The organism is Pseudomonas sp. 1L-C-7-B-C1, from assembly GCF_057291635.1.
This window is the reverse complement of record NZ_JBXAWH010000016.1, coordinates 1-56,415: the sequence shown is the minus strand read 5'-3', so window position 1 is coordinate 56,415 and position 56,415 is coordinate 1. Positions and strand designations below refer to the sequence as shown.

Here is a 56,415-nt window from a genome sequence, read left to right as displayed (position 1 = left end):
GTTTGACGGTCGGCCGCAAGTGGCGTGCGTACTCGAGCAGGTCGCGAGCGGCGGTGCAGGCGGCGCGCAGGGAGGCCAGATCAGATGAAGGCTCGACGGTCGCCATGCGCTGTACGGGCCAGTCTTGCTCGTCGAAAAGCGCCAGCAGCAAGGCGTCGTCGCGATCCTTCCCTACGGCGCGGCACCAGTAAATCAACCCCGGCTCACAGGGCAGACACCAGCTGTTGGCGTATCGCCCCATCAGCCACGCACTCATCACACCGGCATGGGTCGCGGCTTCGGGGAGTTCGAGCAGCACGGCCTGACGCGGCAACTGCGGCTGCAAGCCCAACTGCTCAGCCTCGGCGACCAGATGGGCAGCACTTTCGCCGAGCAACAGCCGCGACAGCAGGTCTTCACTGCGCTGATGCCGCCACTGTTGATCGGCCTGCTGACGTCGGTGCTCCATGAGCATCTCGGCGGTCATCTTCACCAGCTCCGCGTAGACCCGCACCTCATCGGGCTCGCCGGTGATGCCGAGCACGCCGATCAGTTTCTGATCCAGCATCAAGGGCAAATTTACCCCCGGCCGCACCCCGTCGAGCTGCCGGGCGGTGTGCGAATCGATCTCCACCACGCGGCTGTTGGCAAGCACAAGCTGCGCCCCTTCATGCCGGGTGTACAACCGCTCCGCCTCGCCACTGCCAATGATGATGCCCAGATAATCCATGACATTGACGTTGCACGGCAAAATCGCCATCGCCCGGTCGACGATGTCCTGGGCCAGGGCGTGATCAAGGGCGAACATGAGGGGTGTCTGCACAGCGAAGGGAGTGAGGGTTCATACACATCAGGTCTTGTTTTTGTGGGTGGAGGGAGTCTGCCTGAATCTTGGTCCCGGCGCGATTGGCCGCTAGCATGGGATTTCAACTATAAGTAATATCCAGGCCAGACTTATGGAAGTCTTATAAGGACCCATGAATACGATCGTATGGACAAGGAAGGCCGTGAAACAACTCCTCAAGTTGCAACTAAGGCATCAGGTGCAAATCAGGGACGCTGTAAGCAAGCTGGAGTCGATGCCGGACGTCACCCACGTTAAATCTCTCGCTGGCCATAGCTGCGGCTACCGCCTGAGAGTTGGCGACTATCGTGTTCTGTTCGGCTGGGACGGCGGGGTCAAAATTGTCAGTGTTCAGGAGGTCAAAAAACGCGATGAGCGCACCTACTCATAACATCCAGATCATCAACGGCCCGGACGGCAAGCCCGCCTTCGTGGTCATCCCTTATGAAGAGTACGTCAGCCAGCACGGTGTGGATGATCTAATCCCTCATGAGGTCGTCAGCCGGATCGTTGACGGTTCAACGCCGATTCGGGCGTGGCGCGAGTATCTGGATCTGACCCAAGAGCTTGTCGCCGGAAGACTCGGTATCTCCCAACCCGCCTACGCCCAGCAGGAATCGGTGGCGCGTCCCCGCAAGCAGACCCGAGAAAGAATCGCCCAGGCATTCGGCATTCGGCCCGATCAACTGGACATCTGAACACGCGAGATCTCAATTTGGCCCTTCACCGTCTCACCCTCCTCCTTTCCGCCCTGACCCTTCAGGCCTGCGCCTCGACCGAGGTGCCTTTGGGGCAGGCGAGTTTTGCCGAGTATCGCCAGCAGACCATCGCCTGGATGGAGCAGAACCGGACCTTTCAGACGCCTGATCACCCTGCCGAGATCGAGTGGAACGCGCCTCGGGAATGGCGACCCAGTGGGCCAGCCACACGGGGGATTCTGTTGGTCCATGGCCTCGGCGACTCTCCTTGGTCGTTCAATGACGTCGGCGAGGCGCTCGCCGCGCAGGGGTTTCTGGTGCGCACGGTGTTGCTGCCGGGGCATGGCAGCAAGCCGGCGGACATGCTTGGTGTGACGCTCAGACAGTGGCAGCAGGTGGTGCGCGAGCAGACGCAGATGCTTGAGCGGGAGGTGCCGACGGTGTATCTGGGCGGGTTTTCGACCGGGGCGAACCTGGTGCTGGATTACGCCTACGAGCACGCGAATATCGCCGGCCTGGTGCTGTTTTCTCCGGCCTTCAAACCGGCGAACACCTACGCCTGGGTCACTCAGTACATCGGCTGGTTCCGCCCGTGGCTGGCGAAACCGGACGATGGCGTGCGCCCGATGCAGACGCCGGTCCGCTACCTGAACGTGCCCACCAACGGTTTCGCCCAGTTTTATCGCAGCGCTTTGTTGGCCCAGAAGCACCTCGATAAAGGGGTCTATGACAAGCCGGTGTTTGTCGCCATCACCGAGCACGATTCGGTGCTGGATACCGGTTATGTGCTGGACACCTTCAATTCGCGCTTCACCCACCCGCTCAGCCGGCTGATCTGGTATGGCAACGAACCGGCGCCAGCGCAGAAAAACCCGAGGGTGCGGGTGCGCAACGATTTCCTGCCGGAATACCGGATCGCCCAGTTCTCGCACATGGGGTTGATGTTCTCGCCTGCAAACCCGTTGTATGGGGTGAATGGCAGCCAGCGTATTTGCTGGAACGGGCAAGAATCCGCCGACATGCAGAAATGCCTGAACGGCGAGCCGGTGTGGTATTCGGACTGGGGCCATCGTGAACCGGGCAAGGCCTTCGCGCGACTGACGTTCAATCCGTATTTCGAGTGGCAATCGGGGGTGATGATGGAGGTACTGGCATACCCATAATGGGACCGCGCACGCAGTAGGACCGGCTTCAGCCGGGAAGAGGCCCGTGTGAGCAACACACATTTAGCGATGTCACACCCGATGCATTCCCGGCTAAAGCCAGTCCTACAGGATGACCGCGTCCAAATAGTGGGACCGGCTTCAGCCGGGCCAGCCCGAGCACCACACATCTCGCGGTGTCACACCCAACGCATTCCCGGCTAAAGCCAGTCCTACCGGATGACCGCGCTCAAATAGTGGGACCGGCTTTAGCCGGGAAGAGGCCAGCTTGAGCACCCTCACATTTGCGGTGTGACGCACGACGCATTCCCGGCTAAAGCCAGTCCTACAGGGTGACCGCGTTCAAATAGTGGGACCGGATTCAGCCGTGAAGAGGCCAGCTTGAGCACCCCCAGATCTGTTGTGTGACGCCCGACGCATTCCCGGCTAAAGCCAGTCCCACAGGAAGGCCACGTTCAAATAGTGGGACCGGATTCAGCCGTGAAGAGGCCAGCTTGAGCACCCCCAGATCTGTTGTGTGACGCCCGACGCATTCCCGGCTAAAGCCAGTCCCACAGGAAGGCCACGTTCAAATAGCAGGACCGGCTTCAGCCGGGAAGAGGCCAGCTTGAGCACCCTCAGATCTGCTGTGTGACGCCCGACGCATTCCCGGCTAAAGCCGGTCCCACAGGAAGACCGCGTTCAAATAGTGGGACCGGCTTCAGCCGGGAAGAGGCCAGCACGAGCACCACACATCTCGCGGTGTCACACCCGACGCTTTCCCGGCTAAACCAGTCCTACAGGATGACCGCGTTCAAATAGTGGGACCGGCTTCAGCCGGGAAGAGGCCAGCCGGAGCACCACACATCTCGCGATGTCACACCCGACGCTTTCCCGGCTAAACCAGTCCTACAGGATGACCGCGTTCAAATAGTGGGACCGGCTTCAGCCGGGAAGAGGCCAGCCGGAGCACCACACATCTCGCGATGTCACACCCGATGCATTCCCGGCTAAAGCCGGTCCCACCATTGGCCGCAGTCACTCCTACTTGCTGCAAACCCTATCAACCCCGCGCCGTCACTCCACCGGCGCCAGCCGTTCTCGGCTGTTGCTCAGGTGAGTCCACATTGCGGCGCGGGCGGCGTCGGGGTCCTGGCGGCGGATGGCGGCGAGGATGGCTTCGTGCTCGAGGTTGGCCAGATAGGCACTGTGGGTGAGACTTGACCCGGCCCGTTCGCTGGTGGCGATGCGGCTGCGGGGGATAACGGCGATGCCGAGGTTCTGCAGGATCTCCACGAAGTAAGGATTGCCGGTGGCCTCGGCGATCAGCAGATGAAAGCGCCGGTCGGCTTCGACGCAGCTGTCTTCCTTGGCCAGCAGGTCCTGATAATCGTCCAGCGCGGCGCGCATCGCTGTCAGCTGTGCGTGGCTCCGGCGCTGCGCGGCCAGGGCGACGGCCTGGGTTTCCAGGCCCATGCGCAGTTCGATGATGTGTCGCACGCTGAACGCGGTTTCCACCTTCAGGTGCAGACCGCTCTGCTCGGAGCGCGCCAGCACGTAGGTGCCTTTGCCCTGATGGGTTTCGACCAGCCCGGACGCCTGCAATTTGGAAATCGCCTCGCGCACCACCGTGCGGCTCACGCCATGCTCGCGGACGATCTCGCTCTCCGAGGGCAACTTCGCACCGGGCGCAATGGTGCCCATAAGGATTCGCTGGCTGAGGTCGGTCACCAGGTCCGTCGCCAGGCTGTGCTGGCGTCGCTTGGGTGGCAAGGGTCCGGTGCTGTTCAAAAAGGTCGTCCTGTAGGTACTGAAAAGAGCGGCGGCCGCCAAGGCCTGCCCTCCACTTGTATTTTCCTGACGGTGAAGTCTCGACGCACACCCCCACTCACCGGCTTGATGCACAACCAACCCCGGCCAAAGCCCCGAAAACAGAGCTACCAAGCAGTGCACCCCACTCATTCAACTTGTCAGACAGGCGAGCCTAGCCCGACGAAATACTTCCCGCAACCCCTTTAAATACGGTTGCCATGTCGATCATTACTTGTATGATGACTGGCAACAGGGCTACACACCTTGTCACACACAACGTGCTTAACCACCCGCATAAAAATAATCAGTGGGAGTTACCAGAGTGAACACATCCTCAATACGGGCGGATGACGCCTCCGATTCCGTCCTGCAATCGGCGGTCTCGAAAGTCAAACGACACATCCTGCCGCTCTTCGTCATCATGTTCATCGTCAACTACATCGACCGGGTCAACATCGGCTTCGTACGTAGTCACATGGAACATGATCTGGGTATCGGCGCAGCCGCCTACGGCTTCGGTGCCGGCCTGTTCTTCATCGCCTATGCGATGTTCGAAGTCCCCTCCAACATCCTCCTGCAGAAAGTCGGCGCGCGCATCTGGCTGACCCGCATCATGCTGACCTGGGGCATCGTCGCCGCCTGCATGGCGTTCATCCAGACTGAAACCCACTTCTATATCCTGCGCTTCCTGCTGGGCGTGGCCGAAGCCGGTTTCTTCCCGGGCGTCATCTACTACTTCACTCGCTGGTTGCCCGGCGTCGAGCGTGGCAAGGCCATCGCCATCTTCCTCAGCGGCTCGGCCTTTGCGTCGGTGATCTCCGGCCCGCTCTCCGGCCTGTTGCTGCAGATCGACGCGCTGGGCTACCACGGCTGGCAGTGGATGTACTTCATCGAAGGCATGTTCTCCGTCGGCCTGTGCTTCTTCGTATGGTTCTGGCTCGACTCCAAGCCCCACGACGCCAAATGGCTGACCGAGGCCGAGAAAGACGCCCTGGTCAACACCATCGACGCTGAACAGAAAGCTCGAGAAGCGGCCAATCCGGTCAAGCTGTCCATCGGCAAGTTGCTAAAAGATCCACAGATCATCCTGTTCTGCCTGATGTACTTCTTCATCCAGCTGACGATTTACGCGGCGACGTTCTGGCTGCCGAGCATCATCAAGAAGATGGGCGACCTCACCGACTTCCAGGTCGGTCTGTTCAACTCGATTCCGTGGTTCATCGCCATCGTCTGCATGTACGGTTTTGCCTCGCTGTCGGCCAAGTGGAAACACCAGCAGGCGTGGGTCGCCGTGGCCTTGTTGATCGCGGCAGCAGGGATGTTCATGTCGACCACGGGCGGTCCGGTGTTTGCCTTCGTCGCCATCTGCTTCGCGGCGATGGGCTTCAAGTCGGCGTCGTCGCTGTTCTGGCCGATCCCCCAGGGCTATCTGGATGCACGCATCGCCGCGGGCGTTATCGCCCTGATCAACTCGGTGGGCAACCTGGGCGGTTTTGTTGCGCCGACCACCTTCGGCATCCTCGAACAGCAGACCGGTTCGATCCAGGGCGGCCTGTATGGCCTGACGGTCACCTCGATCATCGCCGCGATTCTGGTGTTCACCGTGCGCACGACGCCCAAGCCCGGCGCGGTGCCGGTGGCCAAGGTCGACGTCACACCCAGCCACACTTGAGCCAGGCGCTTGGGCCCTGAGCTCTGAGCAATGAAGGCCGTAAAGACAGCGCCCCCGCCGCGCTGGGTACTCACAAGGATTTAGACATGAACACACAGACTTCCGGCAGCACCCCCGTCATCACCGACATGCAGGTCATTCCGGTGGCCGGCCACGACGACATGCTGCTCAACCTCAGCGGTGCCCACGGCCCGTATTTCACTCGCAACATCGTCATCCTCAAGGACAACGCCGGGCATACCGGCGTGGGTGAAATTCCCGGCGGCGAGAAAATCCGCCAGACCCTCGAAGATGCCCGTGGGCTGGTGGTCGGCAGCAGCATTGGCAACTACCAGAAGATTCTCAACGACGTGCGCCGCACCTTTGCCGAGCGCGATGCCGGTGGTCGCGGCCTGCAGACCTTCGACCTGCGCATCACCATCCACGCGGTCACCGGTATTGAAGCGGCGGTGCTGGATTTGCTCGGCCAGCACCTGGAAGTGCCGGTCGCCGCACTGCTCGGCGAAGGCCAGCAGCGTGATGAAGTGAAGATGCTGGGCTACCTGTTTTACGTCGGTGACCAGACGAAAACCAACCTGCCCTATCGCACCGAAGCTGACGCGGACAACGAGTGGTTTCGCGTTCGTCACGAAGAAGCGCTGACCCCGGAAGCGGTGGTGCGTCTGGCCGAGGCGGCTTACGCGCAATACGGTTTCGAGGACTTCAAGCTCAAGGGCGGCGTGCTCAGCGGCGATGCGGAAATCGAAGCCGTCACGGCGCTGGCCGAACGCTTCCCGAAAGCGCGCATTACCCTCGATCCCAACGGCGCCTGGTCGCTGAAAGAAGCAGTGCGTCTGTGCCGCGATCAACACAAAGTGTTGGCTTATGCGGAAGATCCGTGTGGCGCCGAGAACGGTTATTCGGGCCGGGAAGTCATGGCTGAATTCCGTCGCGCCACCGGCCTGCGCACCGCCACCAACATGATCGCCACCGACTGGCGCGAAATGGGTCATGCCATCCAGCTGCAATCGGTGGACATCCCGCTGGCCGACCCGCACTTCTGGACCATGCAAGGTTCGGTGCGCGTCGCGCAGATGTGCAACGAGTGGGGCCTGACCTGGGGTTCGCACTCCAATAACCACTTCGATATTTCCCTGGCGATGTTCACCCACGCGGCCGCCGCTGCGCCGGGCAACATCACCGCCATCGACACCCACTGGATCTGGCAGGACGGCCAGCGTCTGACCAAGGCGCCGCTGCAGATCATCGGCGGCAATGTGCAGGTGCCGAAGAAGCCCGGGCTGGGCGTCGAGATCGACATGGACCAGGTTGCCAAGGCCCACGAGCTGTACAAGGGTATGGGGCTTGGCGCACGGGATGACAGCGTGGCAATGCAGTTTCTGCTGCCGAACTGGACGTTCAACAACAAGCAGCCGTGTCTGGTTCGCTGATCGCATGATTTACACCGGTCAACCCTGCCGCTTGAGAAACGGCTGGACAGGGCGACCGGGCAGGTTCACCTAAACTGCCAAATGGCGACCGGCGCGTAACCCCTTGCGCGCCGTTTTTCTTCATCATCTGCTGTAGCGGCCGCGTGCTACTGTTCGCGCATCACACTGCCGTGAAGTCCTCCATGTCCCGCCTTGCCAAGACCCACCCTCGCCTGACCATTGCCACCCTTGTCGGCGTCGCTGCCGGCATCGCCAGCGCGTTCGTCGCCCCCGACATTTCGGTGATCAGCAAATGCCTGATCGGCTGGAACGTCGCCGGCTGGCTGTACATGGCGATGATCATGCGCCGCACCTTCAAATCCAGCGCGGATGACGTGCGCCGGGTCGCGGAAATCGAGGACGAGAACGCCGGCGTGGTGCTGTTCGTCGTCTGCGTGGCGGCGATTGCCAGCCTGGCGGCGATCATCCTGGAGCTAGCCGGCATTCAGGACATGAAGAACGCCGACAAAGCGCTGCATTACGCCTTCACCGGCTTCACCATCCTTGGCTCATGGCTGCTGATCGGCGTGGTCTTCAGCCTGCACTACGCCCGGGTGTTCTACACCTGGCGCGGCGACCAGCCGGCGCTGCGCTTTGCCGATGGCGAAGAGAACCCGGACTACTGGGACTTTCTGTATTTCTCCTTCACCTTGAGCGTTGCCGTGCAGACTTCCGACGTCGGCGTCGGCACCCGCGGCCTGCGCAAAGTGGTGCTGGCGCAGTCGCTGATCGGCTTTGTGTTCAACACCTCGATTCTGGGTTTCTCGATCAACATCGCGGCGGGGTTGTTTAATTGAGGTATGGCGACTGATCCGGCGGCAAGTGGACTTCCAGACAGTCCCGCTCGGGCGTACTGTGAGCGCCATAAAATCCAACATCGCTGCTGAACGAGGCCTCGCTCAATGACCCAGGATTCCGGGCTGAAGATTGCCGTACTCGACGACTGGCAATCGGTTGCCGAAAAGGTTGTGGACTGGACCGTGTTGCAATCGATCGGCGAGGTCAGCTTTCTGCATGACTACCCGGCGGACACAGACGCCATGGTCGCCCGCCTCAAGGACTTCCAGATCCTCTGCGTGATGCGCGAGCGCACGGTTTTCGATGACGCCCTGCTCAGTCAGCTGCCACACCTGAAGCTGCTAGTCACCGGCGGCATGCGCAACGCGGCGCTGGACCTCAAGGCCGCCGCGCGCCTGGGCATCACCGTGGTCGGCACCGACAGCTACAAGTACGCGGCGCCGGAACTGACCTGGGCGCTGATCATGGGCGTGACCCGCAACCTGGTGGACGAAGCCAATTCCCTGCGCGCGGGCGACTGGCAGATCGGCATCGGCAGCGACTTGTATGGCAAGACCCTGGGCATCGTCGGGCTGGGCAGCATCGGCCAGAAGATCGCCCGCTACGGCAAGGCTTTCGACATGAAGGTGATTGCCTGGAGCGAGAATCTCACTGCTGAACGCGCTGCCGAGCATGGCGTGACCTGTGTCAGCAAGCAGGAGCTGTTCGAGCAATCGGACGTGGTGTCGGTGAATCTGGTGCTCAGCGAGCGCAGTCGCGGGCTGGTGGATGCCGAGTCGCTGAACCGGATGAAGCCGACGGCGTATCTGGTGAACACCGCCCGCGGGCCGATTGTCGACGAAGACGCGCTGATCGAGGTGCTCAGGCAGAAGAAAATCGCCGGCGCCGCGCTGGATGTTTACAGCGTCGAGCCGTTGCCGGCCGATCACCCGTTCCGCACGCTGCCGAACGTCCTGGCCACGCCCCACGTGGGCTACGTGACCGAGAACAACTACCGGATGTTCTTCAGCCAGATGATCGAGGACATTCAGGCCTGGCACGCTGGCGCGCCGATCCGCGTGTTTGCCTGATCGCGAACCGACTCATTGCCCCAGGACTCACTGCAACAAGGACTCAAATGATGACCACGCCGCTTTCCCGATTGCCCTCCGACCCGCGCGCCGCGTTGCTGGTGATCGACATGCAATACGACTTCATGCCCGGCGGCGCGCTCGCCGTGGCCGAAGGCGACGCGCTGGTGCCACTGATCAACCGCCTCGGCGCGCAGTTTCGCAACGTAATCATGGCCCAGGACTGGCACCCGCGCGGGCATGTGTCGTTTGCGTCGAGCCATGCCGGGCGCGCGCCGTTCGACAGCATCACCCTGCCCTACGGCGCGCAGACGCTGTGGCCCGATCACTGCGTTCAAGGCAGCCCCGGCGCTCAGTTGCATGCCGATCTGGACATCCCCCACGCGCAGTTGATCCTGCGCAAGGGCTGCAACGCCGGCATCGATAGCTACTCCGCCTTCGTCGAAGCCGACCGCACGACCCGCACCGGGCTGGCCGGTTATCTGAGCGAGCGTGGCATCGACAGCGTGTTCGTGGTCGGTCTGGCCCTGGATTACTGCGTGGCCTGGACCGCGCTGGACGCCCGGGCGGCGGGTTTCAACACCTGGGTGATCGCCGATGCCTGCAAGGCCATCGACTTGAACGGCTCGCTGGACCAGGCCTGGAAAGACATGGCCCTCGCGGGGGTCAACCGGATCGACAGCGCGGAGCTCACTGAATAAACACACAGTCCCCTGTAGAAGTGAGGTTGTTCACGAAGAGGCCGGGACATTCAGCCACTTTCTCCGGCGGCTGAAAGTCAGTCTTCGCGAGCAAGCTCGACTCCCACGGATGGTGGGCTGACTCATATTTCGGCCAGTTCGGAGGACCTGTGGGTGTCCGCATCCGCAGGCAGCTCCTACAGCAATACGCCTCAATCCTCCCCTAGCGCAAAGCGCTCCAACCCTTCCCCCTCCATCCGGTAGCGCACCCACTCGTCCTGGGGCTCGGCGCCGATGGATTGGTAGAAGTCGATCGCCGGCTGGTTCCAGTCCAGCACGCTCCATTCAAGACGGCCGCAGCCGCTGTCGTGGGCGATCCGGGCCAGATGGCGCAACAGCTTCTTGCCAGCGCCGACGCCCCGTTGGGCGGCGGACACATACAAATCCTCAAGGTACAGGCCCTTGCGGCCCAGCCAGGTAGAGTAGCTGAGGAAGTACACCGCGAAACCAATAGGCTGGCCGTCCAGCAGGCAGATCAGCGCCTTGGCCGGCGAGGCTTCGTCGAACAGGCTGCGCTCGATGTCGGCGACGCTGGCCTTGACCTCGTGCTCGGCTTTTTCATAGATAGCAAGCTCGGTGATGAAGCCCAGGATGACGGCGGCGTCGGCACGGGTGGCGTCGCGAATGTGAAGGGTCAAAAGAGGATCTCCCACGTCAATGAAAAGGCTGCCGCCGTTGGCGAACGACGGGTAACGGATTGTGTCTCAAGCAGCAGTGTCGCGCAGCAAGCATGTGCAAGCCAGCCGCCGCCTCCCTCGAACATCTCAAACAGAATGCTCTGCCAAAGAGCACTGAATCATCCAAAGGATCACCATGGAAAACCAACCAGACGGCAAGACCCCCGGTCTGACGCCGGAAGAAGAACGCGATATCGACGAAAATCAGCCACCTCGCGCTGCCGTCCTCCACGAGACGATCCGCATGCAGGGCGATCAGGAACTGGAACGCAACGTCGCTGCGCTGTTCTGGTCGGCCCTCGCAGCCGGATTGACCATGGGCCTGTCATTGATGGCGATGGGGCTGTTGAACTCTCGCCTGCCCGATGCCGAAGGCTTCAAAGTCATCGCCAGCTTCGGCTACTGCGCAGGCTTTCTGGCGGTGATTCTCGCCCGTCAGCAACTGTTCACCGAAAACACCCTGACCGCCGTGTTGCCGGTGATGAGCAAGCCGACGCTGAACAACGTCGTCCGCCTGTTGCGGCTGTGGACCGTGGTGCTGGTAGGTAACCTGTGCGGCACGCTGCTGGTGGCTTACGTGATGCTGCACCTGCCGATCTTTGACACCAAGACCGACCAGGCCTTCCTCGAAATCGGCCGCAAGGTGATGGAGAACGACAGCGGGCAGATGTTCGCCAAAGGCATTATCTCCGGCTGGATGATCGCCACCATGGTGTGGATGATCCCGTCCATGGAGTCGGCCAAGGTCGCCATCATCGTGATGATCACCTACCTGATGGCATTGGGGGATTTCACCCACATCGTGGTCGGCTCGGCGGAAGTCTCGTATCTGGTGTTCGCCGGCGAACTGCCGTGGAAAGATTTCTGGCTCACATTTGCAGGCCCGACCCTGGGTGGCAACATCATTGGGGGCAGCTTCATCTTCGCGTTGATCAGCCATGCGCAGATCCGCAGCGAAGGCGAAACGCCGGAAAAGAAGGGCAAAAAGAAAGCGCTGGACGAAAAGCTGAAGCAAGAGCTGCGTCAGCCAGACGCTGAATCCGAACGCAAAGGCGCTTGAAGCCCCTGTAGGAGTGACCGGGGTGGCGCTCCACCTTGCTCGCGAATGCGTTCTGTCAGCCGACCTTTTTTTGTGAGGTCCGACGCCTTCGCGAGCAAGCTCACTCCTACTGGCCAACGGCACGATCAGATATCGGCGGCGTGGCCCTCCCCTCGACGCTGGCTAGCACCAAAAAGCCCCTCATGCCCTTCTTAAATTATTTTTAAGAAATCCCGACTACGTTTAAAGGCAAAATGCAGGCTTCTGTCCTCTCACGTGGTCCTGACCTCACATGACGCGAATTCTGACAATCGAAGACGACGCCGTCACCGCGAAGGAGATCGTTGCCGAACTGAGCAGCCACGGTCTCCAGGTGGACTGGGTCGACAACGGTCGCGAGGGCCTGGTCCGCGCGGTCAGCGGCGATTACGACCTGATCACCCTTGATCGCATGCTGCCGGAAGTCGACGGTCTGGCGATTGTCACCACCATGCGCGCCCTGGGCATCGCCACGCCGATCCTGATGATCAGCGCGCTGTCGGACGTCGATGAACGTGTCCGCGGGTTGCGCGCCGGTGGGGACGACTATCTGTCCAAGCCCTTCGCCTCCGACGAAATGGCCGCGCGGGTGGAAGTCCTGCTGCGCCGCAGCAACCCGGGGACCCAGGCCGAGACCATGCTCAAGGTTGCCGACCTCGAACTCAATCTGATCACCCGTGAAGCCACCCGCGCCGGTCAACCGCTGAACCTGCTGCCGACCGAGTACAAGCTGCTCGAATTCCTGATGCGCAACTGCGGGCAGATCATCACCCGCATGATGATTTTCGAAGAAGTCTGGGGCTACCACTTCGACCCCGGCACCAACCTGATCGACGTACACATCGGTCGCTTGCGCAAGAAAATCGATCCCCCTACCCTGACGCCGCTGATACGTACCGTTCGAGGCTCAGGTTATGTCATTGCCGAACCCGTCTAAGGGCTGGCGCTCCTCCAGCAGCCGGCTGCTGGCGCTGTACAGTTTTCTGTTTGTGGCCTGGAGCAGCATCCTCATGGGGGTGCTGTACTGGGAAGTTACCAGTTACCTCAACACCCTCGCCCGCCACTCGCTGATGCAGCGTCAGCAGCTGTTCTCGCGCTTTGAAGGCGCGCAGCTGGACGACGCGTTGCGCTCCAGCGACAAATTCGACATACGCTCGGTCGACGCGTACGGCTTGTTCGACAAGGACATGAAGCCCATCAGCGGCCCGATCCAGAGCGTTCCCGACGGCCTCAAGCTGACCGGGGAGATCCAGGAGCTGGACACCTGCATCGACTCCGACGACCCGGACCTGCCCAGCTCGGGCTGCGACGCCGTGGCCATTCATACGCTCGATGATCGCTGGCTGATTCTGGTGCGCGACAACGGTTCGCTGTTCGCCGTGACCACGCTGATTCTGCGCGCGCTGCTGTGGGGCATTTCGCTGACGATCATTCCGGGCATCGCCGGCTGGCACTTGCTGGGACGCCGCCCGCTGCGACGCATCCGGGCGATTCAGGCCAGCGCAGAGGCCATCGTCACCGGCGACCTGGCCCGCCGCCTGCCGGTCTCGGACCGTCGCGATGAGTTGGACATGCTCGCCGACATCGTCAACGCCATGCTCGACCGCATCGAGCGCCTGATGAACGAGGTCAAGGGCGTCTGCGACAACATCGCCCACGACCTGCGCACCCCGCTTACCCGGCTGCGCGCCCAGCTCTATCGAATCCAGCAGCAGTCGCCGGAAGATTCGGCGCTGGGCGAGCAGATGGCCCAAGTGATCGCCGACGCCGACACGTTGATGGCGCGCTTTCGCGGACTGCTGCGGATCTCGGAACTCGAAGATCACCAGCGGCGTTCGGCCTTCGGTCAGCTCGATCCGCAGCCGCTATTGCAGGAGCTGCACGATTTCTATCTGCCACTGGCCGAAGAAGGCCGCGTCTCGTTGCAGCTGAAAGTCGCCGAGCACCTGCCGCCGCTGGTGGGTGACCGCGCGCTGCTGTTCGAGGCGCTGTCGAATCTGCTCAGCAACTCGATCAAATTCACCCCACCGGGCGGCCAAGTGCTGCTCATCGCCCGCGCCGAAGGAAACACCACGTTCATCGAAGTCCAAGACACCGGCCCCGGCATCCCCGATGCCGAACGCGATGCTGTGTTCAAGCGCTTCTATCGCAGCGAAACCGGTAATCAGCAAAGCGGCTTCGGCCTGGGATTGTCCATCGTCGCCGCGATCGTCAACCTGCACGGCTTCAAACTGCGCATCGGCAGCAGCCCGTCCGGCGGCGCAAGTCTGGTGCTGGAGTGCCGTCGGGTGTTGGCATTGGGGTGAAGGGGTGGGGTTTTTGGGCTGCAAGCTGCAAGCTGCAAGCTGCAAGCAAAGATGACAAAGCCGCCTAAAGGGCGGCTTTGTCTATTGGTGGCCTTACATTTTTCGGGCTTGTTCTATGATCTTTTCCTGCCGCGCCCAGGCTTTCTCCATGACCTCCAGATAAACCCGCTCCTTCTCTTCGAAGGTGGCGTTGCGGACGAAGTCGGAAAACGGCGTCGACTTCACTGTTTTGAGTTTTTGCGGAGCAGCCATTATTCAAACCTCCTGGAATTCAGCCTGCGTTCAAGCGAAGCCCGATCATAGGTTTCGGGTATGTGAGTGTCAATTTGCTGGATGTTCTGGCGGTAAGCCTTGGTAGAGCCGTCATGATTCTTGATAAAAATATCGACGGTCACTGCATGGCCGAACTCGTATTTCAAACGATTCACCACTTCCCGAGCGGCAAAGTATTGGTCCACGAAGCCGTGCATCGGGATATTCCGGCCCTCCACTTTTTCTCGCGCCTGAACAAACTCCCAGGCTCTCTCGGGATTTTGATAAACGTAGAGCACCAACACGAAACGACCCCGCTTGAGCGAGCGCCGGATGTTGAGTGAAACCGTATCGAAATTTGATGCGGTGCCGTCCAGCAGAAATGATTGCTGCAGCCGCAACGCCTCGTCGTGAACGGCAGACACCAATACAGAAACCGCTCGTTGAAAAAGCGAAGAATTACTACCTGTGTACCCGGGCAATTCGGCGCGATAGGTATCCGGATCGATGCGCAGCACACTACCGCCGAATCGAGTGAGAAACTCCAGAGATGCCTCAGTTTTACCGGCCCCAGGTGAGCCCGCCATAAACACCGATACGGGCGAATCCTCTGAGAGGTAAACCAAAGGATCCGTCAGCCTCTTTGCTATCTCATTCCTGTTCGCCTTGGCAAAGGCCACAGCCACTTCTGAAATTCGTCGATCATCCGTATTCACCGCCACATCCATCCTTTTTATGAAGTCACGACAATCCAGCGCCGCGCAGTATTCACGGGCGCTTCGACTGCGCCTATCCGACGTCACAAAACGAAACAGGATGCGCTGCTGGGCATTCACAGATGCGGATTCGTACCGCGATGTCGCGCAACAAACACGAGGCCGCGGGAACACGCGATGACTCGATATCTCGGCCAGTTCGGAAAACCTGTGGGAGTGAGCTTGCTCACGAAGAGGCGGGGCATTCAGCCACTTTCTCGGGGACTGAAAGTGAGCCTTCGCGAGCAAGCTCGCTCCCACGTTCGGGTTATCACGCGGGCCAACAGAACACACCGCGTAATACACCCCTCTCCCCGTGGTTTATGAAGAGGCTAGCGTGGTGTGTGCACCCAAAGCCGAGGTAAACAGCATGGCCACGAAAGCTCGTTCCCATAGCTTGCGCACAGGGCGGTATTCAGAGAAAGGCAGGATCTATCTGGTGACCTCCCGGCTCGACCGTATGAGAAATGACTTCAGGGACTGGCGAGTAGGCCGGCTGCTCGTCAAGGAAATGCGAGAAATGGATAAGTGCGGATTCACAAGAACGCTGGCATGGGTGGTGATGCCCGACCATTTTCACTGGTTAATGCAGCTTCAACATGGCTCGCTTGCGGGCATTGTTCAGCGGGTCAAGTCCAAGACCGCCATTTCAGTGAATAGGCTCACCGGCAAACAGGGTCGACTTTGGCAGTCTGGATATCACGATGCAGCTGCACGCCATGAGGATGATCTCATTCACTTCGCCCGCTACATCGTGGCCAATCCACTGCGGGCAGGGTTGGCCAGTCGGGTGGGAGATTATCCGCTGTGGGACGCGACTTGGTTACCGGGTTCGGGGGTAGAGTTCGGGGAGTCTGGAAATGAATTGTTTGATGTGCTGCCAACATCTAACAATGACCTGCCTGATTCATTGCCAATCAGGCAGCCTTCGTGAGCAAGCTCACCTCCCACCGGCAGGTGGTTCGGCTCGGGATTTTCAGCTGTCGCAGCACTTGTGGGAGTGAGCTTGCTCACGAAGAGGCCGGGACATTCAGCCGCGTTCTCGAGTGGCTGAAAGTCAGCCTTCGCGAGCAAGCTCGCTCCCACGGGATCGTGGGCTGCCTCGATATTTCGGCCAGTTCGGAGGACCTGTGGGAGTGAGCTTGCTCACGAAAAGGCCGGGGCATTCAGTCACTTTCTCGGGGACTGAAAGTCAGCCTTCGCGAGCAAGCTCGCTCCCACGGGATCGTGGGCTGCCTCGATATTTTGGCCAGTTCGGAGGACCTGTGGGAGTGAGCTTGCTCACGAAAAGGCCGGGGCATTCAGCCACTTTCTCGGGGACTGAAAGTCAGCCTTCGCGAGCAAGCTCGCTCCCACGGAATCGTGGGCTGGCTCGATATTTCCGCCAGTTCGGAGGACCTGTGGGAGTGAGCTTGCTCACGAAGAGGCCGGGGCATTCAGCTGCGTTCTCGAGTGGCTGAAAGTCAGCCTTCGCGAGCAAGCTCGCTCCCACGGATCGTGGGTCGCCTGGATGTTTCTGCCAGGTCTCTTGATGTGCGGGACCGGGTGGGTCGCAGCTAGCCCCTGCGCAACAAAAACGCCTCCACAAGGGAGGCGTTGTCTATTGCAGCTTGAGGGCTAAGAAGCACGCACCTCAGGCAAGATCAAAGCGGTCCAGCTCCATCACTTTGGTCCAGGCGGCAACGAAGTCCGCGACGAACTTCGCTTGCCCGTCCGCACTGGCATACACCTCAGACACCGCCCGCAACTGGGCGTGTGAGCTGAACACCAGATCAACCCGGGTGCCGGTCCATTTGACGGCGCCGGTGTTGCGGTCGCGGGCTTCGAACAGCTGGTCGCCGCCCGACACCCCTTTCCATTCGACGCCCATGTCCAACAGGTTTTTGAAGAAATCATTGCTCAGCGTGCCCGGCCTATCGGTCAGGACGCCGTGCTGGCTGTGCCCGACATTGATGTTCAGGACCCGCAAGCCGCCAATCAGTACCGTCATCTGCGGCGCAGTCAGGTTCAGCAGTTGCGCCTTATCGACCAGCAGCTTCTCTGCCGAGACGCGGTAATGGCCCTTGAGGTAATTGCGGAAACCGTCAGCGATGGGCTCAAGGAAGCCGAACGACTCGACGTCGGTCTGCTCCTGGGAAGCATCCATACGGCCCGGGGTGAATGGCACAGTGACAGGGTGACCGGCATTTTTCGCCGCCTGCTCGATACCCGCGCTGCCGCCGAGAACGATCAGATCAGCCAGCGAAATCTGCTTGCCGCCGGATTGGCCGCCGTTGAATTCATCGCGGACACGCTCCAGGGTTTGCAGCACGCCAGCCAGATTTGCCGGCTGGTTGACCGCCCAGTCTTTCTGCGGGGCCAGACGCAGACGGCCGCCATTGGCACCGCCGCGTTTGTCGGAACCACGGAAGGTGGACGCCGCCGCCCAGGCAGTGGAGACCAGTTGCGAAACGGACAGACCGGACGCAACGATTTTGTCCTTCAACGCAGCAATGTCGTTGTCGTCCACCAGCGGGTGGTTGACCTCGGGAATCGGGTCCTGCCAGAGAAGTTCTTCAGCGGGCATTTCCGGGCCGAGGTAACGGGCCAGCGGCCCCATGTCCCGGTGGGTCAATTTGAACCAGGCGCGGGCGAAGGCATCGGCCAATTGGTCAGGGTTTTCCAGGAAGCGTCGGGAGACCTGCTCGTAAGCCGGGTCCACACGCAGCGCCAGATCGGACGTCAGCATGCGCGGTTCCTGGCGCTTGGCCGGGTCGAAGGCATGGGGGATTTTGCCCGCGCCCTCGCCATTCTTCGGCCTCCACTGATGGGCGCCGGCCGGGCTCTTGGTTAGCTCCCATTCGAAGCCAAACAGGTTTTCAAGGTACTCGTTGCTCCACTGGGTCGGGGTCGACGTCCAGGTCACTTCAAGACCACTGGTGATGGCATCGCCGGCCTTGCCGGAGCCATAAGTGCTGCGCCAGCCCAGCCCTTGTGCTTCAAGGCCTGCAGCTTCCGGTTCAGGGCCGACGTTGTCAGCGGGACCGGCACCGTGAGTCTTGCCGAAGGCGTGGCCGCCAGCGATCAGGGCGACGGTTTCCTCATCGTTCATGGCCATACGGCCGAAGGTCTCGCGGATGTCCCGCGCCGAGGCCGCAGGGTCTGGCACACCTTCCGGACCTTCAGGGTTTACATAGATCAGGCCCATCTGCACGGCGGCCAACGGGTTCTCGAGGTTGCGCTCGCCATTGGCGGTGCGGGTCTGTTCTTCGCTGTGGTGCTCGGGTTCGGCAACCAGCGTGCCCTCGCCGGGCTGTTGCATGTCCTTGTGCGCGCCGTAGCGGTCTTCACCGCCCAACCAGGTGGTTTCGGCCCCCCAATAAACAGCCTCGTCCGGTTCCCACACATCGGCGCGTCCACCAGAGAAGCCAAACGTTTTAAAGCCCATGGATTCCAGCGCTACGTTGCCGGTCAGAACGATCAGGTCAGCCCAGGAAATCTTGCTGCCGTACTTTTGCTTCACCGGCCAGATCAGGCGCCGAGCCTTGTCGAGGTTGACGTTGTCCGGCCAGCTGTTGAGCGGTGCAAAACGCTGCTGTCCGGCCCCTGCGCCGCCACGGCCGTCAGCAGTGCGGTAGGTCCCGGCGCTGTGCCAGGCCATGCGAATGAACAGCGGACCGTAGTGACCGAAATCGGCCGGCCACCATTCCTGGGATTGAGTCATCACTTCCAGCAGGTCGCGTTTGACGGCTGCAAAGTCAAGACTCTTGAACTCAGTAGCGTAATCAAAGCCTTCGCCCATCGGGTCAGTCAACGGCGAGTGCTGGTGCAGGATCTTGAGGTTCAGCTGGTTCGGCCACCAGTCACGGTTTGTGGTTCCGCCCCCGGCTGCGTGGTTGATCGGGCATTTCGATTCAGTCGACATGGTCTACTCACCTTCTTGTTTACTTATGTGGCCGTCCACAAGACAGCCCAAGCTAGCACTCGCACAAGACTAGACGACTCAGGCCAGCCGTCTAATAGGCAAATGTTTGGGCGACGATAGAGGGGTTCTGTTGGCGGAGTATCTAACGGAGGTGCTTGTATTTTCTGGCGCTTGAGCTCAACTCTAACCACAGCATCAAGTGCAGAGCCGGCGTCGACCGGCGTCTTGATCACCGTGGCAATCTCCAGGAGATTCAGGCATGGCCACCACCGCTTCACTGGCCCCGTTGTTCCGGCAATCAGTGGGCTTTGATCGTTTCAACGATTTTTTTGAATCTGCCTTGCACAGCGAAATAAACGCCAGCGGCCCCCCTCACAACGTCGAACGATACGGCACCGATCATTACCGAATCGTGATCGCCACAGCCGGGCTTGCGGCCGCCGACCTTGACCTGACCCTGGAAAAAAATGTGCTGACCGTTTGCGGGGGTGAAGCCCACACCGATGGCGGCGTGACGTACCTGCACCAAGGCATCGCCCATGGGCCGTTCCGGCTGGTCTTCCATCTGGCCGATCACATTGAGGTACAGGGCGCGACCTTCAAGAATGGTTTACTGATCGTCTTCCTGCTGCGTGTCGAACCCCAGGGGGCCAAGGCCCGCCGGATCAGCATTCAGAGTCCGGGGGACGATCCCGACCGGCCGCACATCAGCCGGCCATAATCAACGGAGTGAAATGCTCGCCTTGGCCCGATCAGGCCTTGATCATGTGGCGATCAGCTGGAGATCAAACAGCACCTGGGGTGCTTCGATCAGCAGGGAGCGCATCAATGGCGCGGTGCAGCCCAGCGCCTGCAGCTGCTCGACCACAGAGCCGTAGCTGACACTGTGTTCATGCTGGGTGTGCGGCCAATCACTGCCCCAGACCAGCCGCTGCTGACCAAACGTTTCCACCAGTAACGACAGCGCGTCACGGGCGAAATCGAGGTTTTCCTGAGCACTGCCTTCCAGACGGTAAATGCCCGAAACCTTCATCCACAGCTGTCCGCTCCGGCCCAGCTCCAACATCTGGAGAAAGCCGGGCTGTTCTAGGCCCAGCCGGGCGTCAGGCCGACCGAAGTGGTCGATCACGATCTTCACGCCGAACGGCATCAGACCGGCCAGCAATGCCGGCATGTCAGCGACCTGGCGGTGCACTTCTACATGCCAGTCGAGCGCCGCGATGTGGTCGAAAAACACCTGCCACTGCGGCTCGGAAAAGTCCGGCAGCGCCTTGCCCATCAGGTTCAGACGCACGCCGACGACGCCCAGCCGATCCATCTCCTCAAGGGCCGCCCGGCTGATGTCGCGCTCAACCACCACCACGCCGCGCAGTTGATCCGGCGCCTGCTGAAGGGCATCGAGCAAATAGCGGTTATCGGTCCCGAGGAAGCTCGGTTGCACCAGCACGCCATGAGTCAGGCCATGCCGATGAAGTTGATCCTGGTACATCGCCAGCGTGGCGTCGTAGTCCGGTGAATAGCGTCGTGCCGAGGTCTGGTCCAGCTCCCTGCTGAAGACGTGTGCGTGACCGTCGATGCCAAGGATCGACGGGGGAGGCGCGGATAAGAGGTCGGACATGGATCTCATCTATCAGAAGATGCGCGACGCAAAAGGCATCGCGCGGAAGGGGAAATCAGGCGCGGGCGGTTTCGCTGGGTGCGTCTGCGGCGGCGCTTGCAGTGGGGCCGGCTTCCAGGCTGCGACCGCGGGTTTCCGGCAGGCACAATGCGGCAATCACCGCGACGCCGTAGGCGATTCCGGCGTCGATGCCGATGGCCGAGCCCAGAGACATCGATTCACTCATGTGGCCCACCAGAAACGGGAAGACCGAGGACAGCACGCGGCCGAAGTTGTAGCAGAAGCCCACCCCTGCCCCGCGCACGTCGGCCGGATACAGCTCGTTGAACAGCGCGCCGAGGCTGGCCGGAATGCCGGCGGCGAAGAAGCCCAGCGGGAAACCGAGGAACAGCATCTGCGTGTTGGTCAGCGGCAGGAACACGTAGCACTGCACCGTGATTACGCAGCACAGGGCAAACAGCACGATGTTGAGTCGGCGGCCGATGCGGTCGATGAGAAAGCCGCTGGCGATGCAGCCACACCAGAACGCGACGATGATCACCGCCAGGTAGCCGCCGGAATTGAGCACCGACAGGTTGCGTTCGGTTTTCAGGAACGTCGGCAGCCAGGTCATTACCGCGTGGTAGCCGCCGTGGGCGCCGAGGCCGAGCAAGCCGCCGAGCAGCGTCACGCGGATCAGTTCCGGGCGGAAGATGCCGGCCAGTGATTTGAAAAAGCTCTGCGGGATGACGTTGTCTTTTTGCAGGCGCTGGAAGCTGTCGGGCTCCTCGACGTTGCGACGCACCCAGATGATCAGCAGCGACGGCAGCAGCCCGACCAGAAACATCACCCGCCAGGCCATGTCCTGGGGCACGAACGAATAGATCAAGGTAAACACGCCGACCGCCAGGCCCCAGCCCACCGCCCACGCGCTCTGCACGGTGCCCATGACCTTGCCACGGTATTTCGGGTTGATGGTTTCGGCCATCAGCACCGCGCCTGCAGCCCACTCGCCACCGATGCCGAAACCCTGCAGCGCCTTGACGATCAGCAGCGAGCTGAAGCCGGTGACGAACGCTGACAAGAAGGTGAAGAACGAGAACCAGAGGATCATCCATTGCAGCGTGCGCACCCGGCCGTAGCGGTCCGACAGCGTGCCGCCGACCCAACCGCCCAGCGCCGAGGTGATCAGCGTCACGCCACTGATCAGGCCGGCGTCGCCTTTGGTCAAGGCGAACGCGGCGATCAGCGCCGGAATCGCGAGGCCAAACATCTGAACTTCGAGGGCGTCCAGCGACCATCCGCCGAAGCAGGCCCAGAAGGTTTTGCGCTCCCGAGGAGTGACTTGGCGATACCAGTTGAACATGTTTTTGTCCTTATGAAGTGACGCGGCAGGTGGTGTAGAGCCCGTTCTGAGTGACGGGCTTGGGTGCAGAACTCGGGCTGCTCAGGCGGGTTCAGCGGATGTCGACGCTGTAGCGGAAGTGGCTGGCATGACCGCGCGAGCGGCGCCATTCCAGCGGCTCGCCGGCGTAATTACGCGCCAGGCGCTCGATCACCACCACCGGGCTATTGACCGGCACTTGCAGCAGCCGCGCGTGGGTCTCGTTGATGGCTTCGGCAGTCAGGGTTTCTTCGGCGTAGGCCACGACCTGGCCGCATTGCTCTTCGTAGATCGGATAGAGCAGCGGGCCCTGGCGGCTGAGGTCGATTTCCAGCAGGGTCTGAAACTGCACCTGGGGCAGCCAGATTTCTTCGGCGAGGACAGGCTGAGCGTCGAGCAGACGCAGGCGGATCAGGCGAATCACTGGCGCGTCCAACGGCAGACCAAGGGCGTGTGAAACGGCCGAGGGCGCGGTGACGGCTTCAATGGAGAGGATGCGACTTTCGGGCACCTGGCGTTCGCCGGAGACGCTTTGAAAGCGGAAGAAGCGGAACAGCGAGGACTGGAACTGCGGCCGGCGAATGAAGGTGCCGCGCCCCTGTTGGCGTTCGAGGATGTTTTCGTTGACCAGCATGTCGATGGCTTTGCGCACGGTGCCGGTGGACAGGCAGTACTCACTGGACAACGCGGCTTCGGTGGGGATGGCTTCGCCCGGACGCCAGCGGTTGTTGGCGATCTGTTCGGCGAGCTGGTCTCGCAGGCGTTGGTAGAGCGGCAGACGGACATCGCTGGAGAGTCGGTTCATGGAGGCGCTTCGCTGTTGTAGTTATGTAGTCATCTATATGAATCTGCGTTGAGTATTGTCCCGTTACAAATAGGCGTCAAGGGTGGGGATTGGGGTTGGCAGATGAATGGCGTTTGGGGGTTTTGGGTTTAACGTTTTTCAGAGGAACGCGGAAACGGCAGAGCTTGTGTCTGCCGTCAGGTTGCGGGGAGCGCGGTGGGTGTCAGGTCGGGATCAGGTCGGAGAGATTGTGGCGAGCGCACCGATCATGAGGGTCAGGGCGAGAAAGCCGAACAGGAAGATGGCGAGCTTGGCCATGGGTTTCTCCTACGCAAGTGAGTAGTACTGAGGATTCGGGCCGGGTGATGGGGGACCGGTCGGGCTTGATCGGTCTGCCGGGAGTGAGGTGATTTTGGGGGTTGCATCTGTTTCAGTACAGATTCAGGTATGGCTTATAAATACGGATCAGATGAATCCATACATGCGTCAAGATCAAGGGCATCTGCCTAACGGCAGATCGTTTCGCCTTCGGCGAGTTACTTGGAAAAGCACCCAAGTAACCAAGGGTGCTTGCTCCTGGTTGGGTTCCTCCTTCGTCGGAATACCCTCACTCCGACGACGCTCCGTGGGCCCGCGCCGAACGGACATCCATGTCCTGACGGCGCTCTCGCGGCATCCATGCCGCTCGGCCCACTCCGCGTCGTCTGCGTTCAGCCTGCACCCAAGTCGCGTTTTGTGGTGTTTGAGCTTTTTGCGTAGGAAGATCAAAGGCAAAAGCTTCCCGGCTGAAGCCGGTCCTACTAAACACCGCGTGCTTTTAGTGGGACCGGCTTCAGCCGGGAAGAGGACGGCATGAGCGTCACAAGATGTCCGATCGTTCCCATGCTCCGCGTGGGAATGCATCCCGTGACGCTCCGCGTCACCCTGCGGCTGACATGACACCCCACCAATCGCGCTGCTACGCTCCCTGCCTCTCTCCACTTCAGGCGCCAGCCATGCTCACCATCCGCTCGATGACCCTGGACGATTACGACGCCATCACCCAACTCATGCGTGACACGCCGGGTATTTCCTTGCGTGACGCGGACTCCCGCGAGGCCACCGAGCGGTATCTGTTGCGCAACCCCGGATTGAGCTTCGTCGCGGAGGACGATTCCCGCCTCTGTGGCTGTGTCATGTCGGGCCATGACGGTCGACGGGGGTATTTACAGCATCTGCTGGTGCTGCCTGAGTATCGGCGGCAGGGACTCGGAAAGGCGCTGGTCGAGCGCTGTCTGGTCAGTCTGGAGGCGCAAGGCATTCACAAATGCCATATCGACGTGCTCAAGACCAACCCGGCCGCAGCGACCTATTGGGCGAACCAGGGCTGGCAGTTGCGGGTTGATATCCACCGTTTTTCCTTCACCCGTCCTGGCAATGAAAACGCATGAAGCGCGGTTAAACCCTGATCAGACCTGACTGACAGGCGCCACGGGTTGGCGTCTGGCGTACACCAGCAGACCGCTGAGGAAGATAAGCCCGATGCCGAACATCGACGCCGTGCCCGGGTAGTTGCCGAACAGCAGGATCCCGTAAGCGACCGCGAAGATGATCTGCAGATAGCCCAACGGCGCAAGCACGGACGAGGACGCGTAGCGATAAGACTTGGCCATCAGAAAGTGCGCGCACAAACCCAGACCGCCCAGCACGAGCAACAAGCCCAACTGCAGCCAATCGGGATCGGCCCAGTAGAACGGCACGATGGCGCTGAGAATCAGGGTGCAGAACACGCCGACGTAGAAGCTGCACACCGAGGGGCTGTCGGTCTCCCCCGCCAGTTGCGTCAGCATCTGATACAGCGCGAAGAACAGCGCAGTCGCGAGTGGAAACAGCATCCACAGTGAGAAGGCATCGCTGGCGGGGTTGATGATCACCAGCACACCGATGAAGCCCAGCACCACCGACAGCCATTGCCAGCGATCGGCCTTGATGCCGAACATCAGAGGCGACAGGATCGTGACGAATGCCGGGGCAAGGAAAACAAGCGCCGTAGACTCGGCAATCGGCACGTGGGTCAGGCCGAACAGGAACGAGAGGCTGTCGGCGAGCAGAACCACCGCGCGCAGCAGGTGCAGCCAGGGCCGCCGGGTGTGGAAGACTTTCGCGCCGCCATTGCGCAGCAGCACGCTGGTCACCAGCGTCGAGTGGACGAGGTAGCGGGCCCACGCGACGAAGATCACCGGCAGGGAATAGATCAGCGTCTTGGAAATCGCATCATGACTGGCGAACATCAGCGCCACGCCCGCCATCAACCACATGCCGATGACTTGCCGGTGCGCGCCGTGATGGGGAGTCATTGCAAACCTGCCACAGAAAAAATGATGCGCAGGAGTTAACCACAGAAGTCGTGCCAAGCGGCCAGCGCACTTTCCTGCGGCCAATAAAAAACCCGCCTGAGCGGGTTCTTTTCTATCAACACCATTCCAACATCCTGTCAGTAGCCGTCCCGGCAAATGGTGGATCATCCATGACCTGCGAAGCACATCCAGCGCCTCGGTTGATGGATCCAAGGTTGCGCTTGTGGCGCTTCGCTGTACAGGGCGACATTGCCCGACGACGTGTAAGCCTTTCGCCATAGCGCGTGTCCGACGACTGTCGCACGTCCTGCTTGGCCTGGGTCATGAGCCCCAGCGCACGCCTCGCGACAAACACATGACGTAGGCATAATGTGCGTCACACGAATACGCCCCGCCGACCTGAGCCGCGTTGCCCACCCACGCCTCAGTCGGCTCAAAACCAGTCCGGCCCTGCCGCGCAACGGGAAGCGATATGCCAATTCTTGTTCACACGCCCTGCTCTCTACTCTCCGGCCTGCGGTCGTCGCAGTCATGATCGAAGTCACCGAAGTGTCCATCGCGCAATTGCGCGCAGCCCTGGAAGCGGGCCAGACCACTGCCGTCGAACTGGTTCAAGCGTATCTCGCCAGAATCGATGCCTATGACGGCGCCGACACTGCCACCGCCCTCAACGCCGTGGTCGTGCGCAATCCCCAGGCCTTGGAGGAAGCGCAGGCTTCCGATGACCGTCGTGCGCGAGGCGAAACCCTCGGCCCCCTCGACGGCATTCCTTACACCGCAAAAGACAGCTATCTGGTCAAAGGCCTTACGGCCGCGTCGGGCAGCCCGGCGTTTGCCGAACTGGTCGCCCACCGCGACGCCTTCACCATCGAGCGGCTGCGTGGCGCCGGCGCGATCTGTCTGGGCAAGACCAACATGCCGCCGATGGCCAATGGCGGCATGCAGCGCGGCGTGTACGGCCGCGCCGAAAGCCCCTACAACGCAGATTTCCTGACAGCGCCGTTTGCCTCTGGATCGTCCAACGGCGCCGGCACTGCAACAGCGGCGAGTTTCGCGGCGTTCGGGCTGGCGGAAGAAACCTGGTCGAGCGGCCGCGGCCCTGCGTCGAACAACGGCCTGTGCGCCTACACGCCGTCACGCGGGGTGATTTCGGTGCGCGGCAACTGGCCGCTGACGCCGACCATGGACGTGGTCGTGCCCTTCGCCCGGACCATGTCCGACCTGCTCGAAGTGCTGGACGTGGTGGTCGCCGAAGACCCCGACACTCGCGGCGACCTGTGGCGCTTGCAGCCGTGGGTGCCCATTCCCGCCGTCGACTCCGTACGCCCGGTGTCCTACGCCGAGCTCGCCGCCAGCCCGCAAACACTGGCCGGTAAACGCTTTGGCGTGCCGCGGATGTACATCAATGCCGACCCTGGAGCGGGTACGTCCGAAGCGCCCGGCATTGGCGGCCCTACCGGCCAGCGCATCATCACCCGCGCTTCGGTGATCGACCTGTGGGAACAGGCGCGCCGGGCACTCGAAGCCCAGGGCGCTGAAGTCATCGAGGTGGATTTCCCGCTGGTGTCCAACTGCGAGGGCGATCGCCCCGGCGCGCCGACGGTGTACAACCGCGGCATCGTCTCCAAAGAGTTTCTGCACCACGAACTGTGGGACCTGACTGCCTGGGCCTTCGATGATTTCCTGCAGGCCAACGGCGACCCGAAACTGAACCGCCTGGCCGACGTCAACGGCCCGCTGATCTTCCCCCACGACCCCGGCACCCTGCCCAACCGCGAGGGCGATCTCGCCGCCGGCATGGACGAATACGTGAAGATGGCCCAGCGCGGCATCACGCCGTGGGACCGGATCGACACACTGGCGGACGGCTTGCGCGGACTGGAACACACACGCCGCATTGACCTCGAAGACTGGATGCAGCAGCTTGGGCTGGATGCGGTGCTGTTCCCGACCGTGGCCGACGTGGCCCCGGCCGATGCCGACGTCAACCCGGTGTCGGCGGACATCGCCTGGAGTAACGGCGTCTGGGTGGCCAACGGCAACCTCGCGATCCGCCACCTTGGCGTCCCCACTGTCACTGTGCCAATGGGCGTGATGGCCGACATTGGCATGCCCGTCGGCCTGACCTTCGCCGGCCGGGCGTACGACGATTCCGCCCTGCTGCGTTTCGCTTCAGCGTTCGAAGCCATCGGCAGCCGGCGCCAGATTCCGCCGCGCACGCCGCCGTTGTCTTCTGCTCGATAAACAGTGTTAAAGGGTCGAGGTCAGCGCGCCTCGATCCTTCCCGCTAAAACTGACCCTCAGGAGAAGTGTTCAATGAGCAAGGCACCTTACGTCCCGCCTACCGTGTGGAAACACGAAGCGCCCTCCGGCGGCCAGTTCGCCAGCATCAACCGCCCGACGGCCGGACCGACCCACGAGAAAGTCCTGCCGGTCGGCAAGCACCCCTTGCAGCTGTATTCGCTGGCCACGCCCAACGGCGTCAAGGTGACGATTCTGCTTGAGGAGCTGCTTGCCCTCGGCCACAGCGGCGCCGAATACGACGCCTGGCTGATTCGCATTGGCGAGGGGGATCAGTTCGGCAGCGGCTTCGTCGACATCAACCCCAATTCCAAGATCCCGGCACTGCTGGACCGCAGCGTTGAACCGGCCATTCGCGTGTTCGAATCCGGCTCGATCCTGCTGTACCTGGCGGAGAAGTTTGGCGAGTTGCTGCCCAAGGACCTGGCCGGCCGCACCGAAACCCTGAACTGGCTGTTCTGGCAGATGGGCGCTGCGCCCTATCTCGGCGGCGGCTTCGGGCACTTTTATGTGTACGCGCCGGAGAAATTCGAATACGCGATCGACCGCTTCACCATGGAGGCCAAGCGTCAGCTCGACGTGCTGAATCGGCGCCTGAGCGAAAGCGCCTATCTGGCCGGCGACAGCTACACCATCGCCGACATCGCCGTGTGGTCGTGGTACGGACAAGTGGTGCGCAACACCGTGTACGGCGCCGCCGAATTCCTCGCCGCCCACGAATACACCCACGTGCAGCGCTGGGCCGAAACCATTGCACAACGGCCGGCGGTCATTCGGGGCATGCGCGTCAACCGCACCTGGGGCGATGAAGCCACGCAAGTGCCGGAACGCCATGATGCGTCGGATCTGGATTGAGGCAATCCCCGGCAGTCAGTGAGGCTTTCTCCAGTCTCACTGACAGACCGCAGATCCTTGTGGAACCGGCTTCAGCCGGGAAAGCGTCGGTCGTCACACCGCAAATTGATGGTGCTCGCACCGGCCTCTTCCCGGCTAAAGCCAGTCCTACGAGAACACCGCATCCATCCAGATGCACAGCATGTTCTGAATGTAGGACCGGCTTCAGCCGGGAAAGCGTCGGTCGTCACGCCGCAAATTGATGGTGCTCACACCGGCGTCTTCCCGGCTAAAGCCGGTCCTACGAGAACACCGCATCCAACCAGATGCACCGCATGTTCTAAATGTAGGACCGCATCCATCCAGATGTACTGCGTCTGCTGGATGTAGGACCGGCTTCAGCCGGAAGGCGTCAGTCGTCACGCCTCAAAATTGATGGTGCTCACACCGGCCTCTTCCCGGCTAAAGCCAGTCCTACAAGACACCGCATTCATCCAGTAGCACCGTGTGCGCCAGACGTGGACCGGTTCCAGCGGGAAGACCGTCAGTCGCCCTGCTGTTCCAGCTCGGCGAGCATCTCTTTTGGAATCACCAGCTCGGCGGCGGTGAGGTTTTCGTGCAAGTGCGCCACCGACGAGGTGCCCGGGATCAGAAGCAGGTTGGGCGCACGCTGCAGCAGCCACGCCAGCGCGACGCACATCGGCGAAGTTTCAAGGCGCTTGGCGACATCTGACAGGGTCTGCGACTGCAACGGCGTAAATCCACCCAATGGAAAGAACGGCACGTAAGCGATTCCCTGTTTGCCAAGCTCGGCGATCAGCGGCTCGTCATCCCGGTGCGCCAGGTTGTAGTGGTTCTGCACGCAGACCACCTCGGCAATGCGCTGCGCCTCGGTGACCTGTTTTGCGCTGACGTTGCTCAGGCCCAGATGCTGAATCAGCCCCTGACGCTGCAACTCGGCCAGCGCGCTGAACGGTTCGGCAATCGACGCTTCATCCGGTGAATGCCCGGTGCCCCACGCCCTGAAGTTCACCACGTGCAACGCATCCACGCCGAGATTGCGCAGGTTATCGTGCACCGCGCTTACCAGTTCTGCCGGGCTGTTGGCGGGATTCCATGAAGCGTCGGAACCTCGGGAGGCGCCGACCTTGGTGACAATCAACAGCTCGTTGGCGTACGGGTGCAGGGCTTCGCGGATCAGCCGATTGGTGACGTGAGGGCCATAGAAGTCGGCCGTATCAATGTGGTTAACCCCGGAAGCGACCGCTTCGCGCAACACGGCAATCGCGGCCGCGTGGTCTTTCGGCGGTCCGTATACGCCCGGTCCCGCCAGCTGCATGGCACCGTAGCCCATGCGATTGACGGTGCGACCGCCGAATGAAAACTGTCCTGCCTTGATGGCCTGGCTCATGGGTGACGCCTCGTGATCAAGTGTGTGCAGCGACTATAGGCGTTGACCGATGCGCTGATAATCAGGTGCAATCGGCACGGGTTGTACGATTGAGCGGACAATGGCGACAGACATTCAGGATTTGCTGGCCTTCGTGGCCGTGGTCAACGCAGGCGGCTTTCGTGAAGGGGCACGGCTGAGTGGCAAGTCGGCGTCCAGCCTCAGCGATGCTGTTCGACGCATGGAGTCGCGCCTGGGCGTGCGCCTGCTCAACCGCACCACCCGCAGCGTCGTGCCGACCGAAGCCGGCGCGCGGCTGATGGAACGGATTGTCCCGGCGCTTGGGGAAGTCGAATCGGCGCTGGACGTGGTCAATGATTTCCGCGACCGCCCTTCCGGCACCCTGCGGCTTAACGTACCGGTCAGCGCCGCTCGCCTGATACTGCCGGCAATCATCACCCCGTTCTTGCAAGCGCACCCGGACATCCGCATGGAAGTGGTCACTGAGGAAAGCTTCGTCGACATGCTCGCGGCCGGTTGCGATGCTGGCATCCGCTACGACGACCGCCTGGAACAGGACATGATCGCCGTGCCCATCGGCCCGCGCGTTCAGCGTTTCGCGACCGCTGCATCGCCGGCGTACCTCGATGCCAGGGGCCGACCCGAGCATCCGCGGGATCTCCTCAATCACAGTTGCCTGCGTGGCAAATTCCCCAGCGGGTCGGTACCGCTGTGGGAGTACGAGTGCGACGGCGAAAACCTTCGTGTCGACCCGACCGGCCCATTGACCGTTCGGATTGGTGGCGCAGTCGATCTTGCCGTGCAGACTGCCATCGACGGCCTGGGCATCGTCTCGTTGTTCGAAGACTGGTTGCGGCCCCATCTGGACAGCGGCGCGCTGGAGCCGGTGCTCGAAAAATGGTGGCCAAGTTTCAGCGGGCCATTCCTGTATTACCCAGGGCGGCGCTATGTGCCATCACCGTTGAGAGCGTTTCTGGACTTCATCCAGCGGCAGGCATGATGCTTATCCACGCCAAGGCATAAATGAGTCATTTAAATAAATCGACCGCCAGCGCTAGTTCATGTCGACACAAACAGCGAGATGTTCCAACAAAATAGTCAGGCAAAAAAAAACGCTGCATTCAATGCAGCGTTTCTTTTATAGCGTTTGTAGTTGAAGCCGCCAGGGCACTGGCGATCAACCATTTTGACGACCGTAGCCCATGATGGTGTAGTCGAGGGTGTGGGTCACGCCGGCATGGTCAACATAAACCATGGTGGATTGCACCGGACCATCAACTTTCTGCGGGTCCTGGGCATTTTTGATGCTGATCACTTCAGCGACGTCGATACCTTTGTGACGGTTGTATTGTTCAACCTGGGCCGAGTGCTGTTGGCTGGTGGCCGGGAGTTCGCCGGCAGCGGCAAATACACTGACGAGGGACAGAGCAGCGAAGGCTAATACTTTCATGGTCGTTCTCCAGAAGTTCATTAAGTAGTAAGGGAGCAAAGCGCTTGTCGTTTGCTTCTGGGGCCATTCTGTTCGTGATCGGCGCAGATGATAAATACTTAAAATCGATAAAGCCCATCACCGTCATCGATGCCCGAATTGATTACATCAATTCTCGTAATAGACCGTTGTATATCCTGTTAGCCCGCAACTTTTCATGCATCTCCCAAACCCAGGTAAACGCCCTTTTTGGTGCGGCAGATCGAGGGACTGCACTTTCACGGAGCGCGTCATGTTGTCGCGGGGGTATTTAACTGTCCCCGAGAAATATTTTCAGTGCAATCAAACATTTCCAATGACGAACGTACTACCATTCGTCCCGCTGACTCGTCCCGACCCCAAGATGTCCGAGCAGACCTCTATAAAGCGCTGGCCACTGGCACGGCGCTAATTGTTAAAACAAACCGAAGCCTTGATGCCGCCTCACGATCTGATCGTGGCGCAGTGCGTCAACCGTGATGACCGTCTGAGGTTGCAATGCAGAAATTGATGATTAACGGCCAGGAGCACGACCTGGATGTCGCCGACGACATGCCATTGTTGTGGGTCCTGCGTGACGTGATGGGCCTGACCGGCACCAAATACGGTTGCGGCATTGCCCAGTGCGGCGTGTGCACCGTGCACCTGGATGGCCAGGCCGTGCGTTCATGCGTGCTGCCGGTCAGCGCCGTGGCGGGCCGCAAGGTCACGACGATCGAAGCGGTCGGCGAGCAGGCCGTGGGTCAGGCGGTACAGAAAGCCTGGCTGGACCACGAAGTCGTGCAATGCGGCTACTGCCAGTCGGGGCAGATCATGTCCGCCGTCGCGCTGCTGGAGGAACACCCCAAAGCCAACGACGAGCAGATCGTCAACGCCATGTCGGGCAACCTCTGCCGCTGCGCCACCTACACCCGCATTCGCGCCGCCATCAAAAGCGTCAGCCAGGCCTGAAGGAAGTCATCATGTCCGAATCACAATCATCTGCCGCGATGCTCTCGCGTCGTGGATTGCTCAAAGGCAGTGCGCTGCTGGGCGGGCTGGTCATCGGCACCTACCTGCCGGCGTCAGTCACCCGTAGCTTCGCCGCCGACCTGGTCAAAGGCGCGAGCCTGGGCGACAACGCCGAACAAGGCTATGGCGCGTTTGTGCGCATTGACCACAGCGGCGCCGTTACGCTGATTTCGCCGAAGATCGAAATGGGCCAGGGCGTGCAGACCGGCATTGCCATGATGGTCGCCGAAGAGCTCGAAGTGCCGCTGAGCCAGATCACCATCACCGAAGCGCCGCCCAATGCAGCGCTGTACACCGACGCGCTGCTGAGCTTCCAGGCTACCGGCGGCTCGACCTCCACCCGCTACAGCTGGGAGCCCCTGCGCAAGGCCGGCGCCGGCGCACGCATTGTGCTGATCCAGGCCGCGGCCATGCGCTGGAAAGTCGCGCCGAGCCAATGCCACGCCGAGAACGGCCGGGTCATCGGCCCGAACGGTCAAAGTGCCGGCTACGGCGAGCTGGTTGACGCCGCCGCGAAGTTGCCACTGCCGACCGAGATCCCGCTCAAAGCCGTCAGCGAATTCAAGCTGCTGGGCAAACCGGTTCAGCGCCTGGACACCCCGAACAAGGTCAACGGCACCGCGAAATTCACCATCGACCTGCAAGTGCCCGGGATGCTGATTGCCTCCACCCTCACCTGCCCGGTTCACGGCGGCACGCTGCGCGGCTTGAAGAACGAAGACGCTGCGCGCAAGGTCCCCGGGGTGCGCGACATCGTGCGCCTGGACAACGCGGTGGCGGTGACGGCGAGCAATTTCTGGTCCTGTCAGCAAGCGCTCAAGGCCCTCGACATCGATTGGGACCTTGGCCCCCATGCCGCTCTGGATTCAGCGCAGCTGGACAAATCGCTGTTCGAGGCCAGCGCAGGCGACGGTGTGTTCGCACACCAATCCGGTGACATCGCCGGCGCACTGAAAAATGCTTCCAGCCGCTTCGAAGCCATCTACGAGCAACCGTTCCTGTCCCACTCCCCACTGGAGCCGATGACCTGCGTCGCCCATGTGCGCGCCGACGCGTGCGAGTTGTGGGTCGGCTGCCAGGCGCCGGGGATGGCCCAGGCGGGCGCTGCCAAAGTCTGCGGCATGCCGGTGGAAAAAGTGGTGATCCACAACCAGTTGATCGGCGGCGGTTTTGGCCGTCGTCTGGAATCCGACTTCATCTTCCAGGCCGTGGACATCGCGCGCCAGTTGAGCTACCCGATCAAGCTGATCTGGAGCCGTGAAGAAGACATGACCCACGACCGTTATCGTCCGCACTACGTCGACCGCCTTAACGCAGCGCTGGACAAAGACCTGCGCCCGGTGGGCTGGGAGCATCGGATCGCCGGTGCCTCGGTCGTCGCGGCCTACATCGGCGCGTTGCCGGCCGACGGCGTCGATGGCGACGCCGTCGAAGTGGCGAAAGACCCGATCTACACCCTGCCCAACCTGCAGGTGCGCTACATCCGTCACGACCCCGAGGTGATTCCGGTTTCGTGGTGGCGTGGCGTCGGACCGTTGCGCAGCACTTACGCCATCGAGTGCTTCATCGACGAGCTGGCGCACAACGCCAAGGTCGATCCGGTGAAATACCGCCTGGCGCTGATGCAGTCGCAACCCCGCGCCCAGGCAGTGCTGACCAAAGCGGCGCAACTGGTGGAGTGGGACAAGCCGCTGCCCGCGGGTTCAGGCCGTGGCGTGGCCGTGACGGCGGTGTTCGGCAGCTTTGTCGCGACCATCGTCGAGCTGGAGAAGCAGGGCGAAAAAGGCCTGCGCATCAAACGGCTGGTGACGGTCATCGACTGCGGCTTTGCCACCAACCCGACCTCTGTGGCGTCGCAGATGGAAGGCGGCACGCTGTTCGGTCTGTCGGCTGCGCTGTTCAACGAAATCCTCATCGAGAAGGGTCAAGTGCAGCAGACCAACTTCCACGAGTACCGGCAGATTCGCATGAGCGACGCGCCGCCGGTGGAGGTGCACATCGTCGACAGCGTCGAGACCCCTGGCGGTGTCGGTGAAACCGGTGCCGTGCCCGCCGCCGCCGCGCTGGTCAATGCGGTGTTCGCCGCGACCGGCGTACGCGAGCGTCGTCTGCCGTTGAGCCGCTTTGGCTATTTCACTGTTTAAGGAGCGCGTCATGAACGTTTTCAACACTGCGCTCGGACTTGTGGCCGGTTTGCTGGCCAGCACCGTTTACGCAAGCGACACCCCGGCGATGAGCAAGGGCGAATACCTGACCCGCGCCGCTGATTGCATGGCCTGCCATGTCGTGCCGGGCGGCAAGCCGTACGCCGGCGGGCTGGAATTCAAATTGCCGTTCGGCAGCCTGTATTCGCCCAACATCACCCCGGACAAAGAAACCGGGATCGGCAACTGGACCGACGACGAGTTCGTCGACGCCCTGCAGAAAGGCGTGGGCAAGGACGGCAAGCATTATTACCCGGCCTTCCCTTACACCTCGTACACGCTGATGTCCCGCGAAGACATCCTGGCGATCAAGGGCTACCTGTTCAGCCTTGAGCCGGTGAAGCAGATGCCGCCTGAAAACAAGATCTCGTTCCCGTTCAATCAGCGCTGGGGAATGATGTTCTGGAACGCGATTTTCGCGGGCAACGAACGCTTTGTCCCGGACAGCAAGCAGTCGGCTGAATGGAATCGCGGCGCGTACCTGGTGCAGGGCCCGGGCCACTGCGGCGAGTGCCACACACCGCGCAACATCTTCCAGGCGATGAGCTCAGGCAATTCTCTGGCGGGTGCCGAACTGGGTAACTGGATGGCCTACAACATCAGCTCCGACGCCAAATACGGCATCGGCGCCTGGCCGGAAGACGCTATCGTCAGCTACCTGTCGAAGGGCTACGCAGCCGGCTTCGGCGGCGCGGGCGGGCCGATGGGAGACGCCGTCGAGCACAGCCTGCAGTACCTCGAACCGGCTGACCTGAAAGCCATCGCGGTGTACCTCAAGAGCACCCCGGCCAGAAGCGAAGGCATCCCCCGCCCGAGCATGGCGGTGAACGATGCCGCGCTGCAGAAGGGGCTCGGCCAGAAGCTGTTCAACGACACCTGCGTGGCCTGTCACCAGATCGACGGCAGTGGCCGGCAATCACCGGCAGGCGGGTTGGCCGGCTTGAAAACCGTCAACGACCCCAAAGGCCGAAACGTGATGGCGACGTTGCTGGAAGGTCACACGCCAACGGCTGCACGGGTCGATCAGCGCATGCCTGACTTCGCCCGCAGTTACAGCGATGCTGAACTGGCCGCCGTGAGCACCTTCGTGCTGCGTCGGTTCGGTCAGAGTGACGGCGAGATCAAGGCCGAAGACGTCGCTAAAAATCGCGCCAGCGCGTTGCATTGATGGGACGGTAGCGCTGCTGATTTTTGTCTGAATCGGCAGTACTGCCAGGCCATTCGGCGGCTCAGGGGTTGGATACCTGCGCCGCCACCGCCGCCTTGTCGATCACCGACTCGACGTTGACGATACGCCCCGCCTCAAACGTGTAGAACACGTTCTCCGTAAACCTTACCCTCCTCCCGTTCACCGGCACATCGAACAGCTCGCCCACCGGCGTGCAATCGAACGTCAGCCTTGCGGCAATGTGCGGTGGTTCTGCGATCAGCAGATCGATGACAAAACGCAGGTCGGGAATGGCGCGGAAATCCCGCTCCAGCATCTCCCGGTAGCCGGCCAGACCGACACGCTCGCCGTTGTAATGCACGTCCTCGCCGACGAAGTCTCCCAAGGCAGACCAGTCCTGGCGATTGAGGCAGGCGATGTAGCCGGTGTAGGCGTCTTTGAGTGTCTGGTTGTTCATGGTGTCTCCTGGGGTGGATGGTTCGCATGAATGTTAATGCCACTGAATGCACGCGATGCCGTTGGTGGGACCAGCTTTAGCCGGGAAAAGGCCAGTGTGAACGCCATCCAATTTGCAGTGTGACGACTGACGCCTTCCCGGCTAAAGCCGGTCCTACTTCTTCCCGGCTGAAGCCGGTCCTCCCAGGTTTACTGCGGCGTGTCAGTCCCCTTGGCTGCAGGCGATGGCTCAGCCAGGAAGTGCTAGGTTATCCGCACTGACTCACTCAAGGCGCAATCATGTCCACCCACCCTCCTTTCTCCGGCGCGAAAGTCGCGATTCTGTGCAACGGGACATTGCTCACTTACCAGCGCGATGACAAGCCGGAGATCCCGTGGCCGAATCTGTGGGACCTGCCCGGCGGTGGCCGTGAGGGTGACGAGACGCCAGAAGAGTGCGCCGTGCGGGAGACGCTGGAAGAGTTCGGCATCATTCTCGACCCTGCTTCGTTCATCTACAAACGGGTCTACCCCGGTCAGGGCCTCAGCGGGCTCGAGACCTGGTTCTTCGTCGCTGAAGTGGCAGAAGGCCTATTCGATCAGGTGGTATTTGGCGATGAAGGCCAGCGCTGGGAGGTGATGACAGTCGCCGCGTTTCTCGCGATGGACAACGCCGTGGACCGACTTCAGCACCGCTTGCGGCAGTTCATGATTCAGCCGGACTGACGCATCAGCGCTCGGCAAGCAGACGCAAGAAACACTGCAGTGCGAGACAAATTGACGCAGGGCGTCCTTTTTTTGCTATCGTCGCCGGAATTAACTAACCGGTTAACTAAGCATGTGATCGTGCCGTGCATTTGGCTACACCGCAACGACGATGCGTTAAACCTTTGCTCTCACCTCAGTTGATCGGTCCCCCTCGACCCTTCATCGCGTCAGCAGGAATGCCTCATGAACCACTCACAACCTTCGGCAGCCGTCAGCCGCTGGCCCATTCGGGTCGTCGCGCTGGGCGTGCTGGTTTTCGGATTACTCTTCGCAGCGGGCGGCGGCTACCTCGTTACGCTGGGCGGCAGCGTGTATTTCCTGCTGGCCGGACTTGGCCTGACTATCTCGGCCGTCCTGCTGTTCCGGCGTCGCCTGTCGGGCGCCTGGCTGTTTGCAGCGGTGATGCTGCTCACGCTGATCTGGGCGCTGGCGGATGCCGGGCTGGTGTTCTGGCCGCTGGTTTCCCGGCTGTTTGCCCTCGGCGTGCTGAGCCTGCTGGTCGCGCTGATCTACCCTTCCCTGCGCAGGACCAATGGCCTCGCAGCCGGTCGCGGCGGTTACCTCGTTGGCGGGATGTTGGCGGTGGCGATGGTCGCCGGGTTCTGGGGGATGTTCCAGCCCCACGCCTCCGTGTCGCCGACAGGGGATGGTCCGGCGCTGACCAAGGTCGATCCTGAACACGCGCAGAAAGACTGGGCCCATTACGGCAACGATGAAGGCGGCAGCCGCTTTGCCGCCCTGGACCAGATCAACCGCGACAACGTCAGCAAGCTGGTGCCGGCCTGGACCTACCACACCGGCGACGTCGCCATCAGCGACGGCAATGGCGCCGAAGACCAGATGACGCCGCTGCAGGTCGGCGACAAGGTGTTCATCTGCACGCCACACAACAACGTCATCGCCCTGGACGCCGACACCGGCAAGCAGTTGTGGAAAAACGAAATCAATGCCAAATCCGCCGTATGGCAACGCTGCCGCGGACTGGCCTACTTCGACGCCAGCGCTGCCGTTGTGCCACCCACCGACGCCAGCGCTGCCGTTGTGCCACCCACCGACGGCAGCACGCCTGCGGCGTCGGTCGCAGTGCCTGCCGGCGCCAACTGCCAGCGTCGTTTGCTGACGAACACCATCGATGCGCGCCTGATTGCGGTGGACGCCGACACTGGCGAGTTCTGCCAGGGCTTCGGCAACAATGGCCAGGTCGACCTTAAGGCCGGTCTGGGCAACGTGCCGGATTCCTACTATCAACTGTCATCGGCGCCGCTGATGGCCGGGACCACTGTGGTCGTCGGCGGTCGCGTGGCCGACAACGTCCAGGCCGACATGCCGGGCGGCGTGATCCGTGGCTTTGACGTGGTCACCGGGCAGATGCGCTGGGCGTTCGATCCGGGCAATCCCGAAGACAAGCAGGCGCCTGCCGCTGACAAAACCTATGTGCGCAGCACGCCGAACAGTTGGGCGCCGATGGCCTACGACCCGGCGATGAACACGCTGTTCCTGCCGATGGGCAGTTCGTCCACGGACATTTATGGCGTGAAGCGCAGCGAGCTCGATCACACCTACGGCGCCTCGGTGCTGGCATTGAACGCCACCACCGGCGTGCAAAAGTGGGTGTATCAGACGGTCCATAACGACCTCTGGGATTTCGACCTGCCGATGCAGCCGAGCCTGATCGACTTCGCCAAACCTGATGGCAGCAAGGTGCCGGCGCTGGTCATCGGCACCAAGGCCGGACAGATTTTCGTCCTCGATCGCCACACCGGCCAGCCACTGACCGAGGTCCAGGAAGTCCCGGTCAAGGCGTCGAACATTCCCAACGAACCCTACTCGCCGACCCAGCCGAAATCCGAGGGCATGCCGCAGATCGGCGCGCAGACACTGACCGAATCGGACATGTGGGGCGCCACGCCGTTCGACCAGCTGCTGTGCCGGATCTCGTTCAAGAAGATGCGTTACGACGGCCTGTTCACCGCGCCGGGCACCGACATTTCGCTGAGTTTCCCGGGCTCGCTGGGCGGGATGAACTGGGGCAGTCTGTCGACCGATCCGGTCCACGGATTCATCTTCGTCAATGACATGCGCTTGGGTCTGTGGATTCAGATGGTGCCGCAGCTGAAGGACGCTATCGCGGCGTCCGGCGGTGAAGCGCTGAACACCGGCATGGGCGCCGTGCCGCTTAAGGGCACGCCGTATGCCGTCAACAAGAACCGCTTCCTGTCGGTGGCGGGTATCCCGTGCCAGGCACCGCCGTTTGGCACCTTGACGGCGATCGACATGAAAACCCAGAAGATTGCCTGGCAAGTCCCGGTAGGCACCGTGCAGGACACTGGCCCGATGGGCATCAAAATGCACCTCCCGCTGCCGATCGGCATGCCGACGCTCGGGGGCACGCTGTCGACCCAGGGCGGTCTGGTGTTCATCGCCGGCACTCAGGATTACTACCTGCGCGCGTTCAATAGCGCCAATGGCGAAGAGGCCTGGAAGGCCCGTTTGCCCGTGGGCAGTCAGGGCGGCCCGATGACGTACGTTTCACCGAAGACCGGCAAGCAGTACATCGTCATCACCGCCGGCGGCGCCCGCCAGTCGGCGGATCGCGGTGATTATGTGATTGCCTACGCATTGCCTGACGGCAAGTAGCCGCCGCATAAAAAAACCGCCGCTGCCTTGATGAGGGGCGCGGCGGTTTTTTATTGCAACAGAGGAAAGGTCAGGCCGGATTCACTTGGTGGGACCGGCTTCAGCCGGGAATGCGTCGGACGTCACACTGCAAAATCGTGGGTGACCAAACCGACCTCTTCCCGGCTAAAGCCGGTCCCACTGTCGAATCGCGTTCGCCTCGTAGGACCGGCTTTAGCCGGGAAGGCGTCGCGCGTCACGCTGCAAAATCGAGGGCGATCACACCGGCTTCTTCCCGGCTAAAGCCAGTCCTACAGTGTGTACCCGGTCCCACCAATCCACCGCACACACCCTTCGATCAATTACTCGCCACTTCCGCGGAATTACCGGTGGTCACCAGCGCTTTCAGCGAAGCATCAAACTGCTTCAAAGCGTTGATCTGCAAGTCGCGCTGCTGGTTGATCTGCGCAGCAATCTCCGGGGCGGCCTTATCGTGGACCCACACCGAGGTCAGCTCTTTGGCACCGAGGCCTTCAGCCTTGCCGATGTATTGCAGGTTCGAGTCGTAGAACTTCGCGATGAAGCGCGCTTCCACCTGGGAGTTACGCTGGGACACCAGCTGGCTGTGGGCGTCGAGCATGACCACCACGTCCGGCCGCGCCTGCATCAGCGCATCGAGGTTGTCATACACGGTCACCGACGCGAACTGCTTCTGTAACGAACCTTTCAGCCAGTCCATTGCCAGTTTCGGATCGGAGCTGCTGACGAATGCCTCGCGAATGCGCGAATCGAGCCCGCCGTTCTTGACGCCTTTCAACGCCACCGCGTGATAACGCTCAAGGTATTCGAGGGTGTTGACCGTGTTTTCGCTGTAGAGCACACCAACACTTTGAGAAGACTGCAATGCCACGCGGCTTTCAACCACCGGCAGCAAATGGCACGCCTCGGCGTCCGCCGCCGAAACAGTGACTGCTGCAGCAGCAGGACCCGACGCGACGAAACCGCTGGACAGCACGGCGACCAGAGTCAGCAGGGTTGAAATTTTCATCGCGTGGCGTCCTTCTAAAGCAAGTTCGGTATGGAGGCCATCCTCCTCTCTTCCGGGAAAAAGAGAACTCGCCTACCGTGATGGTCACTATCGATTTCAAGAATGGTATGGGCTTTGAGAAACACCGTTACCGACGCTTCAACAAAGCCCGCTTACACCCTCGCCGTTTTCACACTTCAATACAGGTAGCGGCCGACCGTCCCACGTACTTCCTGCAACGCAACGCTCAGCGCATTCAGATCCAGAGAGCCCAAGGCGAGGCGAATGCCGTGGGGGACGATGCTGGAAGTGGCGAAGGGTTCAGCAGTCGAGACCGCCACCTTATTCGCCAGCAACACCATGGCCACTTGGTCGGCCCTGGCGTCTTCCGGCAGTTGCACCCATAAAAAATAGGACGCTGGGTGACTGATGACGTTCAACCCGATTAACAGCTGCCGGGCGAGCGTCTGGCGGTCCCGGGCGTCGATGCGCTTTTCCGCTTCCAGCCGCGCGACGGTGCCGTCTTCAATCCAGCCGCAAATCAGCGACGTCATTACCCCCGGCGTGTTCCAGACTGTCGCCCGAATCGCCCGCTCGATGGCAGAAACCCATCGCAGCGGCGCGACCACGTAGCCCACCCGCAGGCCGGTCGCGATGTTTTTCGAGAACCCCGACACGTAGACGGTCAGGTCCGGCGCCAGGGCCTTCAATGGCGCGGGCGGGTCATCGGCCAGAAACGCGTACGCCGCGTCCTCGATCAGCAGCAAGCCGTGCTGGCGGGCGATGCGCACCAAGTGTTCGCGCCACGGCAGATCCATCACCCAGCCCATGGGGTTGTGCAGCGTTGGCATGGTGTAGACCGCTTTGATCCGTCGGCGCTGGCAAAGCTTTTCCAGTGCGTTGAGATCAGGACCGTCGGCATTGAACGGAATTGCCACCAACTCCAGGCGGTGCGCGTCGGCCAGCACTTTGAAGCCCGAATAGGTCAGTGCATCCACCGCCACCACATCACCCGGTTTGAGCAACGCCATCACCGTGACCGCCAGGCCGTGCTGCGCGCCGTTGACGATCACTAACGCCTCAGCTTCGACGGTTAACCCGCGGGCAGCGAGGTGCCGCGCCATGCACGCACGCTCATGGCCTCTCCCGGCGTGGGGCTGATAGCGCAGCAATGCTTCCAGATCGCCTGACAACGCCAATTGGCGAAGGCCTATGCGCAGCAGGTCGGCCTGCCCCGCCAGCGTCGGGTAATTGAAATTGAGATCAAGCACACCGGGGGCGCCGGCCTGTTGATCGACGCCATGGCTGAGCGGCAGGGCGATTTCCCGGACAAAGGTGCCGCGCCCGGTTTCGCCGCTGATCAGGCCCATGGCTTCGAGCTCGGCGTATACCCGCGACGCCGTGGCCAGCGCCAGGCCTTCATCTGCCGCCAACTGCCGGTGGGGTGGCAACCGCGTTCCGGGCGCCAGCTCACCCGCAGCAATCTGCGCGGCGAACCGGTCGACGACAGCTTTGTAGCGGGCGCGAGGCATCGGCGTTGTATCCATGACAATTTTTTGATTGTGCTGATCTTGAACCTTACGCTGCCCTGACGGCAACCCGCCAGCCAGTAGCACTCGTGGATCAGCCACAGCGTCCCGCCCCCGCCCCCTCAAGAGCCGATCACCATGGACATCTCTTCAAAGACTCAGACCCTGGACGCAAAGCACTCCGGTGCCGGATGGCTGAACGGCCTGATCGGCGTGATCATTTTCAGCGGCTCACTGCCGGCCACGCGCATCGCCGTGCTGGAGTTCACCCCGCTGTTTCTGACCGTCGCCAGAGCGTCCATCGCCGGCGCGGTTGCCCTGTGCCTGTTGCTCGTGCTGCGAGAGAAACGCCCGCAGCGCAGTCAACTGATCCCGCTGCTGATCGTCGCCAGTGGCGTCGTGGTCGGCTTCCCGCTGCTCACCGCGCTGGCGCTGCAGTACGTCACGTCGGCGCACTCCATCGTGTTTGTCGGCCTGTTGCCCTTGGCGACTGCCTTGTTCGCCGTTCTGCGCGGCGGCGAGCGTCCCCGAGCGGCGTTCTGGCTGTTCTCGTCGCTGGGGAGTGCGCTGGTGGTGGGGTTCGCCTGTGCTCAGGGGCTGTCGGCGTCGCCCGGGGGCGATCTGCTGATGTTACTGGCGATTGTCGTCTGCGGTCTGGGCTACGCCGAAGGCGCCACGCTGTCCCGGACCCTAGGCGGCTGGCAAGTCATTTGCTGGGCGCTGGTACTGGCGTTACCGCTCATGTTGAGCCTGACCCTGTTCAGCGCGCCGCCGTCGCTCTCCAACATCAGCGCACCGGCGTGGCTGAGCCTGAGCTACGTGGCGCTGTTCAGCATGCTGATTGGCTTTGTGTTCTGGTATCGCGGTCTCGCCCAAGGCGGGATCGCTGCGGTAGGACAACTGCAACTGCTGCAGCCTTTTTTCGGCCTGACGCTCGCCGCGACGCTGCTGCATGAAGACGTCAGCGTGGGCATGCTGGTGGTGACCGTCGGGGTTATCGCGTGCGTAGCCGGCGCGCGGCGGTTTTCACGCTAACCGCAGGCACGGCCATCGGTTGCCCAACGAAAAATGCCGGTGATCATCACCGGCATTTCCCTTTTTTACCAAGCCATCACTTGGCCTGACTGACGCGCCAGACCTTGTTGCCCACATCGTCTGCGACCAGCAACGCGCCCTGCTTGTCGAGGATGACGCCGACCGGACGGCCTTGTGCGTCGCCATCGGCGTTAAGGAAACCGGTCAGGACATCCACCGGCAAGCCGGTCGGGCGGCCATTCTGGAAGCCGACGAACACGACTTTGTAGCCGGACTGCGGGTTGCGGTTCCACGAGCCGTGCTCGCCGACGAATACACCGTCGGCAAATTTGGCCGGCATGCCGCGCGGGTCGGACCAGGTCAGGCCCAGCGGCGCAACGTGGGTGCCGAGGGCGTAATCCGGGGCGATGGCCTTGGCGACCATGTCCGGGCGCGGCGGCTGCAAGCGGCTGTCGACGTGGTTGCCGTAGTAGCTCCAAGGCCAGCCGTAGAAGGCGCCGTCCTTGACCGAGGTCAGGTAATCCGGCACCAGGTCGCTGCCGATTTCGTCACGCTCGTTGACCACCGTCCACAGCTCATTGCTGCCCGGCTTCCAGGCCAGCCCGTTAGGGTTGCGCAGGCCGCTGGCGAACAGACGTTTCTGCCCGGTTTTGACGTCCACTTCCCAGACCGCCGCGCGGCCCTCTTCGGCCTCCAGACCGTTCTCGGCCACGTTGCTGTTCGAGCCAACGGTGACGTAGAGCTTGGTGCCTTCGCGGTTGGCGATGATGTTCTTGGTCCAGTGGTGATTGATCCCCGCCGGCAGGTCGGTGACTTTCACCGGTTTGGCCGTGCTTTCAGTCTGGCCGTCGTTGTACGGGACCTTGACCACGGCATCGGCGTTGGCGATGAACAGTTCGTTGCCCACCAGCACCATGCCGAACGGCGAGGTCAGGCCGCTGATGAAGACTTTCTTCATCTCCGCGCGGCCATCGCCGTCGGCATCGCGCAGGATGCTGATGCGGTTGGCGCTCTCGGCTTCGGCGCCGACCCGGCTCATGACGATCCCGGTGGCGGTGCGCTTGATCCAGGCCATCAAGCCCGGGCCGCCGTCCTTCGCGCCTTCAGGCTTGGGCGGCTTGTTGCTTTCGGCGACCAGGATGTCGCCGTTGGGCAGGCTGTACAGCCAGCGCGGGTGATCGAGGTCCTCCGCCAGCGCGCTGACCTTGAAGCCTTCGGCAGCCTTGGGCGTATCGGCGCCCTTCCAGCCGACGGCCTTGGACACCTTGACGGTGGGAATCAGGGTGCTGTTGGGCTCAGGCAGTTGCGGCTGCGCGCCGACGCCGGCCTGAAACGGCAGCTTGGCGGTTTCGCCGCAGGCACTGAGCATCGCAGCAGTGGTCATCAGCAGTGCAAATCGGTGCATGGCAATCATCGTTCAACCTCGCGGCGGCCATCCGTGGGCCCATTGTTTTGAGAATCAGGAGACAGGAGAAGCAAATGCTTCGAGAGACACAGGGCTGACAAGTATCGCCCTGCCGACCGACAGCAAACAGCTCATCGGACGCAAATGAGATGTGCCGTTCAGGCATCAATAAAACGACCACCGTGTGAGCGTCAGGGTTCAATAATCTGCGCGGACACTTCCCATGCGGGACCGAGGGGTTAGCCATGTTCGCCGATTTTAGATACCCTGCCCTACCACTAGACCAGAGCCAGATCCGATGACCCGCCCAGAGTTTGCTTTGGATGTTGAGGCGATCAGTGCGATCCCGGCCGTGCCCGTCATTCTGAGCATGGTCAAGCACCTCACCGGCATGCGCTTTGCGGCGATCGCCAGGGTCACGGAACGTCACTGGGTGGCCTGCGCCGTCGATGACTCGATCAATTTCGGCCTCAAGCCAGGCGGCGAACTGGTGCTGGAGACGACCATCTGCCACGAGATCAGGCAGCATCAGCAGCCCGTGGTATTTGGTCACGCCAGCGCCGACCCGCAGTTCGCCACCCATCACACGCCCCTCACCTACGGGCTGGAAAGCTACATTTCGATCCCCATCGTTCTGCCGGACGACCGTTTTTTCGGCACGCTGTGCGCGATCGATTCGGTGCCGGCGGACCTGAGCGATCCTGCCACCGTCAAGACGCTGACCCTTTTCGCGCAATTGATCGCCATGAGCCTGGACACCCAGGGTCACCTGGAGAGCGCCCGGGCCGAACTGACCGACGCCAACGAACACGGCCGGCTGCGCGAGCAATTCATGGCGGTGCTGGGCCATGACCTGCGCACACCGCTGAGCGCGATCCGCATGAGCGCCGACCTGTTGGCGACCAAAACCGAAGACAAGCGCTCCCAGGGGCTGGTCGCGGCCATACGCCAGAGCTCGATCCGCATGGGCGCGTTGATCGAGAACGTACTGGACTTTGCCCGGGGCCGAATGGGCGGCGGGATCCCGGTAAAGCGCCACATCACCGACGATCTCTCCGACGTCCTGAAATCGACGGTGGACGAGATCCGCGCCTCGCACCCGCAGGCGAGCTTGATCGAGTCCATCCACCTCGGCGGCAACGTCTATTGCGATCCGCTGCGTATCAGTCAGCTGCTGTCCAATCTGCTGGGCAACGCGGTCACCCACGGTTCACCCACGACGCCGATCCATCTGCACATCTGGCAGGAAGGCGATCAGGTCATCATTTCCGTCATGAACCGCGGCACGCCCATTTCGCCACGGCTGCTGCCGCTGCTGTTCGAGCCTTTCACCCGCTCAGAAGCCGGTGGTCGCGGAGAAGGCCTGGGACTGGGCCTGTACATCGCCTCACAGATCGCCACTGCCCATGACGGCATTCTGACCGTGAGTTCATCGGCCGAGCTGGGCACCTGTTTCATCGCACGTTTCCCGGCCATACCACCCGCTTGAGCGCCGATTCTGGCGCCTCAAACCGGTGCCGCGCGTCACGGTTTTTCGCTATAACCCGGTTTTCTGAAGCCCCCTTCCCTGAGGAGAGCACCTGACATGCTTCTGCACCAGTCCACGTGGATCGAGATCGAGCAGTTTCTCAAACGCAGCCGCACGATCGTCGTGCCCATCGGCTCGAACGAACAACACGGGCCCACCGGCTTGCTCGGCACTGACTGGATGTGCCCGCAGATCATCGCCCACGAAGCGCAGAAAAGTGCCGATATCCTGATTGCCCCGACTTTCAACATTGGCATGGCGCAACACCATCTGGGCTTTCCCGGGACGATCTCGCTGCGCCCCTCGACGTTCATCGCCGCCATCGGTGACTGGGCGCGCTCGCTGGCGGGTCACGGCTTCGAAAAGATCCTCTTCCTCAACGGTCATGGCGGTAACGTCGCGTCGATCGAGGCGGCGTTTTCTGAGCTGTACGCTGAGGCCAGTTTCGCCGGGCGGTCTGCCGGCTTCGCCCTGAAGCTGATCAACTGGTGGGACCTGGAAGGCGTGGGCGAACTGGCCCACCGGCAGTTTCCGGTAGGCCACGGTTCACACGCGACGCCGTCCGAGATCGCGGTGACCCAGTGGGCCTACCCGGACTCGATCAAGTCGGCGGACTACTCGCCGCAGATCGCACCGTCCGGGCCGATCCGGGAGGCGAAGGACTTCCGTACGCGCTTCCCCGATGGGCGCATGGGCTCCGACCCCGCGTTGGCGACTCCGGAAAAAGGCGCCGAGCTGGTGGCGCTGGCGTCCAGGGGCCTGGTGCGTGCGGTGGATGCGTTCAGTCGTGAGCCGGCGCTGCGCTAACGTCGCTGCGTCGAGGTCGATGCGTTAACGTCGCTGCGTTGACGGGGCTTAGCCGTGCGGCAATAGCGCGCGGGCGTTGAACTCGTCAGCCAAACGGCGGCCATAGTGGTGTGCGCTTTATGAAACGGTTCGGGATCTGGGGCAGTCAGCAGCGCAACGACCTCGCCCGGTCCCCTTGGCTGACAGGTGATATGTGAATACTTTTATCCCACTGGACAAAATTGAAGAAATTGACCTGCAGGATTACCACGAGGTCTGGCTGACCACGTCGGAAACCTGGCCTCAAGACCCCGCAACGGTTCACCGCAAGTGCCTGTGGCGCCAGGACCGCGAAATGACCGCCGATGTGGAAATCGACGGCGTGTATTTTGAAAACCTCCCGCACCTGTGGCTGCGTGTGGACGATCTCGATGATCAACAGGACATCGACCTGGTCATCGAAAAACTAAAGGCGCGTATCGCCGCACTGAATCTCAAGGGTGAGTTCTACCCTGCCGAGCTGCCGAAAGCGCCGCCTCACAAGGATGAAGACGAGATCAACAAGGACCTGCGCAGCTAATTTGCTTCACCCCCCGCCTCTCAGACGTGCGCCGTTGCTGATGTTCAGCACGGCGCCGTTTTTGTTTCTGCCGCACGGATTCCCAGGCTGAGGCCTTTTATACGTAAAACCGACTGGCTTCGCTCACAGCCAACCGTCTCTTTAACGGAAACAATGTGTCCCTAATTAGGCCAATTGTTCCACTCATGGCAACTCCGTACAGTGTGGTCCAAGCCAGCCGAAAAGCGCTCGTTGCGCTAAGCCGGCTCATTTGATCCCCGTGCCAATCCATGTGAGCGCCATCATGAATACTCTGACAAAAACCCTGACCGCTACCCTCCTCGCTCTCTCCGTCAGCCAGGCTTTCGCCGCTGAAACCGCCGTGCCTGAACATCAGACCCAGGCGTTCCTCAATGCCCTGGCCGCCGGGGGTGGCAAGCCACTGGAACAGCTCAGCCCGAAAGACGCCCGTGCGGTGCTGACCGGCGCACAGAATTCGGTGAAGGTAGATTTGAGCGGGACTCAGGTCAGCGAGAAAACCATCAAGGCCGATGGCCAGAACATCAAGCTGACCATCGTGCGCCCGGCCAACGTCAAGGGTGCGCTGCCGGTGTTCATGTTCTTCCACGGTGGCGGCTGGGTGCTGGGTGACTACCCGACTCACGCCCGATTGATTCACGATCTGGTGGTGGGCTCGGGGGCTGTCGCGGTGTACGTGGATTACACGCCCTCACCCGAAGCGCATTACCCGACGGCGATCAATCAGGCCTACGCCGCGACCCAATGGGTGGCCGAACATGGCAAGGAGATCAATGTCGACGGCTCGCGTCTGGCCGTGGCCGGCAACAGCGTCGGCGGCAACATGGCAGCCGTGGTAGCGCTGATGGCCAAGGAGCACAACACGCCCAAGCTGCGCTTCCAGTTACTGTTGTGGCCGGTGACCGACGCGACGTTCGACACTGGCTCATACCAGCAATACGCCGAGGGGCATTTCCTGACCAAAGACATGATGACCTGGTTCTGGGACAGCTACACCACCGACGCCAACCAGCGCGCCGACATTCATGCCTCGCCGCTGCGCGCCAGCACCGAACAGCTCAAGGGCCTGCCGCCTGCGCTGGTGCAAACCGCCGCCCTGGACGTGCTGCGTGATGAAGGCGAAGCCTACGCCCGCAAGCTGGATGCCGCCGGTGTCGACGTCACCGCCGTGCGCTACAACGGTATGGTCCACGACTACGGCCTGCTCAACCCGCTGAGCAACATTCCCGAAGTCAAAGCAGCCATGCGCCAGGCCGCGGGCGAGCTGAAGGCTCACCTGAACTGAGGCCATCGGAGGCTACCCGTCTTGCGGTATGGCCTCCGACGTCTTCTCGGCTGAAGCCGGTCCCACAAGGATCCTGCGTGCACCCAGCGGAACTGGCTGTGACCTCGACCGTGGGACCGGCTTTAGCCGGGAAGGGGCCTTTGTGAACACCCTCAAACGCACATCGGTACAAGCCCACTCCACCCCTCTCTCTTAATGTCACCCATCTGATCCCTGCGAGGCGCTTCGAATGAATCACACCCACACGACATGGAGCAGGCAGACCAGCTTCTGGGTCGCGGCCGCCGTGGTGGTCCATACGCTGTGGACCAGCGCCGCACCCGCCATGATGTACCCGCTTTACGCCCATCAGTGGCAACTGACGCCGACCGTGACCACGCAGATTTTCGCGGTGTTCCCGGTGTTCGTGGTGGCGACGCTGATTGCCCTGGGCGACCTCTCTGATTACATCGGGCGCCGTGCGGCGATGTTGCTCGGTGTCGGCGCTTCACTGATCGGCGTGCTGTTGTTCGCCGTCGCCCCCGATGTCACCTGGCTGTTGATCGGCCGGGCGTTCATGGGCATCGGCGTCGGGCTGTCGGCAGGTCCTTCGGCGGCTGCGGTGGTCGAGTTCAGTGCGCCGGGCAAGGCGAAACTTGCCGGCGCCATCACCACCGCCGCGCAGGCCTCGGGCCTTGCCGCCGCCCTGATCATCGGCGGTGGCCTGATCCAGTACGCGCCGTTCCCCACGCGCCTGAGTTTCTGGGTGTTGATCGTCGTGCTCGGCGCTACGCTGTTCGGCGTCTGGCGACTGCCCCGGCACACCCCGGCGGAGAGCAAAAAACCATGGTCGCTGAAGCTGCCGCACATTCACCCGCCACTGCGCCGCACATTCCTGGTGTCAGTCAGCGCGGTGCTTAGCGCGTATTCGGTCGGGGCAACGATGCTGTCGCTGGGCTCGCAGATCGCCCACGACCTGATCGGCTCCAGCAACGCGCTGGTTAACGGCGGCGCCATTTCGCTGTTCGCCATCGTGCTCGGCATCACCGGCATCGTCGGCAAACGCTTCGGCTCAAGGCTGTCGATCATCGCCGGCGCGAGCGTTTCCATCGTCAGCCTGTTGCTGCTCATGCTCGCGACCAAGACCCACGCCCTACCGGTGTTCCTGCTTTCCAGCGCGGCCAGCGGCGCCGGTTACAGCCTGCTGTTCATGGGCGGCCTCAATCTGATCAACGCCCACGCGCCGATGCATCACCGGGCCGGGACCCTGTCGGCGCTGTTTCTGGTGGCGTACCTGATGCAGGGCGTTGTCGCTCTGTTGCTGGGCCGCGCCGCCACCGCATGGGGCCTGGATCTGGCGATTGATGTGGGCTCGCTGGCCCTAGCGGCCTTGAGCCTCGGCGCGATGTTGCTGGCGATTTACGTGCGCCAGCCGCCTTCTAAAGCCGACGCGGGGTAGCCGCCGGGCCACTCTGGGCTAGAATCGCTCGCTCAGACCATCAAGGAGTGACCCCCTGTGCAGATGTCCCCGGCGATACCGCTGATTCGTATCTTTTCCGAAGCCAAGGCGAAAGAGTTCTATTTGGATTTTCTCGGCTTCAGCCTGGAGTGGGAGCACCGCTTTGAACCGGGTCTGCCGCTGTATGCCCAGGCCCGCCGCGACCAACTGGTCATCCACCTGACTGAACACCACGGCGACGCGACCCCAGGCTCGACGCTCTTCGTGCCGGTCAGCGACATCGCCGAATTGCAGCGCGAACTGCTGGCAAAAAACTACGGCTACTCACGCCCCGGCATCCAGGACCTCGACTGGGGCAAGGTCATGGAAATCGCCGACCCGTTCGGCAATCGCCTGCGCTTCTGCGAGCGCTCCGAGGACTGAACCGCACCGCCGTCAGAGGCGGAAATACTGCCCGATCGCCCGCCGCAGCAGGTCCACGGCGTCATCCCCGTGGGAAGCTGACGAGCGCACGACGATGATGTCGTGGTCAGCGATCGGCGGCAGGCCGTCGAGGATGCGCATGCCGTCGGTGACCCGGGCGCGGTCGATCACGCTGATCCCCAGGCCTGCTTCGACGCAGGCCTTGACCGCCTGATTGGACGAGCTCTCGAGCACGATGCGCATGCGCAGGCCGCTGCGCTTGAGCGACTCGATCATCGCTTGCCGGTACGAGCATTGCGCGGCATGCACGGCCAGGGGCAACGGGTCCGGCATATCCCCCGGAAGATGCGCGGCGCCGACCCACACCGGCGTCGTCGGTACCAGCAATTGATCGTCCGCGCCCAGCTGGCCTTCCGGCTGGGCGATGACCGCCACCTGAAGCCGACCCCGCCGCACCTGATCGCGAAGCGTGAAGCTGGGCGCGGTCTTCAGCTCCAGAACGATGTTCGGCCAGGCGGCGGTGAAAATCGGCAGCACGTCGCGAATCAGGTGCGTGGCGTATTCGTCCGGCACCCCGAGGGTGATGCGCCCCGCCAGCTGCGTGCCCTGCAGCTCGGCCAGCACGTGATCGTGGGTGCTCAGCAGCGCAGCGGTGGAGGTCAGAAAACGCTTGCCCAGCGGCGTCAGCGACACCGACTGATTGTCACGATTGAGCAGTCGCCCGCCCGCCACCGCTTCCAGCCGCTGCACGTGCACGCTGACCGCCGCCGGGCTTTTGTGCAGCTGTTCCGCCGCTGCACTGAACTTGCCAATGCGCGCCACGGCGTGAAAGGTGCGGACCTGTTCGATATCAATAATGGCGCTCATGGTTCACTGATCCCGAAGCACTGCTGTCGTTTATTTTGATTTATTAGATTACGGCGGTTGGGTACGTTGGGTCCATGAACACTTCAAACGAACTGACCAACGTGAGCCTCCCTCTTCCGTCCCGGCGCCGGGCGATCCCCTTGCCGCTGCTCGAAGCCGGGCTGGTGGTCATCTGGAGCTCGGGCTTCATCGGCGCGCGCTTCTCCATCGATTACGCGCCGGCGTCGCTGGTGGTGTTCTGGCGTTGCATCCTGGTCACGTTTCTTCTCTTTCCCTTCGTCGCCCGGCAACTGCGCCAGACGCCGCCTGCGGTCCTGCTGAAAAACGCCGGCATCGGCCTGCTGGCCATGGCCGGTTATCTGTTCGGCGTGACCGAAGGGATTGCCCTGGGTGTGCCCGCCGGGCTGGCGGCGCTGTTTGCTGATCTCTTGCCGATCGGCATGGCCGTGCTGGCGGCCGTGGTGCTCCGCCAGCGATTGACCCGCGGCGTATGGGTCGGGTTGCTGATCGGCCTGGCGGGCGTGATGCTGGCGACCCACGACGCGCTGGCCTGGGGCAGCGCACCGCCCTGGGCCTATGCCCTGCCGGTGCTGGGCATGCTGTCGCTGGCGGTCGCCACGCTGTGGCAAAAACACTCCCCCGATCCCACGGCGCTGGGCCTGCTGCCCAACCTGTGGTTGCAGTGCTTCGTCTCGACCTTCGTGTTTGCCGTCGTTGCCGGACTGCACGGGAGTCTCGCGCCCGTGCCCAACGCAGGTTTCGCGATGAGTGTGCTGTGGACGTCAGTGTCGACGGTGGGCGGTTACGGCCTGTACTGGATGTGCCTGCGCCGGGCCACGCCGACGCGGGTTGCCAGCGTGCTTTACCTGAGCCCGCCACTGACGCTGCTGCTGGCCTGGGCCATGTTCGACGAACCGCTGTCGTGGCTGATGGCCATGGGCATGGCTGTCTCCGGTGTCGGCATTGGTCTGGTGATACGCGGCGAGGCGCGTGAGGCAGCAAAGCGTGAGTGATGTCACGTGGAATGAGCGGGCACGCTGCTAGAGCGGCGCGGTCCCATCCTTCAGGAAGGTGAGCTGCACAGGTCGTGAACGATCCTGCTCGCCCCGCGTGGCGCTCTCTCGCGCCATACTCCCTTCGTCTACTGGAGCGTACCCCCATGAAAATCGGCTTTTTGGGCCTCGGCAATATGGGTCAGGCCGTGGCTGGCAATCTGTTGAAAGGCGGTCATGAACTGCTGGTCTGGAACCGTTCTGCCCACGCAGCCCAGCCACTGGTCGAGCAAGGTGCCACGGCGGTCACCGAGCCTGCCCAGGCGTTCGCCGCCGACGTGGTATTCAGCATGCTCGCCGACGACAACGCGTTGCGCACCGTGCTGCTGGATTCCGGCCTGCTCAAGCAACTCAAGGGCCCGCTGATTCACGTCAACATGGCGACCATCTCCGTGGCCTTCGCCGATGAACTGGCCGAGCTGCACGCCGCACAAGGCATCGACTACATCGCCGCGCCCGTGATGGGCCGCCCCAACATGGCCGCCGCCGCGAGGCTGAACATCATGGCGGCCGGCTCCGCCCAGGCCATCGACACCGTGCAGCCGCTGTTCGACCTGATCGGCAGCAAGACCTGGCCCATGGGCAACAAACCCTTCAGCGCCAACGCGATGAAACTGGCGATGAATTTCATGCTGGTTTCGGCCATCGAGGCGATGAGCGAAGCCGCTGTGCTGGTCACCCGTCACGGTCTGAAATCCGCCGATCTGGTGGAGCTGGCGGCGGGGACGATCTTTCCCGGCCCGGTGTACGCCGGGTATGGCGCGCTGATCGGCGAACGCACGTACGAGCCGGCGGCATTCAAGGCAGTGCTGGGCCTTAAAGACGTGGATCTGGTCCTGGCCGCCGCCAGCCAGGTGTCGGTCGAGATGCCGAGCGCCGAGATGATTCGCGCCCACTTGCAGGATGCCATCGACCACGGTCAGGGCGACATGGACCTGGCGGTGTTGGCCGAAGTGGCGGAGCGCCGCAATCCGCGCTGAGAGGTCTTTGGTTTGTGGGCGATGCGAGGTGCAGACGTCAGCTCAAGGCCGGGCGACGTGAAGCCGGTGCAGGGTGATCTTGCGCACTTCCTGCTTGCTGATTTCGATGTGCCGCGTGAGCAACTGCTGGGCCTGCGCGGTCTGGCGACTGAGCACGGCGCCGAGAATCTGGCCATGCTCGTCGTAGGTCGTCTCGATGCGCGCCGCCTGGGTGAAATCCAGGCGGCGAATGATGCGGACCTTCTCGGTGATCTCCAGGTGCAGGCGCGCCATCTCAGTGTTGCCTGCCGCCTCCAGCAGCGCGCAATGGAAACGCTCGTCCAAGGCTGACACTTGCTGGGCATCTTGCAGGCGTTCGGAGGGGGTGACGAGCCAGGTGTGTTTCAGTTCATCAATGACCGGGTGTTGCTCCAGATCCAGCGCTTCAAGACGCGCCAGAGCCGCGCACTCCAGCACGATCCTCACGTCGTAAAGCTCTTCGAAATAGTTGAAATCGAACGCCCTCACCCGCCAGCCGCTGCGGAAATACACCTCCAGATAGCCTTCGCGTTCCAGCCGATACAGCGCCTGCCGCACCGGCGTGCGGCTGGCCTGCACGCGCTCGGCCACCTCGCCTTCGCTGAAGCGATCCCCCGGCAGCAGGCGGAACTCGAAGATGTCCTCCTTGAGCTGCTGATAGATGCGCTCGGCCAAGTTGTCCGGGCGCAGTTTGGGTTTTTGAGAAGGGATGATGGCCTGGGTGCTCCGACTCATGATGGTTAGACGTGACGTGGCTTTATGCTGTGCTTGGTGCGCCGGCCGCGTCAGGCGTTGGGTCAGGCTTTCTTCAGGCTGGCGATGTACGCGCGCCAGCCACCGAACGAGGTGATGTCCAGCGCGCCGTCGATCGCCCAAGGTTCGCAGATGAAGCCCTTGACGCTGCGACCGTCCTTCAGCGTCAGGTTGCCGATGCCCAGCGGCGCGGGGATCTCGGCAACGAACTCGCCAAAACGCGCCAGCGGGAGGTCCCACAGCTCAACGATGATTGACGTACCGCCTGGGGATTTGACCAGACCCGGTTTGGGTGGAACGGTGCCGGGCAGCGCGTAGAGCCGGTAATCGGCCGCCGTCAGGGTTTGTTCGACGAGCACGGCATCACGACTCGTGAGCTGGACGTTGAGCGGCATGCCGGTCAGGTGCGCACCCACCACGGCAACCCGCATGCTGCCGCGCGGTGCAACGGCTGGCGAAGGTGGCGACGCGGGAAGTGAGCGACCGGTTGCGCCCAGCGGCAAGCCGACGCTTTCCTGCCAGCGCTGACCGAACCGGGCCAGCGCTGTATCGTGCCACGCCGGTGCAATCAGGGTGATGCCCGACGGCAAGCCGTCGGCGCGCATACCGGCAGGCAATGCCAGGGCCGAGAGGTCCGCCAGGTTGGTGAAGTTGGTGTAGAAGCCGAACTGCGAGTTGTACAGCACCGGCTCCGCGGCCATTTCCGCCTGGGTGCGCAGGGTCGCGGAGGTGGGCACGACCAGTGCGTCGAAGCCGGCCAGCGCCTCGTTGATCTGGCGGCTCAGCCTGGCGCGCAGATACTCGGCGCGGTAGGCGTCACAGGCGCTGTAGGCCAGGCCGCTTTCCACAATGCCGCGCACCACCGGGTGAATGGCGTCGGGGTTGGTTTCCAGCATCGAGGCCAGGGCCACCGTGCGTTCCGCCACCCACGGGCCGTAATAGAGCTGCTCGGCCAGGGCTTTGAACGGGGCGAAATCGATGCGGGTGATCTCGGCGCCCATGTCGCTCAAACGATGCAGCGCCTGTTCGAACACGGCCTGATTGTGCGTATCGCCGAAGAACTCCAAAGTGTCCGGCACCGCCAGCTTCATCGCGACGCGAAAGCCCACCGGCGCCGTGCCCGGATTGTGGCGGGAATAGGCGTCATCGCTATCAAATCCCTCGGCCAGGCCGGCGACTTTGTGCGCGTCATGAACGGTCAGCGCGAAGATCGAAATGCAGTCCACGGTCTTGCACGCCGGCACCAGCCCGGTGTTGGGCAAGCGGCCCTTGGTGGGCTTCAGGCCGACGATGTTATTGAACCCGGCGGGCACCCGGCCCGAGCCTGCGGTGTCAGTGCCCAAGGAAAACGCCACCAGCCCCCGCGCCACCACCGACGCCGAGCCAGAGCTGGAGCCGCCACTGACATAATCAGGATTGAAACTGTTGGACACGGCGCCGTAGGGCGAGCGAGTGCCGACCAGGCCGGTGGCGAACTGATCAAGGTTGGTCTTGCCCATCAGAATCGCCCCCGCTGCGCGCAGTCGAGCCACCACGGTCGCGTCCTTGCTTGCGGTGTAGGCAAATTCGGGACACGCCGCCGTCGTCGGCCAGCCGGCGGCGTCGATATTGTCCTTGATCGCGAACGGCACGCCGTACAACGGCAATTGCGCGATATCGCCGTTGACTGCATCAAGACGCTCGGCGAGCGCATCAAGCTGCTCGCTGATCTGCGCCTGACTGGCCCGCGCGATCCACGCGGTGTCGGTTGCCGGGTAAGTGCTGGCAAGCGACAGCAGGACGTCCGGGGACAACTGCCCGGTCTGGTAGGCCGTCAGCCACTCGTTGATCGTCCAGCCGAAATGAGAGCTTTGGAGGTCGTGCATGGGAGGCTTCCATCTTGTATCCAAGTTTGGATTCAACAAAAGCAAAAGCCGGGCCAGGGGAGGACGTAGCCCGCTGGCGTTGGGATGCAGGTTGTCTTCAGATTATTGGAGGAGCCACCATGCGCTTCAAGGAGGCACTGCGTGCAGGGTTTTGGTGCCTGCCGCCACACTGCAGTGGTCTAATTTCCCCGGACACCTCGATAAGTGGAAAATACATTTATCGAGGAGTTCTACATGACCAGAAAACGCAACAGGTTTGATGACAGCTACAAACTGGAAGTCGTAAAGATGGTCAGGGATCAGGGGCTGACCG

49 protein-coding genes and 1 pseudogene (1 of these 50 only partly in view) are annotated in these 56,415 nt (G+C 62.1%); 31 read left to right on the top strand and 19 right to left on the bottom strand.

The features are described 5' to 3' along the window. Positions 1–787 carry the 5' portion of a CdaR family transcriptional regulator gene (locus AC0Z8Z_RS22550; protein WP_485620580.1) on the bottom strand. It extends 299 nt beyond the left edge of the window, so only the first 787 of its 1,086 coding nucleotides appear in the window; its start codon is at positions 785–787; its stop codon lies beyond the left edge, outside the window. A 169-nt stretch (positions 788–956) separates the two neighbouring features. On the opposite strand from AC0Z8Z_RS22550, the gene AC0Z8Z_RS22545 reads away from it, so the two are divergent. The 3 genes from AC0Z8Z_RS22545 to AC0Z8Z_RS22535 are packed head-to-tail and all read left to right on the top strand — an operon-like array spanning position 957 to position 2,684. Further along, a complete protein-coding gene (locus AC0Z8Z_RS22545) occupies positions 957–1,214 on the top strand; it encodes a type II toxin-antitoxin system RelE family toxin (protein ID WP_485620579.1) in 258 nt (85 codons plus the stop codon). After that, positions 1,195–1,521 (top strand): helix-turn-helix domain-containing protein, encoded by a 327-nt coding sequence (locus tag AC0Z8Z_RS22540; RefSeq protein ID WP_122625390.1) that lies wholly within the window; start codon positions 1,195–1,197, stop codon positions 1,519–1,521. Before AC0Z8Z_RS22545 ends, AC0Z8Z_RS22540 begins: the two co-directional genes overlap by 20 nt. 17 nt (positions 1,522–1,538) lie before the next feature. Continuing rightward, positions 1,539–2,684: an alpha/beta hydrolase gene (locus AC0Z8Z_RS22535; protein WP_485620578.1), complete on the top strand. Its 1,146-nt coding sequence runs from the start codon at positions 1,539–1,541 to the stop codon at positions 2,682–2,684. A gap of 1,056 nt (positions 2,685–3,740) precedes the next feature. Here AC0Z8Z_RS22535 and AC0Z8Z_RS22530 read toward each other — a convergent pair. Then, entirely contained in the window at positions 3,741–4,454 is a 714-nt protein-coding gene (locus AC0Z8Z_RS22530) for a FadR/GntR family transcriptional regulator (protein ID WP_485620577.1), read from the bottom strand. A gap of 343 nt (positions 4,455–4,797) precedes the next feature. Here AC0Z8Z_RS22530 and AC0Z8Z_RS22525 point away from each other — a divergent pair, with 343 nt between their 5' ends. The 5 genes from AC0Z8Z_RS22525 (at position 4,798) to pncA (ending at position 10,185) form a co-directional block, all read left to right on the top strand. Then, positions 4,798–6,147, top strand: coding sequence for an MFS transporter (locus AC0Z8Z_RS22525; RefSeq protein ID WP_485620576.1), 1,350 nt, complete (start codon positions 4,798–4,800; stop codon positions 6,145–6,147). Between the two features lie 86 nt (positions 6,148–6,233). Next, positions 6,234–7,577: a glucarate dehydratase gene (gene gudD / locus AC0Z8Z_RS22520; protein ID WP_205482869.1), complete on the top strand. Its 1,344-nt coding sequence runs from the start codon at positions 6,234–6,236 to the stop codon at positions 7,575–7,577. A gap of 182 nt (positions 7,578–7,759) precedes the next feature. Continuing rightward, complete coding sequence (locus AC0Z8Z_RS22515) at positions 7,760–8,413, top strand: DUF1345 domain-containing protein (protein ID WP_485620575.1); 654 nt, start codon at positions 7,760–7,762, stop codon at positions 8,411–8,413. 105 nt (positions 8,414–8,518) lie between these two features. After that, positions 8,519–9,484, top strand: coding sequence for a D-2-hydroxyacid dehydrogenase family protein (locus AC0Z8Z_RS22510; protein WP_485620574.1), 966 nt, complete (start codon positions 8,519–8,521; stop codon positions 9,482–9,484). Positions 9,485–9,534: 50 nt separating this feature from the next. After that, positions 9,535–10,185, top strand: a complete 651-nt coding sequence (gene pncA, locus AC0Z8Z_RS22505) for a bifunctional nicotinamidase/pyrazinamidase (RefSeq protein ID WP_485620573.1) — start codon at positions 9,535–9,537, stop codon at positions 10,183–10,185. 191 nt (positions 10,186–10,376) lie between these two features. Here pncA and AC0Z8Z_RS22500 read toward each other — a convergent pair whose 3' ends face one another. Continuing rightward, complete coding sequence (locus tag AC0Z8Z_RS22500; protein WP_485620572.1) at positions 10,377–10,862, bottom strand: GNAT family N-acetyltransferase; 486 nt, start codon at positions 10,860–10,862, stop codon at positions 10,377–10,379. A gap of 175 nt (positions 10,863–11,037) precedes the next feature. On the opposite strand from AC0Z8Z_RS22500, the gene AC0Z8Z_RS22495 reads away from it, so the two are divergent. From AC0Z8Z_RS22495 to AC0Z8Z_RS22485, 3 genes are all read left to right on the top strand, one after another. Beyond that, a complete protein-coding gene (locus AC0Z8Z_RS22495; RefSeq protein ID WP_172612725.1) occupies positions 11,038–11,961 on the top strand; it encodes a formate/nitrite transporter family protein in 924 nt (307 codons plus the stop codon). A gap of 271 nt (positions 11,962–12,232) precedes the next feature. Next, on the top strand, positions 12,233–12,916 hold the full coding sequence (locus AC0Z8Z_RS22490) for a response regulator transcription factor (RefSeq protein ID WP_122534474.1): 684 nt from the start codon (positions 12,233–12,235) through the stop codon (positions 12,914–12,916). Further along, positions 12,894–14,285: a sensor histidine kinase gene (locus AC0Z8Z_RS22485; protein WP_272634675.1), complete on the top strand. Its 1,392-nt coding sequence runs from the start codon at positions 12,894–12,896 to the stop codon at positions 14,283–14,285. Before AC0Z8Z_RS22490 ends, AC0Z8Z_RS22485 begins: the two co-directional genes overlap by 23 nt. Before the next feature lie 93 nt (positions 14,286–14,378). Here the strand turns inward: AC0Z8Z_RS22485 and AC0Z8Z_RS22480 are convergent, their stop codons facing one another. Both AC0Z8Z_RS22480 and AC0Z8Z_RS22475 read right to left on the bottom strand, forming a co-directional pair. Continuing rightward, a complete protein-coding gene (locus tag AC0Z8Z_RS22480; protein ID WP_172612727.1) occupies positions 14,379–14,537 on the bottom strand; it encodes a hypothetical protein in 159 nt (52 codons plus the stop codon). Further along, positions 14,537–15,373: a zeta toxin family protein gene (locus AC0Z8Z_RS22475; protein WP_485620571.1), complete on the bottom strand. Its 837-nt coding sequence runs from the start codon at positions 15,371–15,373 to the stop codon at positions 14,537–14,539. Before AC0Z8Z_RS22475 ends, AC0Z8Z_RS22480 begins: the two co-directional genes overlap by 1 nt. Before the next feature lie 289 nt (positions 15,374–15,662). On the opposite strand from AC0Z8Z_RS22475, the pseudogene AC0Z8Z_RS22470 reads away from it, so the two are divergent. Next, a pseudogene (locus tag AC0Z8Z_RS22470) lies at positions 15,663–16,118 on the top strand (REP-associated tyrosine transposase); the annotation flags it as partial. An 807-nt stretch (positions 16,119–16,925) separates the two neighbouring features. Here the strand turns inward: AC0Z8Z_RS22470 and katG are convergent. Continuing rightward, entirely contained in the window at positions 16,926–19,196 is a 2,271-nt protein-coding gene (katG, locus tag AC0Z8Z_RS22465; RefSeq protein WP_485620570.1) for a catalase/peroxidase HPI, read from the bottom strand. 259 nt (positions 19,197–19,455) lie between these two features. On the opposite strand from katG, the gene AC0Z8Z_RS22460 reads away from it, so the two are divergent. Continuing rightward, on the top strand, positions 19,456–19,917 hold the full coding sequence (locus AC0Z8Z_RS22460; RefSeq protein ID WP_485620569.1) for an Hsp20 family protein: 462 nt from the start codon (positions 19,456–19,458) through the stop codon (positions 19,915–19,917). Between the two features lie 42 nt (positions 19,918–19,959). Here AC0Z8Z_RS22460 and AC0Z8Z_RS22455 read toward each other — a convergent pair whose 3' ends face one another. From AC0Z8Z_RS22455 to AC0Z8Z_RS22445, 3 genes are all read right to left on the bottom strand, one after another. Continuing rightward, on the bottom strand, positions 19,960–20,814 hold the full coding sequence (locus tag AC0Z8Z_RS22455) for an amidohydrolase family protein (protein ID WP_485620568.1): 855 nt from the start codon (positions 20,812–20,814) through the stop codon (positions 19,960–19,962). A gap of 55 nt (positions 20,815–20,869) precedes the next feature. Continuing rightward, entirely contained in the window at positions 20,870–22,159 is a 1,290-nt protein-coding gene (locus tag AC0Z8Z_RS22450) for an MFS transporter (protein WP_485620567.1), read from the bottom strand. 91 nt (positions 22,160–22,250) lie between these two features. After that, entirely contained in the window at positions 22,251–22,982 is a 732-nt protein-coding gene (locus AC0Z8Z_RS22445) for a GntR family transcriptional regulator (RefSeq protein ID WP_122625403.1), read from the bottom strand. A gap of 974 nt (positions 22,983–23,956) precedes the next feature. On the opposite strand from AC0Z8Z_RS22445, the gene AC0Z8Z_RS22440 reads away from it, so the two are divergent. Then, positions 23,957–24,391, top strand: a complete 435-nt coding sequence (locus AC0Z8Z_RS22440; RefSeq protein ID WP_485620566.1) for a GNAT family N-acetyltransferase — start codon at positions 23,957–23,959, stop codon at positions 24,389–24,391. 18 nt (positions 24,392–24,409) lie between these two features. Here the strand turns inward: AC0Z8Z_RS22440 and AC0Z8Z_RS22435 are convergent, their stop codons facing one another. Next, positions 24,410–25,297 (bottom strand): DMT family transporter, encoded by an 888-nt coding sequence (locus AC0Z8Z_RS22435; protein WP_485620565.1) that lies wholly within the window; start codon positions 25,295–25,297, stop codon positions 24,410–24,412. 531 nt (positions 25,298–25,828) lie between these two features. Between AC0Z8Z_RS22435 and AC0Z8Z_RS22430 the strand changes: the two genes are divergently transcribed. Together AC0Z8Z_RS22430 and yghU are read left to right on the top strand one after the other, a co-directional pair. Beyond that, complete coding sequence (locus AC0Z8Z_RS22430; RefSeq protein WP_485620564.1) at positions 25,829–27,541, top strand: amidase; 1,713 nt, start codon at positions 25,829–25,831, stop codon at positions 27,539–27,541. Between the two features lie 72 nt (positions 27,542–27,613). Continuing rightward, positions 27,614–28,453, top strand: a complete 840-nt coding sequence (yghU, locus tag AC0Z8Z_RS22425) for a glutathione-dependent disulfide-bond oxidoreductase (protein WP_205482849.1) — start codon at positions 27,614–27,616, stop codon at positions 28,451–28,453. A 523-nt stretch (positions 28,454–28,976) separates the two neighbouring features. Here yghU and AC0Z8Z_RS22420 read toward each other — a convergent pair. Then, entirely contained in the window at positions 28,977–29,843 is an 867-nt protein-coding gene (locus AC0Z8Z_RS22420; protein WP_485620563.1) for an aldo/keto reductase family oxidoreductase, read from the bottom strand. 100 nt (positions 29,844–29,943) lie between these two features. On the opposite strand from AC0Z8Z_RS22420, the gene AC0Z8Z_RS22415 reads away from it, so the two are divergent. Beyond that, positions 29,944–30,843 carry a LysR family transcriptional regulator gene (locus AC0Z8Z_RS22415; RefSeq protein ID WP_485620562.1) on the top strand — a complete coding sequence of 300 codons (900 nt, stop codon included), beginning with the start codon at positions 29,944–29,946 and terminating at the stop codon, positions 30,841–30,843. Positions 30,844–31,020: 177 nt separating this feature from the next. On the opposite strand, the gene AC0Z8Z_RS22410 is transcribed toward AC0Z8Z_RS22415, so the two are convergent. Further along, the gene (locus tag AC0Z8Z_RS22410) at positions 31,021–31,293 is read right to left on the bottom strand and encodes a DUF2790 domain-containing protein (RefSeq protein ID WP_485620561.1); all 273 of its coding nucleotides are present in this window, start codon (positions 31,291–31,293) and stop codon (positions 31,021–31,023) included. Between the two features lie 516 nt (positions 31,294–31,809). Between AC0Z8Z_RS22410 and AC0Z8Z_RS22405 the strand changes: the two genes are divergently transcribed. The 3 genes from AC0Z8Z_RS22405 to AC0Z8Z_RS22395 are packed head-to-tail and all read left to right on the top strand — an operon-like array spanning position 31,810 to position 35,694. Next, complete coding sequence (locus AC0Z8Z_RS22405; RefSeq protein ID WP_485620560.1) at positions 31,810–32,262, top strand: (2Fe-2S)-binding protein; 453 nt, start codon at positions 31,810–31,812, stop codon at positions 32,260–32,262. 11 nt (positions 32,263–32,273) lie between these two features. Further along, entirely contained in the window at positions 32,274–34,466 is a 2,193-nt protein-coding gene (locus AC0Z8Z_RS22400) for a xanthine dehydrogenase family protein molybdopterin-binding subunit (protein WP_485620559.1), read from the top strand. Between the two features lie 10 nt (positions 34,467–34,476). After that, entirely contained in the window at positions 34,477–35,694 is a 1,218-nt protein-coding gene (locus AC0Z8Z_RS22395; RefSeq protein WP_122623720.1) for a cytochrome c, read from the top strand. A 61-nt stretch (positions 35,695–35,755) separates the two neighbouring features. Here AC0Z8Z_RS22395 and AC0Z8Z_RS22390 read toward each other — a convergent pair whose 3' ends face one another. Beyond that, positions 35,756–36,151 carry an ester cyclase gene (locus tag AC0Z8Z_RS22390; RefSeq protein WP_485620558.1) on the bottom strand — a complete coding sequence of 132 codons (396 nt, stop codon included), beginning with the start codon at positions 36,149–36,151 and terminating at the stop codon, positions 35,756–35,758. A gap of 278 nt (positions 36,152–36,429) precedes the next feature. Here AC0Z8Z_RS22390 and AC0Z8Z_RS22385 point away from each other — a divergent pair, with 278 nt between their 5' ends. Both AC0Z8Z_RS22385 and AC0Z8Z_RS22380 read left to right on the top strand, forming a co-directional pair. After that, positions 36,430–36,855 carry an NUDIX hydrolase gene (locus AC0Z8Z_RS22385; RefSeq protein WP_485620556.1) on the top strand — a complete coding sequence of 142 codons (426 nt, stop codon included), beginning with the start codon at positions 36,430–36,432 and terminating at the stop codon, positions 36,853–36,855. 225 nt (positions 36,856–37,080) lie between these two features. Continuing rightward, the gene (locus AC0Z8Z_RS22380; RefSeq protein ID WP_485620555.1) at positions 37,081–39,534 is read left to right on the top strand and encodes a glucose/quinate/shikimate family membrane-bound PQQ-dependent dehydrogenase; all 2,454 of its coding nucleotides are present in this window, start codon (positions 37,081–37,083) and stop codon (positions 39,532–39,534) included. 337 nt (positions 39,535–39,871) lie between these two features. Here the strand turns inward: AC0Z8Z_RS22380 and AC0Z8Z_RS22375 are convergent, their stop codons facing one another. Beyond that, positions 39,872–40,561: an ATPase gene (locus tag AC0Z8Z_RS22375; protein WP_485620554.1), complete on the bottom strand. Its 690-nt coding sequence runs from the start codon at positions 40,559–40,561 to the stop codon at positions 39,872–39,874. Positions 40,562–40,737: 176 nt separating this feature from the next. Next, entirely contained in the window at positions 40,738–42,072 is a 1,335-nt protein-coding gene (locus AC0Z8Z_RS22370; RefSeq protein WP_485620553.1) for an aminotransferase-like domain-containing protein, read from the bottom strand. 135 nt (positions 42,073–42,207) lie between these two features. Between AC0Z8Z_RS22370 and AC0Z8Z_RS22365 the strand changes: the two genes are divergently transcribed. Continuing rightward, on the top strand, positions 42,208–43,104 hold the full coding sequence (locus tag AC0Z8Z_RS22365; RefSeq protein WP_485620552.1) for a DMT family transporter: 897 nt from the start codon (positions 42,208–42,210) through the stop codon (positions 43,102–43,104). Between the two features lie 76 nt (positions 43,105–43,180). Here AC0Z8Z_RS22365 and AC0Z8Z_RS22360 read toward each other — a convergent pair whose 3' ends face one another. Next, entirely contained in the window at positions 43,181–44,518 is a 1,338-nt protein-coding gene (locus AC0Z8Z_RS22360) for a PQQ-dependent sugar dehydrogenase (protein WP_485620551.1), read from the bottom strand. 289 nt (positions 44,519–44,807) lie between these two features. Between AC0Z8Z_RS22360 and AC0Z8Z_RS22355 the strand changes: the two genes are divergently transcribed. The 6 genes from AC0Z8Z_RS22355 (at position 44,808) to AC0Z8Z_RS22330 (ending at position 50,567) form a co-directional block, all read left to right on the top strand. Continuing rightward, positions 44,808–45,998, top strand: a complete 1,191-nt coding sequence (locus AC0Z8Z_RS22355) for a GAF domain-containing sensor histidine kinase (RefSeq protein ID WP_485620549.1) — start codon at positions 44,808–44,810, stop codon at positions 45,996–45,998. Between the two features lie 96 nt (positions 45,999–46,094). After that, positions 46,095–46,844: a creatininase family protein gene (locus AC0Z8Z_RS22350; RefSeq protein ID WP_485620548.1), complete on the top strand. Its 750-nt coding sequence runs from the start codon at positions 46,095–46,097 to the stop codon at positions 46,842–46,844. 193 nt (positions 46,845–47,037) lie between these two features. Then, entirely contained in the window at positions 47,038–47,403 is a 366-nt protein-coding gene (locus tag AC0Z8Z_RS22345) for a hypothetical protein (RefSeq protein ID WP_122534448.1), read from the top strand. A gap of 283 nt (positions 47,404–47,686) precedes the next feature. Next, positions 47,687–48,706: an alpha/beta hydrolase gene (locus AC0Z8Z_RS22340; RefSeq protein WP_485620547.1), complete on the top strand. Its 1,020-nt coding sequence runs from the start codon at positions 47,687–47,689 to the stop codon at positions 48,704–48,706. Positions 48,707–48,935: 229 nt separating this feature from the next. Next, complete coding sequence (locus AC0Z8Z_RS22335; protein WP_485620546.1) at positions 48,936–50,144, top strand: MFS transporter; 1,209 nt, start codon at positions 48,936–48,938, stop codon at positions 50,142–50,144. Positions 50,145–50,201: 57 nt separating this feature from the next. Then, the gene (locus AC0Z8Z_RS22330; RefSeq protein WP_485620545.1) at positions 50,202–50,567 is read left to right on the top strand and encodes a glyoxalase superfamily protein; all 366 of its coding nucleotides are present in this window, start codon (positions 50,202–50,204) and stop codon (positions 50,565–50,567) included. Between the two features lie 12 nt (positions 50,568–50,579). Here AC0Z8Z_RS22330 and AC0Z8Z_RS22325 read toward each other — a convergent pair whose 3' ends face one another. After that, a complete protein-coding gene (locus AC0Z8Z_RS22325) occupies positions 50,580–51,434 on the bottom strand; it encodes a LysR family transcriptional regulator (protein ID WP_485620544.1) in 855 nt (284 codons plus the stop codon). A 74-nt stretch (positions 51,435–51,508) separates the two neighbouring features. Between AC0Z8Z_RS22325 and AC0Z8Z_RS22320 the strand changes: the two genes are divergently transcribed. Next, entirely contained in the window at positions 51,509–52,447 is a 939-nt protein-coding gene (locus AC0Z8Z_RS22320) for a DMT family transporter (RefSeq protein WP_485620543.1), read from the top strand. A gap of 74 nt (positions 52,448–52,521) precedes the next feature. Continuing rightward, positions 52,522–53,466 carry an NAD(P)-dependent oxidoreductase gene (locus tag AC0Z8Z_RS22315; RefSeq protein ID WP_485620542.1) on the top strand — a complete coding sequence of 315 codons (945 nt, stop codon included), beginning with the start codon at positions 52,522–52,524 and terminating at the stop codon, positions 53,464–53,466. A 42-nt stretch (positions 53,467–53,508) separates the two neighbouring features. Here the strand turns inward: AC0Z8Z_RS22315 and AC0Z8Z_RS22310 are convergent, their stop codons facing one another. Beyond that, on the bottom strand, positions 53,509–54,219 hold the full coding sequence (locus AC0Z8Z_RS22310) for a GntR family transcriptional regulator (protein ID WP_485620541.1): 711 nt from the start codon (positions 54,217–54,219) through the stop codon (positions 53,509–53,511). Positions 54,220–54,281: 62 nt separating this feature from the next. Beyond that, positions 54,282–56,102, bottom strand: a complete 1,821-nt coding sequence (atzF, locus tag AC0Z8Z_RS22305; RefSeq protein WP_485620540.1) for an allophanate hydrolase — start codon at positions 56,100–56,102, stop codon at positions 54,282–54,284. Positions 56,103–56,415: the final 313 nt, after the last annotated feature.

What these genes read in the sequence shown, in the direction of transcription:
- AC0Z8Z_RS22545 (WP_485620579.1), top strand. Translation starts at nt 957, where the DNA reads ATGAATACGATCGTATGGACAAGGAAGGCCGTGAAACAACTCCTCAAG.
- AC0Z8Z_RS22540 (WP_122625390.1), top strand. Translation starts at nt 1,195, where the DNA reads ATGAGCGCACCTACTCATAACATCCAGATCATCAACGGCCCGGACGGC.
- gudD (WP_205482869.1), top strand. Translation starts at nt 6,234, where the DNA reads ATGAACACACAGACTTCCGGCAGCACCCCCGTCATCACCGACATGCAG.
- AC0Z8Z_RS22515 (WP_485620575.1), top strand. Translation starts at nt 7,760, where the DNA reads ATGTCCCGCCTTGCCAAGACCCACCCTCGCCTGACCATTGCCACCCTT.
- AC0Z8Z_RS22510 (WP_485620574.1), top strand. Translation starts at nt 8,519, where the DNA reads ATGACCCAGGATTCCGGGCTGAAGATTGCCGTACTCGACGACTGGCAA.
- pncA (WP_485620573.1), top strand. Translation starts at nt 9,535, where the DNA reads ATGACCACGCCGCTTTCCCGATTGCCCTCCGACCCGCGCGCCGCGTTG.
- AC0Z8Z_RS22495 (WP_172612725.1), top strand. Translation starts at nt 11,038, where the DNA reads ATGGAAAACCAACCAGACGGCAAGACCCCCGGTCTGACGCCGGAAGAA.
- AC0Z8Z_RS22490 (WP_122534474.1), top strand. Translation starts at nt 12,233, where the DNA reads ATGACGCGAATTCTGACAATCGAAGACGACGCCGTCACCGCGAAGGAG.
- AC0Z8Z_RS22485 (WP_272634675.1), top strand. Translation starts at nt 12,894, where the DNA reads ATGTCATTGCCGAACCCGTCTAAGGGCTGGCGCTCCTCCAGCAGCCGG.
- AC0Z8Z_RS22480 (WP_172612727.1), bottom strand. Translation starts at nt 14,537, where the DNA reads ATGGCTGCTCCGCAAAAACTCAAAACAGTGAAGTCGACGCCGTTTTCC.
- katG (WP_485620570.1), bottom strand. Translation starts at nt 19,196, where the DNA reads ATGTCGACTGAATCGAAATGCCCGATCAACCACGCAGCCGGGGGCGGA.
- AC0Z8Z_RS22460 (WP_485620569.1), top strand. Translation starts at nt 19,456, where the DNA reads ATGGCCACCACCGCTTCACTGGCCCCGTTGTTCCGGCAATCAGTGGGC.
- AC0Z8Z_RS22455 (WP_485620568.1), bottom strand. Translation starts at nt 20,814, where the DNA reads ATGTCCGACCTCTTATCCGCGCCTCCCCCGTCGATCCTTGGCATCGAC.
- AC0Z8Z_RS22450 (WP_485620567.1), bottom strand. Translation starts at nt 22,159, where the DNA reads ATGTTCAACTGGTATCGCCAAGTCACTCCTCGGGAGCGCAAAACCTTC.
- AC0Z8Z_RS22445 (WP_122625403.1), bottom strand. Translation starts at nt 22,982, where the DNA reads ATGAACCGACTCTCCAGCGATGTCCGTCTGCCGCTCTACCAACGCCTG.
- AC0Z8Z_RS22440 (WP_485620566.1), top strand. Translation starts at nt 23,957, where the DNA reads ATGCTCACCATCCGCTCGATGACCCTGGACGATTACGACGCCATCACC.
- AC0Z8Z_RS22435 (WP_485620565.1), bottom strand. Translation starts at nt 25,297, where the DNA reads ATGACTCCCCATCACGGCGCGCACCGGCAAGTCATCGGCATGTGGTTG.
- AC0Z8Z_RS22430 (WP_485620564.1), top strand. Translation starts at nt 25,829, where the DNA reads ATGATCGAAGTCACCGAAGTGTCCATCGCGCAATTGCGCGCAGCCCTG.
- yghU (WP_205482849.1), top strand. Translation starts at nt 27,614, where the DNA reads ATGAGCAAGGCACCTTACGTCCCGCCTACCGTGTGGAAACACGAAGCG.
- AC0Z8Z_RS22420 (WP_485620563.1), bottom strand. Translation starts at nt 29,843, where the DNA reads ATGAGCCAGGCCATCAAGGCAGGACAGTTTTCATTCGGCGGTCGCACC.
- AC0Z8Z_RS22415 (WP_485620562.1), top strand. Translation starts at nt 29,944, where the DNA reads ATGGCGACAGACATTCAGGATTTGCTGGCCTTCGTGGCCGTGGTCAAC.
- AC0Z8Z_RS22410 (WP_485620561.1), bottom strand. Translation starts at nt 31,293, where the DNA reads ATGAAAGTATTAGCCTTCGCTGCTCTGTCCCTCGTCAGTGTATTTGCC.
- AC0Z8Z_RS22405 (WP_485620560.1), top strand. Translation starts at nt 31,810, where the DNA reads ATGCAGAAATTGATGATTAACGGCCAGGAGCACGACCTGGATGTCGCC.
- AC0Z8Z_RS22400 (WP_485620559.1), top strand. Translation starts at nt 32,274, where the DNA reads ATGTCCGAATCACAATCATCTGCCGCGATGCTCTCGCGTCGTGGATTG.
- AC0Z8Z_RS22395 (WP_122623720.1), top strand. Translation starts at nt 34,477, where the DNA reads ATGAACGTTTTCAACACTGCGCTCGGACTTGTGGCCGGTTTGCTGGCC.
- AC0Z8Z_RS22390 (WP_485620558.1), bottom strand. Translation starts at nt 36,151, where the DNA reads ATGAACAACCAGACACTCAAAGACGCCTACACCGGCTACATCGCCTGC.
- AC0Z8Z_RS22385 (WP_485620556.1), top strand. Translation starts at nt 36,430, where the DNA reads ATGTCCACCCACCCTCCTTTCTCCGGCGCGAAAGTCGCGATTCTGTGC.
- AC0Z8Z_RS22380 (WP_485620555.1), top strand. Translation starts at nt 37,081, where the DNA reads ATGAACCACTCACAACCTTCGGCAGCCGTCAGCCGCTGGCCCATTCGG.
- AC0Z8Z_RS22375 (WP_485620554.1), bottom strand. Translation starts at nt 40,561, where the DNA reads ATGAAAATTTCAACCCTGCTGACTCTGGTCGCCGTGCTGTCCAGCGGT.
- AC0Z8Z_RS22370 (WP_485620553.1), bottom strand. Translation starts at nt 42,072, where the DNA reads ATGCCTCGCGCCCGCTACAAAGCTGTCGTCGACCGGTTCGCCGCGCAG.
- AC0Z8Z_RS22365 (WP_485620552.1), top strand. Translation starts at nt 42,208, where the DNA reads ATGGACATCTCTTCAAAGACTCAGACCCTGGACGCAAAGCACTCCGGT.
- AC0Z8Z_RS22360 (WP_485620551.1), bottom strand. Translation starts at nt 44,518, where the DNA reads ATGATTGCCATGCACCGATTTGCACTGCTGATGACCACTGCTGCGATG.
- AC0Z8Z_RS22355 (WP_485620549.1), top strand. Translation starts at nt 44,808, where the DNA reads ATGACCCGCCCAGAGTTTGCTTTGGATGTTGAGGCGATCAGTGCGATC.
- AC0Z8Z_RS22350 (WP_485620548.1), top strand. Translation starts at nt 46,095, where the DNA reads ATGCTTCTGCACCAGTCCACGTGGATCGAGATCGAGCAGTTTCTCAAA.
- AC0Z8Z_RS22340 (WP_485620547.1), top strand. Translation starts at nt 47,687, where the DNA reads ATGAATACTCTGACAAAAACCCTGACCGCTACCCTCCTCGCTCTCTCC.
- AC0Z8Z_RS22335 (WP_485620546.1), top strand. Translation starts at nt 48,936, where the DNA reads ATGAATCACACCCACACGACATGGAGCAGGCAGACCAGCTTCTGGGTC.
- AC0Z8Z_RS22325 (WP_485620544.1), bottom strand. Translation starts at nt 51,434, where the DNA reads ATGAGCGCCATTATTGATATCGAACAGGTCCGCACCTTTCACGCCGTG.
- AC0Z8Z_RS22320 (WP_485620543.1), top strand. Translation starts at nt 51,509, where the DNA reads ATGAACACTTCAAACGAACTGACCAACGTGAGCCTCCCTCTTCCGTCC.
- AC0Z8Z_RS22310 (WP_485620541.1), bottom strand. Translation starts at nt 54,219, where the DNA reads ATGAGTCGGAGCACCCAGGCCATCATCCCTTCTCAAAAACCCAAACTG.
- atzF (WP_485620540.1), bottom strand. Translation starts at nt 56,102, where the DNA reads ATGCACGACCTCCAAAGCTCTCATTTCGGCTGGACGATCAACGAGTGG.